The following is a 57,671-nucleotide window of genomic DNA, read 5'->3' as shown; positions in this document are numbered from 1 at the left end:
CGCGGACAAGGGCACCACCAACGAGATCACGCTGCGCGAGAAATATCCGCAGGCGACCATCGTCGCCTACGACGACACGCCGTTCGCGTTCGCCGCGCTGCGGGCGGGCAACGTGCAGGCGATCACGCAGGACGGCCCGAAGCTGATCGGCCTGCTCGCCAACGTGCCGGACAAGCAGCGCTACGAAGTCCCGGCATTCACGATCTCGAACGACTACATGGGCGTTGGCGTGCCGAAGGGCGAGCCCCGTCTCGTCGCGTTCGTCAACGACACGCTCAAGGGCCTGGAAGCCAGCGGCCGCGCGAATCAGATCTACAACGCCTGGTTCGGTCCGACCACCAAGACGCCGCTCACGCGCATCTTCAGGATCGGCGACAAGGCCTGACCCGGCCGCCATCGCCGAGCGGCGCGATGCGCGACGTCGCGCCGCTGCCGCGCGCCCGAATCCGGGCGCGCGGTGTTTCACGCAACTCACGGAACAGCGCCGCCGTCCGGCGGCGGGAATCGACATGGAAAGCGGTCTGGCGCCGAAGTATCTGATGTGGTTGGGGCAGGGCTTCCTGCTCACGCTGGGCCTGTCGGCCGCCGCGGCCGTCGCGGCGACGCTCGCGGGCTTCGGGCTCGCGAGCGCGCGGCATGCGCGCGCGGGCTGGCTGCGCCGCGCGGCGGGCGCGTATATCGTCGCGTTTCGCAATTCGCCGCTGATCGTGCAACTGCTGTTCTGGTATTTCGGCGTCGCCGCGCTGCTGCCCGAGGCCGTGATGGGCTGGCTCAACACGCGTCATGCGATGAGCGTTGCCGGCTTCACCTTGCATTGGCCGTCGTTCGAGTTCGTCGCGGGCTGGGTCGGGCTCAGCGCCTATACGAGCGCGTTCGTCGCCGAGGAATTCCAGGCCGGCCTGCGCGGCGTGCCCGCCGGGCAGCATCACGCGGCGGCCGCGCTCGGTCTCACGCCGTTGCAGGCGTTCCGCCACGTCGTGCTGCCACAGGCGGTGCGCATCGCGCTGCCGCCGCTGTTCGGGCAATACATGAACCTGATCAAGAACTCGTCGCTGACGATGGCGATCGGCGTCGCCGAGCTGTCGTACGCGTCGCGCCAGGTGGAGACGGAGACGTTCCGGACCTTCGCCTCGTTCGGCGTCGCGACCGTGCTCTACATCGTCGCGATCGCGGCCGTCGAGGCCGTCGCGCACTGGAGCGCCCATCGGCGCGATCAACCGTTCGCGGGGCGCTGACGATGGACCTCTCCCTGTTCGTCGACAACCTGCCGCGCCTGCTCGTCGGCGCATTCCCCGACGGCCCGCTCGGCGGCGCCGCCCTGTCGCTCGTGCTGGCGGTCATCTCCGCGCTCGCGTCCGCGCTGCTCGGCGTGCTGGGCGGCGTCGCGCTTGCGCTCGCGCGCGGCCCCTGGCGCGCGCTGCTGCTCATCGTGATCGGCTTCTTCCGCGGCATCCCGGTGCTGATGCTGATTTTCTGGACCTACTTCCTGCTGCCGGTGCTGCTGCACGTCGACGTGCCCGGGCTCGCGGCCGTGGTGTGCGCGCTGTCGCTCGTGAGCGGTGCCTATCTCGCGCATTCGGTGCATGCGGGCATTCTCGCGGCGGGCGCGGGCCAATGGCAGGCGGGCCTGTCGCTCGGGCTCACGCGCTGGCAGACGCTGCGTTGCGTGCTGTTGCCGCAGGCGGCGCGGATCATGACGCCGTCGTTCGTCAACCAATGGGTGTCGCTCGTCAAGGACACCTCGCTGGCCTATATCGTCGGCGTACCGGAGCTGTCGTTCATCGCGACGCAGATCAACAACCGGCTGATGGTCTATCCCGCGCAGATCTTCCTGTTCGTCGGGCTGATCTACCTCGTGATGTGCACGGCGCTCGATCGCATCGCCACCTGGCTGCTGACGCGCGCGGACCGTGCGCAGGCGCGCGACGGCGCGGCGCGGGGCGCGCCGCAACCCGCGTCGAGCGGCGCGCGCGGTTAGCGGCTGGCGCGGCGGACCGCCGCTGCGTTCAAACGGCTTGCAGCAGGCCGTGCAGCGCGGCCGCGCATTGCGCGACGCCCAGCAGCGCGATCACGCCGGCGGCCGCGAGCGATACGCCGCGCACGAGGCCGGCACTGGCCCGCGTGCGCAGCGCGGCGCTCGCGCCGCTCAGGCACAGCCACCAGGCGGCCGAGCCCGCGAACACGCCGCCGACGAGCGGCGTGATCGCGCGCCACGCGGACGCATCGCGCGCGCCCGGCAGCGGGCCGAGCGCCGCGAAGATCGCGACGAACGACACGATCGTCATCGGATTCGACACGGTCAGCGCAAAGGTGGTCGCGAACGCGCGCGCGGCGTGCGGCGCGCGGGTCTCACGCGCATCGGCGGCCGGCGTCGCGCGCGCGATCGCCACGGCGATGCCGACCAGGAACAGGCCGCCCGCGAGCTTCAGCGCGACCGTCAGCATCGGCAGCGCGGTCGCGACGCCCGCGACGCCGAGCGCGCCGAGCAGCCCATAGAGCGCGTCCGCGCAGGCCGCGCCGAGGCCGGTCGCGAAGCCCGTGCGAAAGCCGTGGTTCAGGCTGCGCTGGATGCACAGCATGCCGATCGGGCCGACCGGCGCGGCGATGCAAAAACCGATCACGAGTGCGTTGACGAAGGCCACCTGATACCTCTCCCGTCCGGCGTGAGGCCGGTTTGACGGATTCCATCGTAGGCGGCGGCCCGGCTTGGTGGAAGGCGTTTTTTAAGGCAGGATGCGCGGATCGCCTTAAATCTTCATGCAGAGATGGACGATATCGACTGGCAACTGCTGGGCGTGCTCCAGCAACACGGCCGCGCCACCTACACGGAGCTGGCGCGTCGCGTCGGACTGTCGGTGCCCGCCGTGACGGAACGCGTGCGGCGCCTGGAGGAGGCGGGCGTGATCGAGGGCTACGCGGCGCGCGTGAATCCCGCCGCCGCCGGCTATCCCGTGGCCGCGCTGATCGGCATCACGGTGCCGCAGCCCGCGAAGGCGAAATTCCTGAAGCTGCTCGACGCGATTCCGGAGGTGCTCGCCTGCCACCATGTGACCGGCGCGGATTCCTACCTGATCCAGGTCGTCGCGCTCGGCATCGGGGATCTGGAGCAACTGCTGGCCCGGCTCAATCCCTATGGCGAGACGCGCACCTCGATCGTGATGTCGACGCCGCTGGCCGCCCGCGCGCTGGCGCGGCCGCGCGGCGCGCGGCGCTGAACGCAGCGCTCAGTGCACGTCGCGACGCGCCTCGGCGACGCACGCGAGCACGGTTTCGTCGCCCACCGCGCGAAAGTCGCGGTAGGCCTGGCCGACGCTGAAGAAGAACGGTGGGGTGCGCAGGCAGAGGAAGGCGTCGATCGGATCGGCGTCGAATTCATGCGCGGCGTCCGCCGGCGCGACCGGTACGGCGACCACGAGCGCGGCCGGATGATGCAGGCGCAATGCGCGCACGGCGGCTTTCAGCGAGGCGCCGGTCGCCATTCCGTCATCGACGAGCAGCGCGGTGCGGCCGTCCAGGTCGGGCATCGGTTCGCCGCCGCGATAGCGCGCGTCGCGGCGCGCCAGTTCGTCGCGCTCCGCGGCGAGCACCTCGGCGAAGGCCGCATCCGTCACACGCTCGGCCGCGATGACCGCGGCTTCGCGCACGAGCACGCCGTCCGCCGCGATGGCGCCCATCGCGAGTTCCGGATGGTCGGGCACGCCGAGCTTGCGCACCACGCACAGCTCGAGCGGCAACCCGTGCGCTTTCGCGATTTCCCAGCCGACCGGCACGCCGCCGCGCGGCAGCGCGACGACCACGAGGGGCTGCGCGAGCACGCGCGCGGGCAGCGCCAGCGCGAGCTGGCGACCGGCGTCGACGCGGTTGGCGAATGGAGCGGTCATCGGGAACGTGGCGGGTGGGACGCTTCCAGTGTAGGCGGCGCTGACGGATCGTTCCAGCCGCCACGCACGGCGGGCCCGCCGTTGCCGGAGGGGAATTTCGATGCTTCAATGCGGATTCGACCCGGGTTGGCGGCGCGACGTCCGGCGGGTGGACGCGCGGCGCGCAGCAACGGCCCGGAGCCCGCGCGCCGTTCGCGCGCCGCCGACGCGAGAGCCCCCATGACCGACACCGAACGCGACGTTTCCCCGGAATCTGCCTCCCGCCGCGCCACGCGGCTGCGCGCGGTGCTGCGCCGCTATTTCAGCCTGCGTGAGGGGCAGGCCGAGCCGGCCGTCATCGACGAGGACCTGCGCGGCGGGATCGGCCTGCGCGGGACCAATCTGTGGATCCTGATGGCCGCGATCTTCATCGCGTCGATCGGGCTCGACGTCAATTCGACCGCGGTGATCATCGGCGCGATGCTGGTGTCGCCGCTGATGGGGCCGATCATGGGCATCGGCTATGGCATCGGCATCTACGATTTCGTGTTGATCCGCCGCTCGCTGAAGAGCCTTGGGATCGCGACGCTGATCAGTCTCGCGACCTCGACGCTGTATTTCTCGCTGAGTCCGCTCACGGGCGCGCATTCCGAACTGCTCGCGCGCACCTCGCCGAGCATCTGGGACGTGTTGATCGCGCTGTTCGGCGGACTCGTGGGCATGGTCGGCGCGACGCGCAAGGAAAAGACCAACGTGATTCCGGGGGTGGCGATCGCCACCGCGCTGATGCCGCCGCTGTGCACGGCCGGCTACGGGCTCGCGCACGGCAGCCTGCGCTACTTCGCCGGCGCGTCCTACCTGTTCTCGATCAACTGCGTGTTCATCGCGTTCTCGACGGTGCTCGTCACCTGGGCGATCCGGATGCGGCCCGCGCAGCAGGTCGACGAGCGGATGCAGCGCCGCGTGCGGCGCGCGGTGCTCGCCGCGGTGGTGCTGACGGCGGTGCCGAGCGTGTTTCTCGCGTACCGGCTGGTGGCGGACGAGGTGTTCACGGCGCGCGCGCAGACCTTCATCAAGGACGAGCTGTCGCTGCCGCAAACGGTGGTCGCGAATACGCGGATCCTGCCGGCCGCGCGTTCGATCGAGGTGACGCTGGTCGGCCGGCGCGCCGATCAGCAGCAACTCGACCGGCTGGCGCTTAAGCTGCCCGCCTACGGGCTGCCCGACAGCCGGCTCGCGGTGCGGCAGGCGGGGGACGAGCAGATCGACGCGGGGCGGCTCGAATCGTCGTTGAAGGCGAGCATCGTGCGCGACCTCGTGGCCGCGAACGAGGCGACCCGGCGTCATCTCGACGACAAGGACGAGGCGATCGTGCGCCTGCAGGGCGCGCTCGATCGCGATGCAGCGCGGCGCGCGGAATTCGCGCAGGTCGCGCGCGAGCTGCATGCGCAGTATCCGCAGATTCGCGAGGTGCTGTATGGGGACGCGGCGGAGTGGGCGCCGGGGGCGATGGTGGTGAGTGCGCCGGGAGTAAATGCGCCGGGAGCGGAACCGGTGCCGGTGTTCAGCATCGCGACCGCGCGGCCCTTGCCGCGCGCCGATCGCCAGCGGCTCGAACGCTGGCTGAGGGTGAGGCTCGCCTCGGCGCAGGCGCGGCTCGTCGCGACGACCGGTTAGCGGAGCATTCTTCCGCGTGCCCGTACGGTGGAATGACCGGGGCACGGCCCGGCCCCGTCCGTCAACAAACAGCCGCGCCGCGCGGCTTGGCGCAACAGCGCGGCTTGGCGCAACAGTTTGTCGACCTGGGCGCGCGGGTCGCGGGCGAGCGACACGAACCGGCGCGGGCGCGGCGCGATGATCGGTGAGCGGGTCATTGCCCCGCGTGCCGCGCCCGCCGAAATGGTCGGGGGCACGGCCAGGCACCATCCGTCAACAAACAGCCGCGCCGCGCGCCGTCTGGCGCAACAGCTTGTCGACCTGCGCAAGCGGGTCGCGGGCGAGCGACACGAATCGGCGTGGGCGCGGCGCGATGATTGGTGAGCGGGTCATTGCCCCGCATGCCGTGCCCGTACGGTGGAATGACCGGGGCGCGGCCCGGCCCCGTCCGTCAACAAACAGCCGCGCCGCGCGGCTTGGCGCAACAGCTTGTCAACCTGGGCGCGCGGGTCATGGACGAGCGACACGAATCGGCGCGGGCGCGGCGCGATGATCGGTGAGCGGGTCATTGCCCCGCGTGCCGCGCCCGCCGAAATGACCGGAAAGCGAGCCCGCCGATCACGGCCCGGCATCGTCCGTCAACCAACCGCCACGCACCGCGCGCCGCCTCAGCGCCACCGCTTCCCGACCTGCGCGCGCAGATCATCGACGAGCGGCACGAACGCGAGCACGGCGAGGATCACGGCGAGCGGGATGGTCACCGAATAGCCGACATGCTTGAAGCCGACCGCGCCGAGCAGCCCGCCGCCGAGGAACATCGCGAGCATCGTCGCGAGCACCCGCAGGCGCGGCAGGTTGGCGCGCACGGGCGGCAGCGCCGGGTCGTCCGCGCGGTTCGGATAGCACAGCTTGCCGAGTTCGATGCCGATGTCGGTGACCATGCCGGTCACATGGGTCGTGCGGATCTCCGCATTCGAGAGCTTGGTGATCATCGCGTTCTGCAGGCCCATGATGAAGCACAGCAGCAGCACCGTGAGCGGCGCGAACAGCGTGCGATGCGCGGCAAGCTGGCTGCCGAGCAGGCCGAAGCACAGCAGCAGCGCGGCCTCGACCAGCAGCGGCGACGCATACTGGCTCTGCAGCCCGCGCCGCCGGCCCCAGTTGACGAGCAGCGCCGAGCCCGCGGCGCCCGCGACGAAGGCGAGCAGCGAGGCAATGCCGGCGAGCGCGAGCACGAGGTTGCCGAGCATCGCCTCGTCGGCGATCGACGACACGATGCCGCTCATGTGCGAGGTGTACTGGTGCACCGCGAGAAATCCGCCCGCGTTGGCGGCGCCCGCGACGAACGCGAGCGAGAAGCCGAGGTGGCGGTTGCCGCCGGCGCTGCGGTCCTTGCCGGCGAGGCTGCGGAAGTACTGCGTGGGCGCCATCGGCGAATCCTTCCTCTGAAACGGGCCGCGCCCGGGCGCGGCGGGTGGGCGGCGTGGCCCGGCGGACGGGCCATGATAGCGAAACCGGCGTGCGGCGCACAAGCCGCCGCCGGGCCTCAGGTCGAGGCGTAGTGGGTGTCGAAGATCGCGCGCAGCGTCGAGGTGTCGCGCGCGAAATCGGCCCACAGCGGCGCGTCGATCTGCGCGAAGCCGAGCGGCGCCGGCGCGGCCGCCGCGAGCGTCGCGCGCATGTCGTCGAGATGGTGGCGGAACGCGCTCAGCTGCATGCCCGACAGCGGATCCTGCGCTTGCGCGAGCGTGACGAGCGGATCGACCGGCCGATCGGCGATGCGCACCTCGAAGTGCAGGTGCGGGCCGGTCGCGGCGCCCGTCGCGCCGACCGCGCCGAGCCGCTGGCCCTGCGCGATCGCGGCGCCCGTCTTCAGGCCCGGCGCGAACGCCGACAGGTGCGCGTAGTAGGTGGAATAGCCGCCCGGATGGTCGACGATCACGTATTGGCCGTAGCCGCCCGGATCGGTGCCGACGAACGACACGACGCCGTTCGCCGCCGCGTTCACGCGGGTGCCGCGCGGCGCGGCGAGGTCGACGCCCGTATGCATCAGGCGCAGGTGCGACAGCGGATGGACGCGCTCGCCGAAGTACGAGCTGATGCGCGTGCTGCGCACCGGCATCGTGAAGGCCGCGCCGTCGAGCGGGCGGCCGTCGAACGCGTAATACGCGCCCTCGGGCGCGCCGGGCGGCTTGAACCACAGCGCGCCGAACGCGCGCCCGCCGGCCCGGAGCTCGAGCGCCGTCACGCGCGGCACGCCGGCCGAGGTGTCGAAGGCGATCCGGTAGCGGTCGCCGGCCTGGGCGCGCGCATGCAGGCGCAGCTTGCCGGTGACCAGGTCGCCGATCTGGATCCGGACTTCGGGCGGCAGGTCGAGCCGGTTCAGGGTGTCGGCGAGGCTCGCGGTGATCTCGCCCGCGCGCAGGCCGGAATCCGCTTCGAGCGCGTCGGGCGCGGCGGCGAACATGTCGGCGCCATAGCCGAGCAGGTCGTTGCGGTGGGCGGTGAGCGGGGCGAACAGCCCGGGCGGCGCGCTGCGCTCGGCCACGAGCCGCTCGAGTTCGTGCGAGACGAACCGGTGCGCGCTCGGGAACGGGGTGTCGGCGAGCACCCGCTGCGGCGTGAGCGCCGCCCGTTCGAGCGCGGCCGCCGGCGGCTTCGAGACGGCGGGCAGCGCGGCGGTGAATGCGAAAGCCAGCAGCGCGCCCAGCGCGCCGGTGGTGGGCCAGGCCCGCCGCATCAGGCGGCGCGCGGAAACAGGGTCATGTACGGGGGCCAACAGTGTCCACATCCTTGTTTGAAAAGGTGAATTCGGGCAAGCAGGGAGTGGGCGAAAAAACTGCATCCGCACGGCGCGGCCGGCGGCACAGGACGTTCAACGAATCGGGGTTCGATCGGATCGGACCGTCTTCGCGCCGTTCGGCCCATCAACGCGGACGCATCCGCTCCGAACGGCGATCCATCTTTGGGCAGGCGTAAGCCGCGGGGAGAGAATCGACGCATGTAGAGTGACCGGCGCGATGCGCCAGTTGTTCCTCGTACTCGTCTTATTTGTGATGGCGCGGAATCAGGACCACATCACGGCGAGGACGGTCGGAGCAGGGCGGGCGCGGTGCGCAGCGCATCGAGGCCGGCGTTGAGCAGGGCCTCGGCGTCGGTCCAGCGCGCGCCGCGCAGGCGCGTGGACCACATCAGCGAGCCGAAGATGCCTTCGATCAGCGACAGCAGGTAGACCCCCGCGAGGTGGATGTCGAGGCCGGCGTCGAGTTCGCCCGCTGCGACCATTCGTCGCAGCAGCGCCTTCGCGATGCGCAGCGTCTGCAGTTCGTACAGCGTGCGGCGGCGCATCAGCGGCGCGTTTTCCTCGCAGCGCTCGCATTTCATGTAGAGGATCTCGACCACGCGCTGCAACGAGCCCGGCTCGCTGCACTGCCGCAGGTAGTGCAGGGCGGCGCGCCGCAGCATGCCGAGCGTGGGCTGCTCGTCGCCCAGCTCGAAGTCCTCGGCCGCCCGCGAGAACGCGCGGTCGCACACCGCGAGACAGACCTCGATCTTGTTCTTGTAATGGCCGTACACCGCGCCGCGCGACATCCCGGCCGACTCGGCCAGGTCGGCCATCGCGGTCTGCGCCACGCCTTTCTCGAGCAGCACCAGCTCCGCCGCATCGAGGATGCGGTTCTTGGTGTTCAGCGATTCTTCCCTGGTTTTGCGGGCCATCTCGAACCTCCCGTGTCCGTTTCTTACATAATGCTGTCGCTTTCAAGCGACATTCAAACTTCTCGCCACAGATTGTCCTTTATTTAATCAGTCATGACTGATTAAAATCAAGCGCCCTGAGCGGCCCGCATTGTACGGGCTGCGCTCCCGTTGAGGATGTTCATGAAAAATCTCCGTGCCGCCCCCCGTCATCCGTTGTCGCTGATCCTGGTCGCGGCGCTCGTCGTCGCGGGTTGCGGCAGGCGCGAGGCGAGCGAGCCGGCGGCGGCGGCGCCGGAGGCGACCGTGATCACCGTGAAGACGAGCGCGGTGCCGCTGACGATCGAACTGCCCGGCCGGCTCGACGCGTATCGGCAGGCCGAGGTGCGCGCGCGGGTCGCGGGCGTCGTGACCGCGCGCACCTACGAGGAAGGGCAGGAGGTGAAGGCGGGCGCGGTGCTGTTCCGGATCGATCCGGCGCCGCTCAAGGCCGCGCGCGACGCGGCCGAGGGCGCGCTCGCGAAGACGCAGGCGGCGCTGCTCGCCGCCAGCGACAAGCGGCGGCGCTACGACGATCTGGTGCGCGACCGCGCGGTCAGCGAGCGCGATCAGATGGAGGCGCTCGCGGACGAGCGCCAGGCGCAGGCGGCCGTCACCTCCGCGCGGGCCGAACTGGCGCGCGCGCAGCTGCAGCTCGGCTATGCGACCGTCACCGCGCCGATCAGCGGCCGCGCGCGGCGCGCGCTCGTCACCGAGGGCGCGCTCGTCGGCCAGGACCAGGCCACGCCGCTGACCACGGTCGAGCAGCTCGATCCGATCTACGTGAACTTCTCGCAGCCGGCAGCCGACGTCGAGGCGCTGCGGCGCGCGGTCAGCAGCGGCCGCGCGGCCGGCATCGCGCAGCAGGACATCGAGGTCACGCTGCTGCGCGCCGATGGCACGCCGTATGCCCGCAAGGGCAAGCTGCTGTTCGCCGATCTCGCGGTCGACCCCGCGACCGATACGGTCGCGATGCGCGCGCTGTTCCCGAATCCCGAGCGCGAACTGCTGCCGGGCGGCTACGTGCGGCTCGCGCTCGACCGCGCGGTCGCCCGCGATGCGTTGCGGGTGCCGCGCGATGCGCTGCTGCGCAGCGCCGACCACGCGACGGTCAAGGTCGTGGGGCCGGACGGCAAGATCCGCGACGCGGAGGTCGAGGCCGAGCGCATGAAGGGCGACCAGTGGCTCGTCACGCGCGGGCTCAAGAACGGCGAGCGCGTGGTGGTCGACAACGCCGCCCAGTTCGCGGCCGGCACCACCGTGAAGGCGGTCGAGCGCGCGGCGCCGGCAACTGGCCCGGCCAACGGCGCGGCCGACGGCGTCGCGCCGTCCGCCGCGTCCCAATCCTGATTCCGATTCAGCACACACCATGGCTCGTTTCTTTATCGATCGTCCGGTCTTCGCCTGGGTGATCTCGATCTTCATCATGCTGGGCGGCCTGTTCGCGATCCGTTCGCTGCCCGTCGCGCAGTACCCGGACATCGCGCCGCCCGTGGTCAGCATCTACGCGACCTATCCGGGCGCGTCGGCGCAGGTCGTCGAGGAATCGGTCACCGCGGTGATCGAGCGCGAGATGAACGGCGCGCCCGGCCTGCTGTACACCTCCGCGACGAGCGGCACCGGCACCGCGACACTCACGCTGACCTTCAAGCAGGGCGTGAACCCCGATCTCGCGGCGGTCGAGGTGCAGAACCGCCTGAAGACCGTCGACGCGCGCCTGCCCGAAGCGGTGCGGCGCGACGGCATCACGGTCGAGAAGGCCGCGGACAACATTCAGCTCGTGGTGTCGCTGACTTCCGAGGACGGCCGCCTGAGCGCGGTGCAGCTCGGCGAATACGCGTCCGCGAACGTGGTGCAGGCGCTGCGCCGGGTCGAGGGCGTGGGCAAGGTGCAGTTCTGGGGCGCCGAGTATGCGATGCGCATCTGGCCCGATCCGGTCAAGCTTGCCGGGCTCGGCCTGAGCGCCTCCGACATCGTGTCGGCCGTGCGCGCGCACAACGCGCGCGTGACGATCGGCGACATCGGCCGCTCGGCCGTGCCGGACGACGCGCCGATCGCCGCGACCGTGCTCGCGGACGCGCCGCTCAAGACGCCCGAGGATTTCGGCGCGATCACGCTGCGCAGCCGCGCGGACGGCGCCGCGCTGTTCCTGCGCGACGTCGCGCGGATCGAGTTCGGCGGCAGCGAGTACAGCTACCCGTCCTACGTGAACGGCAAGACCGCGACCGGGATGGGCATCAAGCTCGCGCCGGGTTCGAACGCGGTCGCGACGGAAGCGCGCGTGCGCGAGACGATGGACGACCTCGCCAAGTACTTCCCGCCCGGCGTCAAATACCAGATCCCGTACGAGACGTCGTCGTTCGTGCGCGTGTCGATGCAGAAGGTCGTGACGACGCTGATCGAGGCCGGCGTGCTGGTGTTCCTCGTGATGTACCTGTTCATGCAGAACCTCCGCGCGACGCTGATCCCGACCCTGGTCGTGCCGGTCGCGCTGCTCGGCACGTTCGGCGTGATGTTCGCGGCCGGCTTCTCGATCAACGTGCTGACGATGTTCGGCATGGTGCTCGCGATCGGCATCCTCGTCGACGACGCGATCGTGGTGGTCGAGAACGTCGAGCGGCTGATGGTCGAGGAGGGGCTCGCGCCGTACGAGGCGACCGTGAAGGCGATGGGGCAGATCAGCGGGGCGATCATCGGCATCACGGTGGTGCTGACCTCGGTGTTCGTGCCGATGGCGTTCTTCGGCGGCGCGGTGGGCAACATCTATCGTCAGTTCGCGCTGGCGCTCGCGGTGTCGATCGGTTTCTCGGCGTTCCTCGCGCTGTCGCTCACGCCCGCGCTGTGCGCGACGCTGCTCAAGCCGATCGACGCGGGCCATCACGAGAAGCGCGGCTTCTTCGGCCGCTTCAACCGCTTCGTCACGCGCGCCACCGACCGCTACACGCACGGCGTGGGCCGGCTGCTCGCGAAGCCGCTGCGCTGGCTCGCGGTCTACGGCGCGCTGACGGCGGTGGCCGTGCTGATGATGACGAAGCTGCCGACCGCGTTCCTGCCGGACGAGGACCAGGGCAATTTCATGGTGATGGTGATCCGCCCGCAAGGCACGCCGCTCGCGGAGACGATGAAGAGCGTGCGCGAGGTCGAGGCGTATGTGCGCGGCAAGGAGCCCGCCGCGTATACGTTCGCGCTCGGCGGCTTCAATCTGTACGGCGAAGGCCCGAACGGCGGGATGATCTTCGTCACGCTGAAGAACTGGCAGACGCGCAAGGGCGCGCACGACCAGGTGCAGGCGATCGTCGCGCGCATCAACGAGCGTTTCTCGGCCACGCCGAACACGGTGGTGTTCGCGATGAACTCGCCCGCGCTGCCGGACCTCGGCTCGACGGGCGGCTTCGACTACCGGCTGCAGGATCGCGGCGGGGTCGGCTACGCGGCGCTCGTCGCCGCGCGCGAGAAGCTGCTCGCCGAGGGCCGCGACGATCCCGCGCTGACCGACCTGATGTTCGCGGGCACGCAGGACGCGCCGCAGCTGAAGCTCGACATCGATCGCGTGAAGGCGAGCGCGCTCGGCGTGTCGATGGACGAGATCAACGCGACGCTTTCCGTGATGTTCGGCTCCGACTACATCGGCGACTTCATGCACGGCGCGCAGGTGCGGCGCGTGATCGTGCAGGCCGACGGCGGGCATCGCGTCGACCCGGAGGACGTGAAGAAGCTGCGGGTGCGCAATGCGAAGGGCGAGATGGTGCCGCTGTCGGCGTTCGCGTCGATGCACTGGACCGTCGGGCCGCCGCAGCTGACCCGCTACAACGGCTACCCGTCGTTCACGATCAACGGCTCGGCCGCGCACGGCCGCAGCAGCGGCGAGGCGATGGCGGCGATGGAGCGGATCGCGGCGCGCCTGCCCGCCGGCGTGGGGCATGCGTGGTCCGGGCAGTCGTACGAGGAGCGGCTGTCGGGCGCGCAGGCGCCGATGCTGTTCGCGCTGTCGGTGCTGGTGGTGTTCCTCGCGCTCGCCGCGTTGTACGAGAGCTGGTCGATTCCGTTCGCGGTGATGCTGGTGGTGCCGCTCGGCGTGATCGGCGCGGTGCTCGGCGTCACGCTGCGCGGCATGCCGAACGATATCTATTTCAAGGTGGGGCTGATCGCGACGATCGGGCTGTCCGCGAAGAACGCGATCCTGATCGTCGAGGTCGCCAAGGATCTGTACGCGCAGGGCCTGTCGCTCGCCGATGCGGCGCGCGAGGCCGCGCGGCTGCGCCTGCGGCCGATCGTGATGACGTCGCTCGCGTTCGGCGTCGGCGTGCTGCCGCTCGCGTTCGCGTCGGGCGCGGCGTCCGGCGCGCAGATGGCGATCGGCACGGGCGTGCTCGGCGGCGTGATCACCGCGACGGTGTTCGCCGTGTTCCTGGTCCCGCTGTTTTTCGTGGCGGTCGGCCGTCTGTTCAACGTCGGCCCGCGCCGGCGCGGCAGCGCCCCGGCCCCCGCGCTGGAGAATCATTGATGACTGAGCGGATCAGCGGCGCACGCCGCTTCCCGACCCCGCCGGGCGCGCCGGCCTGGAGCGCCGCGCTCGTCGCGGCGCTGCTCGCGGGCTGCACGCTCGCGCCACGCTACGAACGGCCGGCCGCGCCGGTGCCGGCGGCGTATACCGACGCCGCGTCCGGCGCGGCCGCCGCGACGCCGGCTGCGGACGCGGCTGCGGCGGCGCGCGCCGCGCAGCTCGACGACTGGCGCGCGTACTTCACCGAGCCCGCGTTGCGCGCGCTGATCGACGCGGCGCTCGCCAACAACCGCGACCTGCGCGTCGCGACCTTGCGCATCGAGGAGGCGCGCGGCCTGTACGGCGTCGCGCGCGCGGACCGGCTGCCGTCGGTGGACGGCAATCTCGGCTTCGAACGCGCGAGCCAGTACGACCCGGTGGTGCGCGAGCGCGCGATCAGCGGCCTGTATCGTGCGGGCGTGGGCGTGAGCGCCTTCGAGCTGGACCTGTTCGGCCGCGTGAAAAGCCTGTCGGACGCGGCGCTGGCCGAGTACTTCGCGACCGCCGAGGCGCAGCGCGCGGTGCGCATCAGCCTGGTCGCCGAGGTGGCGACCGCCTATGTGAACGAGCGCGCGCTGGTCGATCAGCTGGCGCTCGCGCAGCGCACGCTCGACGCGCGCGAGCGGAGCCATGCGCTCACGCAGCGCCGCTACGCGGCCGGCACCAGCACCGCGATCGAGCTGCGCACCACGGAACTGCTGGTCGCGTCGGCGCGCGCCGCGCAGGCCGCGCTCGCGCGCGAGCACACGGCGGCCGTCAGCGCGCTGCGGCTGCTCGTCGGCGATTTCACGCAGGACGTGGCGGCCGGCGCGAGCGCGCTCGATGCGCTGACGGTCGCGCCGGTGCCGGCCGGGCTGCCGTCGGAACTGCTCGAACGGCGGCCCGACATCCGCCAGGCGGAGGCGCGCCTGATCGCCGCGAACGCGAACATCGGCGCGGCGCGCGCGGCGTTCTTCCCGCGCATCACGCTGACGACCGAGGTCGGTTCGGTCAGCGACACCTTCGCGAGCCTGTTCGCGGGCGGTACCGGGGTGTGGTCGTTCGCGCCCCGGCTCACGCTGCCGATCTTCGCGGGCGGGCGCAATCGCGCGAATCTCGACGTCGCCGAGGCGCGCCGGCATATCGCGGTCGCCGAGTACGAGAAGGCGATCCAGGTCGCGTTCCGCGAGGTGTCGGACGGCTTCGCCGCGCGCGGCCAGATCGACGCGCAACTGGCCGCGCAACAGGCGGCCTACGACGCCGACCGCGAGCGTCTGCGGCTCGCGGAGCGGCGCTACGGCGGCGGGGTGGCGAGCTATCTCGAACTGCTCGACGCGCAGCGCGGCACCTTCGAGTCCGGACAGGAGCTGATCCGGCTCAAGCAACTGCGGTGCGCGAATGCGATCGCGCTGTATCGCGCGCTCGGCGGCGGGTGGTCGCGGGCCGAGTGCGCGCAAGCCGGCTGCGCGGCGGCCTGAGCGCAGCCGCCCGCGCGGCGAACCGCGATCGTACGCATCGGCTGCAAATTGGGTAAGGTAACGGCCGTTGTCGAATAAGTACGATAGCGTGTCGATTGACCTATTTTTCAGATGGAATGTGTATGTGGGCTGTAATCAGGAACCGGCGGGCGCGGGCGGCGGCGCTCGGCGTCGCGCTGGTCATGGGCGGCGCGGGCGCGGCGCGCGCGCAGGGAATCGAGGCGGCGGACGCGGCGGGCCGTGAAGCGTCGGCGGCGTCCGCCGCTGCGCCGGCCGAGCCGGCGCGCGGCGGGGCGCTGGAGGCGGGGCGCGGGGCGGACGGGCCGCCCGCATCGTCGGACAGCGGCGCGGCCTCGGGCGCGGCGGGCGTCGAGGCGGGCGCTTCCGCGCCGGTGGCCGGCGCGGCGGATCCGCACCAGGTGATTCCTTACGGTTCGGCGACGTCGCGCGCGGAACTGGACGGCATGACGCTGCCCGTGTGGACCTATCGCCCGGCGAACTGCGCGCCGCGCATGCTGATGCTGGTGTTCCACGGCGTGTCGCGCAATCCCGCCGACTATCGCGATCATGCGAAGCCGCTGGCGGACAAGGTCTGCGCGGTGGTCGTCGCGCCGCTGTTCGACAAGGATCGCTTCCCGCGCGACGCGTATCAGTACGGCGGCATGCGGGCGGGCCAGGACGAGGGTTCGACCTCGCTCGCGCTCGTGCCGCCTCTCGCGGACTGGGCCCGCCGCGCGGCGGGGCAGCCGACCCTGCCGCTCGTGCTGCTCGGCCATTCGGCGGGGGCGCAGTTCCTCGATCGGGTCGCTGCGTATTCGCAGTCCGGCGCGGCGCGGATCGTGATCGCCAATCCGTCGACCTGGGTGATGGCGCGCGCGACCGACGACGTGCCGTTCGGCTTCGGCGGGCTCGGCTGGCGGCGCAACCAGGAAGAGGCCATGCGTGCCTACCTGGGCCAGCCGATCACGATCCTGCTCGGCATGGACGATGTGCACGCCCATCTGCTCGCCAAGGAGAAGGAGGCGGTCGCGCAAGGGCCGAACCGCTTCGCGCGCGGGCTCAACGCGTACCACAGCGCGCAGGCGATGGCCCGCAGCAAGGGCTGGGCGTTCGAGTGGCGCCTGCTGGAGGTGCCGGGGGTCGGGCACGACGCCGCGCGGATGTTCGCGTCGCCGCAGGCGGAGCGGGCGCTGAGCGGGGTGCGGTAAGGGCGCGGCGTGCCGCCTGAGCCGTTGTTTCCAGGCGTCGGGAACGGGGGCGCGCCCTCTGCTCTCTGCTCTGTCGATCGTCGCGCCGGCGGTCGACTCGTTGCCGGCGGCGAGCGCGTCGAGATCCGCTCCTGGACGCCGCCGCGCCTCCCGTCGACCGATCTGGTCCTGGTGCGGACCCGGTTTGATCCGCGCGAGGACGGGCAGGCGGATCCCGCCGTCACGGCGCTCGCGCGGGTCGACGCGACGGGCATGCGCGACGGGACGGCCGACGCGGCGTTCGCGCAGCGCGAGGCACGGCGTCCCGGGCATGTCCGCCGGGAACGGACCGGCGTCCGGGCCGTCGATCCGCCGGTCGCGCGCGTGGCGCGACGCGGGATCTACGCGCTCGAGCTGGAAGGGCAGGACGCGCGCCGGGCCGGATGAACGGCGCGGCGTCTCCGGGTGACGGTTCCCGTCATGGAACGCCGGGCCGGCCACGCCCGTCGGCGCGGCCTCATCGCGTGCGCGCGCGGCCGCGCGCCGCCGCCGGCGTCGCCTCGAACACCTGCACGATCCGATCGATCATCGCGCTGATGCGCGCGGTATGCCGCAAGTCCTGGTGCGTGACCAGCCACACCTCGTAGGCCGTCGCGCTCGTGCGCGTCGGCCAGATTCTCACGAGGCCGTCGCGTTCGGCGATCGGCAGCGGCACCTCGCCGATGCCGAGCCCCGCGCGCACCGCGGCGCGCACCATCAGGCTCGAATTCAATCCCGACACGATCCGCCCCGCGTGGATCGGCTCGCCGACCAGGGTGAGCGAACGACGCGCCTGCAGATACGGCAGGTAGAACACGAGGTCGTGCCCCGCGAAGCCCGTGCCGGGCGTCGGCTCGCCCAGCCGGTCGAGATAGTCCGGCGACGCGAACAGCCCCACCGGCCAGGCGGCGAGCCGGCGCGTGAGCAGGTCGGGATTGTCGGGCTTGACCGTGCGCACCGCGATATCGGCTTCGCGCCTGGCGAGGTTCTGCACCTGGGTCGAGGTGTTGAGCAGCACGCGCACGTCCGGATGCGCGGCGTGCAGGTTGCGGATCGCCGTCATCAGGAATTCGACGCCGAGCGAATCGGTCGTCGTCACGCGCACGTCGCCCGCGAGGCGCTGGTCCACGCCCTGGGTCTGCCGCACGAGATCGATCGACGCCTGTTCCATTTTCTCCGCGGCGCGCAGCGCGACCTCGCCGGCCGACGTCGGCGCATAGCCGCCCGAGGTGCGCAGGAACAGCATCGCGCCGAGCGCGCGCTCGAGCGCGGCAAGTCGCCGGCCCACCGTCGCCTGGTCCAGGCCGACGACGCGCGCCGCGCCGCGCAGGCTGCGCTCCCGATAAACGGCAAGAAAGATCCGCGTGTCGTCCCAGTTCAAGAACAGGCTCCCGAAGTGGTGCAAATTTGCATCTGTGCGCGTGAAAATCGCTGCGCGAATTCATCAGCCGCCAAGCATATACTTTTTTCGACGCCGCGCTGCCAGCCGGCGCGAGCGGCGATTTCCCATTCAGAGCGAGGTGCATCGTGTCAGACGTTTCCTGTCCCATTCCGGCCGTGATGACGGCGATCGAAATCAGCCGGCCCGGCGGCCCCGAGGTGCTGACGCCCGTCGAGCGGCCCGTGCCGCGGCCCGGCGCCGGCGACGTGCTGATCCGGGTGCGGGCGGCGGGCGTGAACGGCCCCGACGTCCTGCAACGCAAGGGCGTCTACGATCCGCCGCCGGGCGCGTCCGACATTCCGGGGCTCGAAATCGCGGGCGAGATCGTGGCGGTGGGCGGCGCCGTGCAGCGCTTCGCGCCCGGCGACCTGGTGTGCGCGCTCGTGACGGGCGGCGGCTATGCGGAGTACGCGGTGGCCGACCCGCGCGCGACCATGCGGCTGCCGGCCGGCCTCAGCCTGGTCGAGGCGGCGGCGCTGCCGGAGACCTTCATGACCGTGTGGCTCAATCTCGTGCGGCGCGGCGGGTTCCGGGCCGGCGAATCGGTGCTGATCCACGGTGGCGCGTCGGGTATCGGCACCACGGCGACGATGTTCGCGAAGGCGCTCGGTGCGTCGACCATCATCACCACGGTGTCGTCGCCCGCGCATCGCGACGCGAGCCTGCGGCTCGGCGCCGATCACGCGATCAACTACCTCGAGGAGGACTTCGTGGAGCGCGTCGCGGCGTTCACCGAGGGGCGGGGCGTGGACGTGATCCTCGACATCATCGCGGGCGACTATGTCGCGCGCAACTATCGGGCGGCCGCGATGAACGGCCGGGTCGTGCAGGTGAGCGCGTTGAAAGGGCCGGCGAACGGGGTCGACATGTGGATGATGCTGGCCAAGCAGCTCACGCATATCGGTTCGACCCTGCGCCCGCGCAGCTACGACGACAAGGCGACGATCATCGCCGAGCTGGAGCGGCAGGTGTGGCCGCATGTCGAGGCGGGGCGGGTCAAGCCGCAGGTGTACCGGACCTTCGGGCTCGAGCAGGTGCGCGATGCGCATGCGCTGATCGACTCGGGCGCGCATGTCGGGAAGATCGTGCTGACCGCCGGGGCGTAGCGGGGCGAGGGGCCGCGCGGCGCGGCGCAAGGTCGAGGTCGTTCGACAGGCGGATCGAGGAGGTGGGTCGTCCCTGCCGTCGTGCATGCGGAACGCCGGCTTGCCCGCGCGCATCCCTCGATCCGCGCTACGTCGGGTTCTTCTGCAATGCCTGTTTTGCTTCGCGCGCCTTGGCGACCCATTCGCGCAGCGAGGCACTGTCATCTCCGCTGTAACGGAGAATGATCGCATCATAGACGGCGATAGCCTCATCGGCGAGACCGCGTCCGGCAAGCGAGAGCCCCTTGTTGATCAAGGTCTTGGCCACCTGCGCGCGCATGGCGAGGTTGTCGTCGAGACCATAGCGCTGGTCGACTTCGTCATAGGCCTTGATCTCCTCGTCGCTGCGATGGAGCTTGCCGAGGCGGTATCCCCGATTGAAGAGCGCCTTGGCCATTTGCATGCGCAGGGCGGGCGCGCTGTCATCGCGATACAGCCGATCGATTTCGGTGTAGGTCGCGATTTCCTCGGCATAGCGTCCGACGACCCCCAGTCGGAATCCCTTGTTGAACAGGGCGGAGGCGACTTGCTCGCGCAGGGCGGGGGCAGGGTCCAGGCCGTAGCGGCGGCTGATCTCGTCGTAAACCGCGATCGCGTCTTCGCTGCGGTCGAGCCGGCCCAGCTGGACGCCTTTGTTGAACAGCGCCATCGCAACCTGTTCGCGCAGCGGCGTGCTGCCGTGCTGGCCGTAGCGTCGGTCAACCTCGTCATAGACCGCGATCTCTTCCAGGCTGTGCCCGAGCCGTCCCAGGGCGAAGCCTTTGTTGACGAGCGCCTTGGCCACTTGTTCCCGTATCGCGGGATGCGCATCGTGGCCATAGCGCTGCACGATCTCGTCATAGATGGCGATCTCTGCCTTGTAGTGGGCGAGGATGCCCTGGTCGATGGCTTTGTTGAACAAGGCCTTGGCCACCTGCTCTCGTACGGCGGGACTGGCGTCGCGACCGTAACGGCGATCAATTTCGTCGTATACGCCGGTTTCTTCGGTGCCGCGGCCAAGCGCCTCCAGGCACGCTGCCTTGTTAATGAGCGCCTTCGCGACCTGTGTGCGCAAGGCCGTGTTGTCGTCTTCGCCGTAACGCCGGTCGATCTCGTGATAAACCTCCAGTTCCTGATCCCGCAGATTGAGCACGCCCAGGCGGAATCCCTTATTGAAGAGCGCTTTGACGACCTGGACGCGCATCGCCGGACTGTCATCCTCGCCGTAGCGTTGCACGATCTCGTCATAGATGGCGATGGCCTCGTGGCTTAGGCCGAGTTTGCCCAGCCGGACCGCCTTGCTGAAAAGAGACTTGGCAACCTGAAGACGCAGAATGGGCGCGGCGTCTTGGCCGTAGCGCTGAATAATTTCGTCGTAGAGGGCGGTCTCTTGATCGGCGAGATCGGATCTGCCTAACTGGATGGCTTTATTGAAGAGCGACTTGGCGACCTGCTCGCGCAGGACGGGGTTCTCATCCCGGCCGTAGCGTTTCACGATTGCGTCATAGACAGCCAACTCGTCGTCGTGGCGATCGAGTGCATCCAGCAGGGTGGCCTTGCTGAGGAGCGTATTGGCGACTTGTTCGCGCAGGGCGAGGCTGTCATCCGTTCCGTAACGTCGGTCGATCTCATCGTAAACGGCCAATGCTTCATCGTTGCGTTCGAGCGCTTCGAGCGCCAAGGCCTGATAGCGCATGATCATCGCGCGGGTTTCCGGCGGGCTGTGTTCGGCGTCGGCGCATGCCAATGCCGTCTCGAAGCTGTGCAACGCCGCATCGAAACGACCGGCCTCATAGTCCTCGGCGCCTTGGGTGTAGCGATTGACGGCGGCGGACCGGTTGTCCGGCTTTGCGCCGACGTCCGGGGCGTCGCTCACCGTCTGCGGGCTTGCCTTGTCCAGGGACGGTTGCGACGGCTGAGCGTCGTTCTCCTGGCGCGGACGGACCTGCAAGGCCGCTTGCTCGATGGCTTGCCGGGTTTTTTGGGCATGGGCATCGACTTCCGTCTTGCGCTGCTCGATTTCGCTGGCGGCTTCGCTGGCCTTCCGCTGGAGCGCCGCGAGTTGCCGTTTCAGGGAGTCTGCTTCCGTCTGCAACGAGTGAATCTGCTTGCCGATGGACTTGCGGTGATCGCTGAACCACTCTTTGGCCGCCTCCCTGGCTTCGCTCACGGCGCGATGTTTCGCGCTGAAGTAAGCCGCGAAGCCGGTAATGACCGCGACGAGCGTGATGCCTAGTCCAACCAGTGTCGACAGGTTGGAAATCGCGCCCATGAAATTGGCCTGCTGCGAGGTGGCGAGGCTGAGGTCGCCGATGCGCTTGTCCTGCGCGTCGAGCCGGTCGCCCGTCGATTCCTTCAGGTGGGCGAGGTCCTTGTCGAGCATGCGCGCCTGTTCCTGAAGCTGTCGGATGTCGTCCGGCGACGAGGCGAACGCGGTCTGCATGAGCAACGCCAGGCACAAGGACAGGCAAAACAGGATGGGGCGCATGCTTGTTCTCTTGATGTTGGGCATGAAGCGCGGGCGGAAGGGGAGGTCTCTCGCGCGAGATCATACCCGACGGGCATCAAATAGGGATTGATTAGGCACGGCGGAGGCGGCGAGCCGTCGTCCCGAACCGCCCGGGAACCTGACAGGCGGCCTGCTCATGCTTTCATTTTTATCAAGGGAGCGATCGGCGCAATGCCGTCGCGGCTTCGCATCCGGCTGGCGGCGTCGAGGTGTCAGGTTCTTGTCGGGCATCCAGTACGGCGCGCCCGGTCGCGCTGCGACAGGGCTTGACGCCGATCCGTCCGGCACCTCGGGGCGGCGTGCTCCCGGGTACAACTTTCATCTAACTTTCGTACAAATCACTAACAATGATATGGGTATTTCTAAATCATATTGAGAACGATTCGCGTTTGCGTTAGATTTCGTCTTATCGTACAAATACGGAGCAGATCTATGGCGGAAGTGCTCGTCAGACCGGAACCCGCAGCGGCGTTCGCCCTGCCGATCTTTCATTCCGGCGACGCCTATTCGCCGGGCGCTCCAACGGCCCGCGCGCAGGGCGCGCTGCTCGACGTGCTGATCTCGAACCGGCCGATGCTGGTCAATGTCGCGCGCGCGTTCCTCGGCTGCGCGAGCCGCGCGGAGGACGTCGTGCACGACGTGTTCATCAAGCTCGTCGAGTTCCCGAACCAGGATGCGGTGCGCCAGCCGGTCGCCTACGTGACACGGATGGTGCGCAATGCGTCGATCGACGCGTGCCGCCGCCAGTCGCTCGAGAACATCTACCACGCCGATGAGGACGACGGCCTCGACGTGCCGTCGGCCGAGCCCTCGCCCGAAGCCGCCTTGCTGACCCGCGACACGCTGCGCCGCGTGCAGCAGGCGCTCGCGCAGCTGCCCGCGCGCAGCCGCGTCGCGTTCGAGATGGTGCGCCTGCGCGAGGAGACGCTGCAAAGCGTGGCGCGCGCGCTGAACGTGTCGCAGACCCTCGTGCATTTCATGGTGCGCGACGCCGAACGCTACTGCGTCGATTGCCTCGACGCGAGCGAGCGCGGCGACGACTGCCCGGAATTCTGCAGCGGCCGCGCGCGCCGGCGGTAAAAAAGCGCGCGCGCGAATCGTCTATCCGGTACAGGCGCGCGCCCGCTCCGTCGGGCGACGCGCGATTCCCTCCGAACGCTTTCCGAACGAGCATCCGATCATGACGCAAGCCCAGCCTTCCTCCAGCGACGCGGACGACGTCGTCTACACGGTCGTCATCAACGACGAGGCGCAGTACTCGATCTGGCCGACGTTCCGCGACGTGCCCGCCGGCTGGCGCGAGGTCGGTGTGCGCGGCCCCAAGGCCGACTGCCTCGCGCATATCGACGCGGTCTGGACCGACATGCGGCCCGCGAGCCTGCGCCGTCACCTGGACGGCGTCGCGTCCGACGCGCGCGCATCGTGACCCGGCCGGCCCGGTCCCGGGCCGGGCGGCCCTGGCCGGGTGTTCGTTTTCCGTCACAGGAGTTCGTATGACTTCGCTTTCCCCGTCCGCCATCGCACGACCGACGCTCGACGACCTGCGCATCGAGCCCGGCCTGCCGACGGTGGTGTCGCCGCGCGCCGGCGCGGACCTGTCGCTCGACGAAGCCGCGCCGCTGCTGCGCGAGATCGTCGCCGACTCGCTCGAGCGCGCGGGCGGCGTGCTGTTCACCGGTTTTCGCGTCGATTCGATCGAGGCGTTCCAGCAGTTCGCGCGCGGCTTCGGCGATCCGCTGATCGGCTATGAGTTCGCGTCGACGCCGCGCAGCCAGGTCGAGGGCGCGGTTTACACATCGACCGAGTATCCGCCGCACCGCTCGATCCCGCTGCACAACGAGCAGTCGTATACGCGCGAATGGCCGCTGCGGATCTGGTTCCATTGCGCGCTCGCCGCGCGCGTGGGCGGCGCGACGCCGATCGCGGACAGCCGCGCGGTGCTGCGCGCGCTCGATCCGGCGCTGGTCGCGCGCTTCGCGAAACGCGAGCTGCTGTACGTGCGCAACTTCGGGCAGGGGCTCGACCTGCCGTGGCATCAGGCCTTCGGCACCGACGACCCGCGCGAGGTGGAGCGCATCTGCGCGGCGCGCGGCATCGCCTGCGAATGGCGCGAGAGCGACGACGGCGAGCCGCTCCTGCGCACCCAGGAGCGCTGCCAGGCGGTCGCGCGCCATCCGCGCACGGGCGATCTCGTCTGGTTCAACCAGGCCAACCTGTTCCATCTGTCGGCGCTCGACGAGGACATGCAGGAGGCGCTCGTCGACGCGGTCGGGCTGGAGAACGTGCCGCGCAACGTCTACTATGGCGACGGCGCGCCGCTCGAGGCGGACGCGCTCGCGGAGATCCGCGCGGTGCTCGACCGCCAGCGCGTGGTGTTTCCGTGGGTCACGGGCGATGTCCTGATGCTCGACAACATGCTGACGGCCCATGCGCGCGACCCGTTCGAGGGGCCGCGCAAGGTGGTGGTCGCGATGGCGCAGAGCTACAGCGAGAAGGCAAGCGGTTAGCGGATGACGAAACGATGAAGAAGACGGCGGCAGTCGCGCTCGCGGCGCGCGCGCTGACGGTCGGGTATCGCGAGCACGTGGTGCTCGACGGGCTCGACCTGGAGATCCGCGCGGGGCGGGTGACCGCGCTGTGCGGGCCGAACGGCTGCGGCAAGAGCACCTTGCTGCGCACGCTGGCCGGACTGCAGCCGGCCTTGTCCGGCGAGGTGGACGTCAACGGCGCGCCGCTCGGTTCCTACCGGCGGCGCGCGCTCGCGCGCACGCTCACGATGCTCGCGCAGTTCAACCAGATTCCGGCCGGGCTCACCGTGCGCGAGCTGGTCGCCTACGGCCGCTACGCGCATGGCCGCTGGCTGCGCGGGCTCGATCGCGCGGACCACGCCGCGATCGACGAGGCGCTCGATGCGAGCGGGCTCGCGGCCGACGCGGGGCGCGACGTCGCCGCGCTGTCGGGCGGTGAGCGCCAGCGCGCGTGGATCGCGATGGCGCTCGCGCAGCAGGCGCCGATCGTGTTGCTCGACGAACCGACCACCTATCTCGACATCCATCACCAGCTCGACATCCTGCGCGAACTGCGGCGTCTCAATCGCACGCGCGGGCTCACCATCGTGTGGGTGCTGCACGACCTGAACCAGGCGGCCGCCTACAGCGACGAGATCGTGCTGATGCGCGCGGGCCGCATCGTCGCGCAGGGTACGCCCGACGCGATGCTCGATCCGCGGCATCTCGACGCCGCGTTCGACGTGTCGATGCTGAAGCTCGCCCATCCGCGCACCGGCGCGCCGATGTGCGTGCCGGCCTACGAGGGCGTGCTCGATGCGCCCGACGCCGCCGACGGGACCGCCGCCGCCGCGCGCGCGTCGGACCGGAGCCTCGCGGCATGACGACGCTCGCCGCCCGCAAGCGGCTGCACGGCCCCGCGCTGCGCGACGACTGGCGCGTCGGTCCGCGCAGCCGGGTCGGCATGCTGGCGGGCGCATTGCTCGCCGGCATCGTCGTCATCGCGCTGCTGCGCCTCGCGCCCGACCTGCGCGCGTGGCTGGCCGCCGCGCCCGGCAGCGACGCCGCGCGCCTGGCGCACATCCTGCTGTTCGATCTCAATGCGCCGCGCGTGGCCGCCGCGCTGGTCGCGGGCGGCGCGCTCGCGGTCGCGGGCACGCTGTTCCAGGCGCTCACGCGCAATCCGCTCGCCTCGCCGGACCTGCTCGGCATCACGGGCGGCGCGCAGCTCGGCCTGTTGGCCGCGATGCTCGTGCCGGCGCTGGCCGGCGTCGCGCAAGTGCCGCTGCTGTTCGTCTGCGGGCTCGGCGCGGCCGCCTGCGTCGCCGCCGCCGCGGGCGGCTGGCGCGCCACGCCGCTGCGGCTCGTGTTGGCGGGCAGCGTCTGCATGCTGCTGTTCGGCGCGCTGACCACGCTCGCGCTCGCGTTCTTCGAGCAAAGCATCGTCGGCGCGTCGCTGTGGGCCAACGGCAGTCTCTATCAACCCGGCGCGGCGGGGCTGCTCGGCGCGCTCGCGTGGCTCGCGCCCGGGCTCGTCGCGTTGCCGTTCGTGATCCGGCCGCTCGATCCGCTCGCGCTCGGCGACGACGCGGCGGCCGCGGCCGGCGTGCCCGTCGACGCGACGCGCTTCGCCGCGATGGTGGTCGCGGTGGGCTTCGCGAGCGTGGCGGTCAGCATCGCCGGGCCGCTGTCCTACGTGGGCCTGATCGCGCCGAACCTGCTGCGGCAGGTGCGCGGCGCGCGCGCCGCGCGGCTCGCGGCGCTCGTGCCGCTGTCCGCGCTGGTCGGCGGCGCGCTCGTGCTCGCGACCGACAGCGCCGTGCAGGCGCTCGATCTCGAAGGCACGCTGACGACCGGGGTCGCGATCGCGCTGGCCGGCACGCCGCTGATGCTCGCGATGATCCGGCGCGGCGCGGCCTGGTCGGGCGTGCTGCACGCGGGCGCCGAGGCGCGCGCGGCGGGCGGCGGCGGCACGCGCCTGATGCGCGTCGTCGGCGGGTGGCCGTGGCCGCTCCTGGCCGCGGCGCTGTTCGCGCTGTTCGCGTGCGTGGTGGCGGCCGGCGTGTCGGCGGGGCCGACGCTGCTCGGCGTCGCGCGCTGGCAGGCGCTGCTGGCCGGGCAGGACGCGGTGGCCCGCATGATCGTCGACCTGCGGCTGCCGCGCCTTCTGTGCGCGCTGCTCGCGGGCGCCTTGCTCGCCGCGAGCGGGGTGCTGATGCAAAGCATCGTGCGCAATCCGCTGGCCGGCCCCGAAGTGCTCGGCGTCACCCAGGGCGCGGGGCTCGCCACGCTCGTGCTGCTCGTGGCCTGGCCGCTCGCCGGGCACGGCGCGCTCGCCGCGGCGTCGCTCGCGGGCGGCGGCGCGACGCTCGCGTTCACGCTGCTGCTGAATCGCCGGCATCGCTACGCGCCGCTCGCGGTCGCGTTGACCGGGATCGTGATCGGCACGCTGTGGACCACGCTGTCGCAATGGCTGATCACCCAACAGAGCGTGCAGCCCGCGCGCTTCGTCGTGTGGCTGATCGGCGGCACCTACGGCCGCAGCTGGGGCGAGGTCGCCGCGCTGCTGCCGTGGTGCGCGCTCGCGCTGCCGGTGTTCGCGCTGCTCGCGAAGCCGCTCGACCTGCTCGCGCTCGGCGACGATCAGGCGGCCGCGCTCGGCCTGCCGCTCGGCGTGCTGCGCCCGCTCGTGCTCGCGGTGGCGACGCTCGCGGCCTGCGCGGCGGTCGCGGCGGTCGGGCCGATCGGCTTCATCGGACTGATGGCGCCGCATCTCGCGGCGCTGCTTGGCGCGCGCGCGCATCGCACCCGCCTGTGGCTCGCGGCCGTGTGCGGCGCGCTCGTGCTGGCGGCGGCCGATATCGCGGCGCGCACGCTGCTCGCGCCGCGCGAGATTCCGGCCGGCGTGCTGACCGCGCTGATCGGCGCCCCCTACCTGCTCGCGCTGCTGGTCGCCGAGTCCCGGCGCGAGCGCAAGGGCGCGCGGGGGCGCGGATGAGCCTGAACCCGGCCGCGCCCTGGCCGGACGGCGCGGGCGCGCAGTGTTTCGCGGCCTTCGTGCCCGCGTCGATCGCCCACTACCTCGAACACGTGTGGCTCGGCGCGCCGTCCGGCGCGGCCGAGCCCGCCTTCGCGGCGGAGGCGTCCGCGCACGCGGTCGTGCTGCCGGCGGCGGCGCTCGACGGCGAGCGTCACGCGCTGCTCGACGCGATGGTCGCGCTGTACGGCGGCGATGCGGACCAGCATGCGCGCGCGCTGCTGTCGCAATGGAGCAAGTACTACTTCGGCTTCGCGGCCACGGCGGGTTTCGCCGCCGCGCTGCTGCTCGGCCGGCCGCTCGACCTGACGGGCGCGCGGGTCGCGCTGCGCGCGGGCCTGCCGGTCGCGTTCGGCGTCGACCCGGCCGCGCTCGGCGCGGCCGACCCCGATCCGGCGCGCCGCTACGGGCCGCTCGTCGCGCACCTGCGCGAGGTGATCGGGCAGCTGGCCGCGATGACCCGACTCTCGCCGCGCGTGCTGTGGAGCAATGCCGGCAATCTGCTCGACTACCTGTTCGAGCAGTGCGCGGACCTTCCCGGCGCGGCCGACGATGCCGCCTGGCTGTTCGGCCCGCTCGACGCGGACGGCGAGGCGAACCCGCTGCGCCTGCCGGTGCGGCGCGCGCGGCCGTGCTCGACGCGGCTGCCGAATCCGTTCCGCGCGCGCCGCGTGTGCTGCATGCGCAATGAAATTCCGGGAGAGACCCAACTGTGTGGAAGTTGTCCGCTGCTGCTGACGATGTGCGACGACGCGATCGCGTTGCAGGAGACGATGCGATGAGCGTGCAGGCTCCCCGGCGTCGCATGCTGGGCGCGGTGCTGGCGGCGGCGTGCGGCGCGGCGTTCGCGCCGCTTGCGCGCGCCGCGGCCGAGGTGCTGCCCGGCGCGGCCTGCGGGCCGCTCGCCGGCAATCCCGTGGTGTCGCAGGCGAGCGCCGTGCTGCCGGCGCGGCCGGCCCGGATCGTCGTGCTCGAATTCATGTTCGCCGAGGATCTCGCGGCGCTGGACATCACGCCCGTCGGCATGGCCGACCCCGAGTACTACCCGGGCTGGATCGGCTACGACGACGCGCGGCTCGCGCGGGTGCCGGACATCGGCACGCGCCAGGAGCCGAGCCTCGAGGCGATCGCGGCCGCGCGGCCCGATCTGATTCTCGGCGTGGGGCTGCGCCATGCGGCGATCTTCGCGGCGCTGGAGCGGATCGCGCCGACCGTGCTGTTCGCCTACAGTCCGAACTTCGTGCGCGACGGCCGGCAGGTGACGCAGCTCGACTGGGCGCGCGCGATCCTGCATACGCTCGGCTGTTTGACCGGCCGCGTGGAAGCGGCGCGCGCGGTCGACGCGCGGCTCGCGGCCGTGCTCGCGCGCAACGCGCGGCGGCTCGCCGAGGCCGGGCGGCGCGGCGAGCCGGTCGCGTGGCTGCAGGAACTGGGGTTGCCCGATCGCTACTGGGCCTTCACCGGCAACAGCACGGCGGCGGGCGTCGCGCGCGCGCTCGGGCTCACGCCCTGGCCCGGCGAGTCGACCCGCGAGGGCACTGCCTACGTGACCTCGGAGGACCTGCTGAAGCGGCCGGACCTCGCGGTGATGTTCGTCAGCGCGACCGGGCCCGACGTGCCGCTCGCCGCGAAGCTCGATTCGCCGGTGTGGCGGTTCGTGCCCGCGCAACGCGCGGGACGGGTCGCGCTCGTCGAGCGCAATATCTGGGGGTTCGGGGGGCCGATGTCCGCGCTGCGGCTCGCGGACGTGATGACGGAATCGTTGCTGGCGTTGCCGAAGGCGGGCGGGCGTTGATGCGCTGATGCCGCGACGGCGCTTCGGGGTGGGGCGCAGGGCGCGCGGTGACGGGGCCGACCGAGCTCGCGGCAACGGCATCGACGCCGTCGCGCGGCCGCACGGTCGGGCGCGCCGCAGTCACACGGTGCGCGGTTGGCCTTGCCGAGTCCGCATCGTCGTCTTCGTTTTCTCGATCAGGTCAGCGCGTACCTGCCCGCACGGTCGGGCGGGCCGCAGTCACACGGTGCGCGGCTGGCCCTGCCGCGTCCGCATCGTCGTCTTCGTTTTCTCGATCAGGTCAGCGCGTACCTGCCCGCGCGGCCGCACGGTCAGACGGGCCGAGTCACACGGTGCGCGGCTGGCCTTGCCGAGTCCGCATCGTCGTCTTCGTTTTCTCGATCAGGTCAGCGCGTACCTGCCCGCGCGGCCGCGCGGTCAGGCGCGCCGCAGTCCACGGTGCGCGGCTGGCCCTGCCGCGTCCGCATCGTCGTCTTTGTTTTTGCGATCAGGTCAACGCGTACCTGCCCGCGCGGCCGCACGGTCAGACGCGCCGCAGTCACACGGTACGCGGCTGACCTTGCGCGTCCGCATCGTCGTCTCCGTTTTTGCGATCCGGTCAACGCATACCTGATTCGACGCGTCGCTTGAGCGCGGCATTCATCGCGACGAATTCGAGGCGGGTGTCCTCGACCACCGCGCGCGTCAGCCGGCCCGCGAGCCATCCCGAGAACCGTTCGCGCTGCTCGAAGCGGGTGCCGCCCGCGACAGCCGTCAGGCGCAGGCAATGGGTGCCGTCGAACAGACCGTCGACGCCCACGCTGCCGCGCCAGCAGATCTCCGCGTCGTCGCGGACGCGTTGCACGATCGGCCTGAAGGTCATCGTGTCCGCGCCGCGCCCGAGCACGATGCGCAGCGTCGCGCCCTCGCGGAATGGGCCGTCGATCTCGGTGATGAACGGATTCCACGCCGGATAGGCCGCGCGATCCGTCACCACGCGCCAGACCTCGGCGGGCGGCCGGGCAATGAACTGGTCGGCGCGGATTTCCAGATCCTCGTGCAGCGCGGCGAGCGCCGCGCCCATGCCCGCGGCGCCGAGCGCGAAACCGATCAGCAGGCGCCTGCCGCGCTTCATCATGACGCGCCGCGCGCGTTCGCCCGCGGCGCGACGAGTGCGGCCAGGGCCCGCGGGAGCCGGGTAAAGCCCTCGCGGTCGAGGAAGTGGCCCGCGCCGGCCACGATTTCATCGGCGCCGCGCAGCGAGGCGGACCGGTCGCGCGACGCGGCCGGCGTCACGATCGTATCGTTGTCCGAGTAGATCGACGCGATCCGCGGCGCGCGCCGGATCACCTCGGCGTGATCGAGCGGCGCGTCGGTGAACGCACGCAGCGTCGGCAGCGTCGACAGGGGCCGGTCGAAGCCGGACACGAGCAGCAGGCCGCCGATGCGGGTGCCGGCCGGCAGCGTCAGCAGGTGCCGGAGCACGCTGATGCAGCCGAGGCTGTGGCCGACCAGCAGGGTATTCGCGTCGGCCGCCGGCACGAGCGCGCGCAGCGTCTCGGCCCATGCGCGCGGCGTCGGTTCATCGGGAGCGGGCATGGCCGGCACGTCGACGCGCGCGCCTTCCGCGCGCAAGGTCTCGGCGAGCCAGGGAAACCAGTTGGCGGCGGGCGATGCGGTGTAGCCGTGCACGATCAAGACGTGCTTGCCGGCGAAACGCGGAGCGGAAGTCATGAGGTCCCGGGTGTCGAGGCGCGGCGCGCGGGGCGAAGGAAAGCCGTGGCGCGTCATTCTAGGCCTTGCGCGCCGGGACTGCACGAGCGCCGCGCGCCTCCCGGCCTCAATGCGCGCCGGCGGCCGGGCGCGGCGTCGCACCCGGGTCGCTGGTCTGCAGCCCGCGCTTTCTGAGCACGATCGAGACGACGAACCACATCTGGTTGTTCACCTGCTGCGACAGGTCGGCGATGTAGCCGGCCGTCTTGCCGTCCCAGGTCGCGCGGTAGTAGCGCTGCATCACGGGGTCCTCCAGCATCGCGATCAGGTGCCGCAGCTCGTCGTCCGACAGCTTCGCGTTCCGGATCATGCGGCGCGTGAGCAGCGCCTGTTCGCCGTACCCGGAGCGGATCTTGTTGGCGATGATCTCGTTGACGTCGGCCTGGACGCCTTTCCAGGCATCGGGCGACACGTTCGGGTTGAACTTGCGCGTCGCGTTCAGCAGGTAGCCGGCCGTCGCCTTTTCGAGCGAGGCGGGGTCGCCGTGTTCGTTCAGGACGATGATCCGCTGGATCAGCGCTTCGTTGTTCGGGGCTGCGTTCGTGTCCGGGGACGGCGCGGCCGGGGTCCGGGCGCAGGCGAGCAGCAGGAGGGAGGCGGCCAGCGCACGCCGTGCGCGTGAAAAGCGAGGGTTTATGTTCATTCTGTTTTGAAATAGGTCTGCTTTGATTATATCGAGTCGACTCCCGGGGCCTGCCGGGCGGGGTCGATCGAGGCCGGCGCGGCCCATGGGCGCGAGGCGGCCGGCGTGCAGACCAACGGAGAAAACATCATGAATACGTTGGCCGACGAACCGTTGTCGAACCGTTCCATCGAGGCCTGGCAATTCAGGCTGCACTGCGCCGTGATTCCGTTCGTGATTCTGGTGATGGTCGCGGGGCCGCTCTATCTGGGCTATCTCGTGACGTGGAGCAGCCATGCGGACTCCAAGTTCATCGGGTTCGTCCTGGACAACTACCTGGTGTTCTTCGTGTTGCCGTATGTCGGGCTGTTCGCCTACTTCATCGTCACGACCCTGCGGATGAGCAACGGGCCGGTTGGTGTTCGAACTCGGGACGTTCATCCGGATCAAGGGCGCGGCGGGCCCGATCCTGTTCTGGATCATCACGTTCGTCGCGATCAGCGCGACGATCAAGGCGTGCTGGAAGGGCTGGCGTTGAGCGCGCGGCGCGCATGAATGAAAACGGCCACCGGAGTGGCCGTGGCAAGCCCGCCGGACCGGCGGGAGCGGGGGCGGAGGCGGGAAGGGGGACGGGAGCGGGGGCGGCGCGGCCGCGCCGCTACGTGCGCCGTCCCGCCGGCACGCCGCGTTCGGCCAGCGCGCCGAACACGAGGCCGATCGTCGTCCACATGATCACCTGCATGCCGATCGCGGCGACCCGGAACTGCCACAGCACGGTCGCAGGGAACGCGTCGGGCACTTCGTTGATCGCGGGCAGCGCGTGCTGCACGGCCGCGATGATCGCGACGAACACGAGCCCCGCCGCGAGCGACGCGTTCCACGCGCCGAGCCGCGCGGACAACCGGCCGCGCACCTTGAGCGAGAACACCAGCGTCACGATCGAGATCGCGATCATCAGGAAGAACAGCCCGGTTCGATAGCCGATCGTCTCCGGATCGCCCACCGAGGGGGGATTGGCGGGGTACTTGAGATTGGGGACGATCACCAGGGCGATGAACGCCGCGAGCGCGAGCCACGCGGACAGCGGCCGCGCGGCGAGCCGCCCGACCCGGCCGTACGCATAGGCGAAGGTCAGCGCGAACAGGCCGCCGAATGCCGCGCCGTAGGTCACGACGCCCGTGAGCAGGCCGAGCCCGGCCTGGGTCCCGCGGCTGACGAGCTCCGGCTCCGGGGCCTCGCCCTTGGCCGCATCGAGCTTTTCCTCGAAGGCGATCGCCTGCGCGACCTGGGGTTCGCCGACGACCCGCGCGAACGCGAACGTGAGAAGACCGGCGGCGATGCCTGCGAGCATCCCGCGGACCAGCAGTTTTCCGACCATCCGTGCCTCCGCGTCAGTGGCAGGGGAAGCCGAGCAGGTGCCGGCCGTCGTGCACGAACTCATGCACGTACATGCCGGGAACGAGCGAGGTCGCGCCTTGTTCCGCGCCGACGAAGTAGAGCGCGAGCAGCAGGAGCAGGCCAGCGAACAGGGCCCAGGGCAACAGTTCGCCAAGGGGAATCGGCGCCGGGGCGGCAACCGGGTTGAGGGCAGCTTCGTGCATGGTGGGATCTCCGGGGGAATCGCGCCCCGTCAAGGGTGGTGAGGAAAGGCAAGGAACGCAGGTCTGGCTTCCGGGATCAGGGATCGCCGGTTACAGTGGCGCGACCGCGCCGGATTCGCACCGGCTTCCGCGTTCGTATTCGGAGGGCATTGTACGCGTGATTTTTTTGCCGGAGCAATCGGAGGGCGGGCCGCATCGGGCGGCCGACGCCGACCTCGTCGTGTATCTCGTCGCGCATGCGGCGACCCGCGCGATGCGGAGCGGCGCGTTCCCCGACGACGATCCGCTCGATGCGCGCGGTCTCGCCGAGGCGGCCGCGCTGCGCGCGCGCTGGACGCCGCCCGCCGGCGCGCGCGCGTGCAGCAGCCCGGCGCGCTGCGCGCGGCAGACCGCCGAGGCGCTCGGCCTGCCTGCCGCGCCCGAGGCGGGGCTGGCGGATCTCGACTACGGCCGCTGGCGCGGCGTGCCGCTCGCGCGCCTCGCGCAGACGGCCCCGGATGCGCTGCGGGCCTGGTTGGCGGATCCGCGCGCGCATCCGCACGGCGGCGAAGCGTTCGCGGATGCGCGGCGGCGGGTGGGCGGCTGGCTCGACGGCTTGCCGGCGGGCGGTCGGATCGTCGCCGTCACCCATCCGGCGCTGGTGCGCGCCGCGCTCGCGCATGCGCTGGGTACGTCGCCCGATGCGCCGTTCGGTCCGGAGGTCGCGCCGCTGGCCGTGACGGTGCTGGTGCGCGCCGGGCCGGGCTGGATGCGTCGTGAAGCAGCCGAAGGGTGAGCCGCGCCGCGCAGCCCGCGATGCGTGATGCGTGATGCGCGCCGTATCGCCCCGGCCGGTCCCAACGCTTGATTCGCGCGCGCGGTCTTGATACGATCGCCGCACTTTGTCGTCACGCGCAACGCCCTCCCGGTCCGCCAGGAGGGCGTTTCTTTTTGGCTTTCCTCCACCGAAAAGGAATTGCGCGACATGAATCCCGTCTCTTCTCTCTCCCGCGCCGCCCATCCGGACGAAGGCCTCGGCCACCGCCGGCACGGCGACGGCCCCGTGCGCGTGCTGATGCTGCACGACTGGCTCGGCGACCACACGAACTACGACGCCATCCTCCCGTATCTCGACGGCGACGCGTTCACCTATGTGTTCGCCGACCTGCGCGGATACGGCCGCTCGTTCCACCTGACGGGCGCGTATACGCTCGACGAGGTGAGCGCCGACTGCCTCGCGCTCGCCGACCGGCTCGGCTGGACGGGCTTCCACGTGATCGGCCATTCAATGACCGGGATGGTGACGCAGCGGCTCGCGGCCGTCGCGCCCGGGCGGATCCTGGGCGCGGTGGCGGTGTGCCCGGTGTCCGCCGCGGGGCAGGGGCTCGACGCCGAGGCGCGGGCGTTCTTCGAGCAGGTCGCGACGGACGACGCCGCCTTGCGCCGGCTGCTCCGTCATGTCGCGGGCGGCTTGTCGCCGGGCTGGATCGAGGCCAAGCTGCGGCAGCGCCGCGCGGCGGTCTCGCCGGCCTGCCGGCCCGGCTATCTCGCGATGCTGAACGGGCCCGGGTTCGTCGACCAGGTGCGCGGGCTCGCCACGCGCTTTCTCGTGATGGTCGGCGACCACGATCCCGGGCTCGACGCGGCGGCGATGCGGCGCAGCTTCCTCGCGTGGCACCCGAATGCGCGCCTCGCGGTCGTGCCGAACTGCGGGCACTACCCGATGCAGGAGTGCCCGCCGTACTTCGTCACGCTGATCGAGGCGTTCCTGCGCGGGGATCCCGCCTGAGCCCGCGCCGCGCATGAAAAAACGCGGCGCGTCCCCATCGGGCACGCGCCGCGTTCTGCTTGCCGGACGACCGGTCCCGCCCGGCTCAGCCGGCCGTGCCGTTCGCCGCGACGGGCGTCGCGAGCGCCGCATGCGCGGTGCCGAAGGTCTCGCTGACGATGCTGCCGTTGTCGAGCTTCAGCACGCGGTCCGCGATCGGGAAATAGCGGTCGTCGTGGCTGATCACGATCACGGTCTTGCCGCGCGCGCGCAGCTCGGGCAGCAGCTGCTCGTAGAACACCGCCTTGAATTGCGGATCCTGGTCCGCCGCCCATTCGTCGAACAGGTACAGCGGGCGATCCTCCAGGTACGCGACCACGAGCGCGAGGCGCTTGCGCTGGCCGGTCGACAGCGCGCGCGTCGAGAACGCGCCGTCCACCACCTGCACCTTGTGATCGAGCGCGAGCTTCGCGACGAGCGCGTTCGCGCGCGCGTCGGCCTGGGCGCGCGACGCGTCGTTCGGATCGACGATCCCGAGCAGCGCGTCGAACAGGTGGAAATCGTTGAACACGGCGGTGAAGCGCTCGCGGTACGCGCCGCGCTCGGCGAACCCGATCGGCTGGCCGTCGATCTCGATCGCGCCGCCTTCGGGCTCGTACAGCCCGGTCAGCACCTTCGCGAGCGTGGTCTTGCCGCTGCCGTTGCCGCCGACGATGAACACCAGTTCGCCCGGCTGCAGCGTCAGGTTGATCGGCCCGACGCGGAACATCCGCTCGTCGCGCTCATGGAAATACGAATGCGTGACGTCGCGCAGCGCGAGCGTGCGGAACGGCGCATGCGACGCCGCTTCGGGCGGCGGCGGCACCACGCGCAGCGCGCCGAACTGGGCCATCAGCTTCTCGATGCGGTCGAGCGAGACGCGCGCCGCGTTGAGGGTGGGCACGTTGTTGAGCAGGCCGTCGAGCGGCAGCAGCATGAACAGGAACACGACCACGTAGCCGGACGCCGCCGGGCCGTCGCCGCGCACGCCCAGCGCCGGCCAGAACGCGGCGACGCCGAGGAACACGTAGAACAGGAACACGATCCAGCCGACCCCGACCGCATACGCGCTGAACGCGCGGCGGCGATGGTCGCGCACCTCGCCGATCGCCGCGCCGAGCTGGCCGTCGATGAACTGCCGCGCGCGGGCCTGGTGCAGCTTCAGCTCCTTGGCGCCCGTGAAGAGCGCGCCGAGATAGCCGAACAGCTTGTCCTGCGAGCGCCCGGCGGCTTCGAGCAGCGCGATCGCGCGCTTGTCGCCGGCGTGATAGCCGAGCGAGCCGACCAGGATCGCCGCGACCGCGAGCAGGCACACCGGCCACGACAGCCAGGCGAGGTAGCCGAGGCAGCCGAACACGATCGAGCCGTGCATCACCAGATTCGGCAGCGCGAAGAACAGCATCGACACATTGGTGGCGTCGTCGGTCAGCACCGACTGCACGGGCGCGGCGCCGATCCGTTCGACGTCCTGCAGCTCGGCCGCGGCCACCCGGCGCGCGACGTGCTCGCGCAGCTGCGCCATGGTGTCCTGCGACAGCCGGGCGAACAGCACGCCGGTGATGATCCGGGTGACGAGCGCGATCACCGCGCACAGGCCGAAGCGCAGCGCGAGCGTCGCGCCGGCCGCGTCGGGCTGGGACAGCGCCTTGCTCAGCGTGGCGACCAGCAGCACGCTCGCGATGCCGTTCAGCACGCAGGCGACGAGCGCGATCGTGAACGCGCCGCGCGAGCGCTTCAGGAGGCCGAGGATGAGCCGGATCGCCGGTCGGGCGGCGCGCCGGTCGGCGGAGGGAGGGTCGAACTGCTCGGTGGCTGATGTCATCGGCAACAGGGGCGAATAGGGCGGATGGGCATGGCGGCCCCATGACACGCAGATGACAGCGGTTTCCGGGGCGCCTCTCGACACTATGACGAACGGGCGCGGCAAATCTTTACCACAGGCCGGGCGCGCAAATGATTGCGCGGTCACGGTAAAGATTTGCGCGCGTGGTTCGTCTCACTTGTGAAGCGGCCCCCAATGCGGGCGGCGACCTGAACGACAGGGCCGGAAACGGCCGGATCCACCGGACTTCACGCCATGACGAGCTTTCCGACTGCGCTGCACCACCGAATTCACGCGCTTGCGCGCCTTGCCCCCGACGCCCCGGCGCTCGCCTCGTTCACCCCCGGCACGGTGCGGCTCACGCGCGGCGAGCTGGACGACCGCGCCGCGCGCCTCGCCGCGCAGCTGACGGCCGCCGGCGTGACGACCGAGGTGCGGGTCGGGGTGTGCGTCGCGCGCTCGTGCGACCTGTTCGTCGCGCTGCTCGCGGTGCTCAAGGCGGGCGGCGTGTTCGTCGCGCTCGATCCGCGCCATCCGGGCGCGCGGCTCGACTGGGTGGCCCGCGACGCGGGCCTCGCGCACGGCATCGTCGACGCCTCGGCGGACGCCGCGATGCGCGCGCGCTTCGCGCGCTGCTTCGAGGTCGCGAGCGTGGCCGAGCCCGATCCGGCCGCGCCGCGCACGCCCGGCGACGCGCCCGTGCACCCGCGCGCGGCCGCCTACATGATCTATACCTCCGGCTCGACCGGCACGCCGAAGGCGGTGGTGGTCGAGCACGGCCCGCTCGCCGCGCACGGCGACGCGCTCGCGGCCTCGCTGCCGATCGGGGCGGACGACCGCGTGCTGCATTTCGCGTCGGTCAATTTCGACGTCGCGATCGAGGCCTGGCTCGTGCCGCTCGCGGTCGGCGGCAGCGTCGTGATCAGCGATCCGCCGCCGTTCGCGCCGCAGACCGCGCACGCGTTCATGGTGCGCGAGGGCGTGACCAACACCACCTTGCCGCCCGCCTATCTGCGCGAATTCGCGGCGGTGTGCGCGCGCGACGGCGTGCCGCCGTCGCTGCGCGTGCTGCTGTTCGGCGGCGAGGCGATGTCGCAGGACAGCTTCGACGAGATCCGCCGGGTGTTTCCCGCGCAGCGGCTCGTCAACGGCTACGGGCCGACCGAGGCGGTGATCTCGCCAATGCTGTGGCCGGTCGATCCGGGCGCGACGCCCACGCTCGATCCGAACCAGGGCTATGCGTCGCTGCCGATCGGCTGGCCGATCGGACGCCGCGTCGCGCGCATCGACGGCGGCGCGCCGCAGGGCGCCGACGGCGAATTGCTGCTCGGCGGCGTGTGTCTCGCGCGCGGCTATCACGGCCGGCCCGGGCTGACCGCCGAGCGTTTCCTGCCGGATCCGGGCGGCGAGCCGGGCGAGCGCATCTATCGCACCGGCGATCTCGCGCGCGAACGCGCGGACGGGTCGTTCGACTACCTCGGGCGGATCGACGATCAGGTGCAGGTGCGCGGCGTGCGCGTGGAACCCGGCGAGATCGCCGCATGCCTGCTCGCGCATCCGGCCGTCAGCGACGCCGGCGTGCTCGCCGAGACGGCGGGCGGCCGCACTCAGCTGACCGCCTGCGTGGTGCTGACCGAGCCGCTCGCCGATGCGGCGCTCAAGGCGCACCTGGGCGCGCATCTGCCGGCGGCGTGGCTGCCGCACCGCTTCGCGCGCTTCACGCGGCTGCCGTATACCTTGAACGGCAAGCTCGACCGCGCCGCGCTGCGCGATTCGGTCGCGGCGCTGCCGGCCGTGGCCGACGACGATCATGTCGCGCCCGTCGGCGCGACCGAGACGCGCCTCGCGGCGCTGTGGCAGCGCCTGCTCGACGAGGCCGCGCCGCTCGGCCGCACCGATCGGTTCTTCGCGCGCGGCGGCGATTCGCTCGGCGCGATGCAGTTGCAGGCCGCGATCCGCGCCGAATGGGGCGTCGCGCTGCGGCTCGAGGCGCTGTTCGACGATGCGACGCTGGCCGAACTGGCGGCCGCGATCGAGCAGGGCGAGCCCGATGCCGCCGCGCCCGCGCGCGCGCTGAAGATCGAGGCGGCGAGCGCCGACCTGTCCACGCCGTACCGCGACCGTCCCGCCTCGTTCGCGCAGCAGCGCTTCTGGGTGCTCGCGCGCACCCAGGACGCGGGCGACGCCTATCACGTCGCCGTGCAATGGGACATCGACGGCCTGCTCGATCCCGCCGTGCTGCAACGCGCGCTCGACCATCTGCTCGCGCGCCACGAAGCATGGCGCACGACGCTCGTCGAGGACGACGACGGCGTGGTGTGGCAGCGCATCCACCGCCGCCTGCCGGTGACGCTCGCGATGGTCGACCTGCGCGGTCTCGACGACGCGGTGCGCGCGGCGCGTCTCGCCGACCTGACCCGCCAGCACGCGGGCGCGGCGTTCGACCTGTCGGGCGGGCCGCTCGTGCGCGCCACGCTCGTCACGCTGACGGGCGGCGCGCAGCATTTCCTGCTCACCACCCACCATGCGGTCAGCGACGGCTGGAGCTCGCGCTGCGCATTCGATGAACTGACCCGCGCCTATGCCGCGTTCGCGGAAGGCCGGGAGCCGGCGTCGCCGGCGCTGCCGATCCAGTACGCGGACTATGCCCAGGCGCAGCGCGCGATGCTCGCCGGGGGCGAGGGCGCGCGCCAGCTCGACTATTGGCGCGAGGCGCTCGCGCAGGCGCCCGCGCCGCTCGCGCTGCCGCTCGACCGGGCGCGCGGCGCGGCCGCGGATCATCGCGGCGGCCGCGTGGCGCTGCGCTTGTCCGCCGCGCTGTCGGAGGCGCTGCGCGACACCGCGCGCCAGCTGCGCGCCTCGCCGTTCACGCTGCTGCTGGCCGCGTTCGACGCGTGGCTGTTCCGCCTGACGGGCGAGCGCGACCTGGTGGTCGCCGCGCCGGTCGCGGACCGCGCGCAGGCCGAGACCCGGCCGCTCGTGGGCCTGTTCCTGAACACGCTCGCGCTGCGCGCGCGGGTGAGCCCGGCGCAGCGCTTCGCGGCGCTGGTCGACGCGGTGCGGCGCGACGCGGTCGCGGCCTTCGCGCACCAGGACGTGCCGTTCGATCAGGTGCTGGACGCGGTGCAGCCGCCCGCGCGGCGCGGCGAGGCCTGGCTCAAGGTCAAGTTCGCGCAGCAGTTCGATCTGGCGCTGTCGGCGTCGCTGCCGGGCGCGACGGCGCGCATGGCGGCCGGGCTCGATCTCGGCGCGCGCTTCGACTACGCGCTCGATTTCACCGACGATCCGCAGGGCATCGAGCTGGTGGCCGCGTTCGCGCTCGACGGCATCGACGCCGACACCGCGCGCGCCTGGCTCGACAGCTATGCGGCGCTGCTCGCGGACGCGGTGCGCGATCCGCGCCAGCCGATCGCGGCGCTCGCCTGCGCGAGCGCGGCGACGCGCGCGCCGCAGCGCGGCCGCGCGCTTGCAACCACCGAACACGTGCTGGCGCGGTTCGCCCGCGCGGCGGCCGAGGCGCCGCAGCGCGCGGCCGTGGTCGATGCGGACGCGAGCCTGAGCTTCGCGGCGCTGGATGCCTGGTCCGACCGGCTGGCGCACGCACTGCGCCGGCGCGGCGCGGGCCCCGAGCAGGCGGTCGCGCTGCGCTTCGAACGCACGACGCGCTTCGTCGCCGCGTGGCTCGGCGTGCTGAAGTCCGGCGCCTATGCGGTGCCGCTCGATCCCGCCGCGCCGCCCGAGCGGCTTGCCGCCGCGCTCGACGCGTGCGGCGCGCGCTGGCTGCTGGTCGAGGGCGCGGGGCTGGACGCCGCCGCCGCGGCGGCGCTCGGCGACGCAGCGACGCCGCTCGACGTCGACGCGCTGGGCGGCGAGCCCGCGCCGGCCGAGGCGCGGCTGCCCGCGCCGCTGCCGGGGCAGGCGGCCTATCTGATTTTCACGTCCGGCTCGACCGGCACGCCGAAGGGCGTGGTGATCGACCATCGCGCGCTGGCCGACTATGTCGACGGCCTGCTCGACGAGCTGGCGTTCGCGCCGGACGCGTCGATGGCGATGGTGTCGACGGTCGCGGCGGACCTCGGGCACACGACGCTGTTCGGCGCGCTGTGCTCGGGGCGCACGCTGCATCTGCTGCCCGCGTCCTGCGCGTTCGACCCGGACCGTTTCGCGCACGAGATGCGCAGCCGCGACGTGGGCGTGCTGAAGATCGTGCCGAGCCACCTGCATGCGCTGCTCGACGCGCAGGCGGCCGCCGACGTGCTGCCCGCACACGCGCTCGTCACGGGCGGCGAGGCGCTGCCGTGGTCGCTCGTCGCGCGCCTCGCGGCGCTCAAGCCCGCGTGCCGCGTGATCAACCACTACGGACCGACCGAAGCGACGGTCGGCGCGCTCGTGTGCGACCTTTCCGCGCCGGCCCAGGCCGTGCTGCGCGAGGCCGCGCTGGCTGCGCCGGGCGCGCTGAGCGTGCCGCTCGGCCGGCCGCTGCCGAACGCCGACGCGTGCGTGCTCGACGCGAGCGGCGCGCCGGTGCCGCCGGGCGGGATCGGCGAGTTGTACCTGGGCGGGCCGGGGCTCGCGCGCGGCTATCTGCGCCGCGCGGGCGCGACCGCCGAGCGCTTCGTGCCGGACCCGTTCACGCCGGGCGCGCGCCTGTACCGCACCGGCGACCGCGTGCGGTTGCGCGCGGACGGCCGCATCGCGTTCCTCGGCCGTCTCGACGACCAGGTCAAGATTCGCGGCTACCGGGTCGAACCGGGCGAGGTGAGCGCCGCGCTGCGCGCGCTCGACGGCGTCGCGCAGGCGGAAACGCTCGCGGTCGAGCACGAGGGCCGGCTGCGGCTCGCGTCGTTCGTGACGCCGGCGGCCGGCGCGCGGCTCGACGACGCCGCGCTGCGCGGCGCGCTGGCCGCGCGGCTGCCCGACTACATGGTGCCGGCCGTGCTGCAGGTGTGCGCGAGCCTGCCCGTCACCGCCAACGGCAAGATCGATCGCGCCGCGCTGCGCGTGCTGGCCGCCGCGCCCGCGCCGGTCGCCGACCGCCCGGCCGATGCGCCGCAAGGGCCGGTCGAGACCGTGCTGGCCGCGGTCTGGCAGGAGGTGCTGAAAACCGGGCGGATCGGCCGCGAGGACGATTTCTTCGCGCTGGGCGGCGATTCGATCCTGGTGTTGCAGGTGATCGCACGCGCCCGCAAGCGCGGCGTGAAATTCACACCCAAGCAGTTGTTCGACGGCCCGACCGTCGCGAAGCTCGCGCGCGTCGCGGTCGCGACGGACGCGGCCGCGCCGGCCGCCGCGACCCGGGCGGCGCCCGCGGCGGCGCAGGCCGACGCGCCCATGCTGTTGCCCGCGCAACGACGCTTCTTCGCGCTCGACATCCCGCGTCGCGGCCACTGGAACCAGTCGATCGAGCTGACGCCCGCCGCGCCGTTCGATTTCGACGCGTTCACGCGCGCGTTCGACACCGTGCTCACGCATCACGCGGTATTCCGCCAGCGCTTCACGCCGACCGGCCCGCAAGGCGAGTGGCAACCGAGCGAAGCGCCGCGCGCGTTCGACACGCTGCCGCTCGCGGCGGGCGTGGCGCGCGACGAAACCGACGCGCTCGCGCAGTTCGACGCGCTGCAGGCCGGGCTGGACCTCGAACGCGGTCCGCTCGCCTGCGCGTTCGCCGCCGCGCTGCCGGACGGCGCGACGCGCCTCTATCTCGCGATTCACCACCTGATCGTCGACGGCGTGACCTGGCGCGTGCTGCTCGACGATCTCGACGCCGCCTATCGCGCGGCCGCCGAGCGCCGCGCGGTGCGGCTCGCGTCCACCGGGGCAAGCGCGTCGCAGTGGGCGGCGCGCCTCGCGCGCGCGGCGCGCGATCCGCACGGGCCGTTCGCGGCCGAGCTGCCGGGCTGGGCCGCGCTCGCCGCGCCGCACGAGGATCTGCCGCTCGATCATCCGGACGCGCGCGCGACCAACGCCGACGCGGCGGTCGTGATCCAGGCGCTCGACGCGGACCTGACGCGCCGCGCGCTGACCGAGGCGAACGGCGCATACCGCACGCAGATGGTCGAATTGCTGATCGCGGCGCTCGCGCAGGCGCTCGGTCGCCAGACCGGGCAGGCCGCCTGCCGGATCGAGCTGGAGGGCCACGGCCGCGAGGCGCTGTTCGACGAGCTGGACGCGAGCCGCACGCCGGGCTGGCTCACGAGCCACTATCCGGTTGCGTTCGCGGTGGCGGATACGCCGCTCGCGACGCTCGCGGGCGTGAAGGACAGCTTGCGCGACGTGCCGAACAAGGGGCTGGGCTTCGGCGTGCTGCGCCACTACGGCGACGATGCCGCGCGCACGGCGCTCGCGGCGGTGCCGCGGCCGCGCGTGACCTTCAACTACCTGGGGCAGTTCGACGCGCCGCGCGACGCGGCGCTCGTGCCGCGCTTCGGCGGCGCGGGCCTCGAACGCGATCCGGGCGGCCCGATCGGCAACGCGCTCGCGATTCACGCGTATATCGACGCGCACGACGGCCGCACGCTGCGCGTGCACTGGGTGTACGGCGCGACGCAGTTCGAGCGCGCGACCATCGACGCGCTGGCCGCGCGCTTCTCGGCCGCGCTGACCGAATTGACCGACGCCTGCGCCGAGCGTCTCGCGTCTCGCGGCGCGGGCGCGACCCCGGGCGACTACCCGCTCGCGCGCGCGGCGGGCCTCACGCAGGCGGCGCTCGAACGCCTGCCGTTCGACCTGCGCACGATCGACGACATCTATCCGCTCGCGCCGATGCAGCAGGGCATCCTGTTCCACGCGCTGTTCGCGCCCGAGCAGTCGACCTACGTGAACCAGCTGGTCGCGACGCTCGACGCGCCGGACATCGCGCGCCTGCGCGCCGCGTTCGAGGCCGCGCCGCCGCGCCACGACATCCTGCGCACCGGCTTCACGGCCGACGAGGCCGCGCCGATGCAGGTCGTGCACCGGCAGGCGACGCTGCCCGTCGAGGAACTCGACTGGCGCAACCTCGCCGAGCGCGACGCGGCGCTCGACGCGTGGCTCGCGGCCGACCGGGCGCGCGGCTTCGATCTCGCCGCGCCGCCGCTGATGCGGGTCGCGCTGATCCGTTTCGGCGACGCGGAATGGCGTCTCGTGTGGACGCGCCATCACCTGCTGCTCGACGGCTGGAGCACGGCGCGCTGCTTCGCGGACGTGCTGCGCGACTACCTCGAACCGCCGCGTCCGAACCCGTTCGCCGCGCCGGCGCGGGTGCGCTATCGCGACTTCATCGCGTGGCTCGCGAGCCGCGACGCGGCGTCCGAGCGCGCGTTCTGGCTCGACCGGCTCGCGCGTCTCGACGAACCGACGCTGATCGCCGAGCGCGAGCCGCAGCCGGGCGAGACGGGCGCGAACCGCACCTGGCGCGCCACGCTCGACGCGGCGACGACCGCGCGCGTGGGCGACGCCGCGCGACAGCTGAAGATCACCGTCAACACGCTCGTGCAGGGCGCCTGGGCGCTGGCCTTGCAGCGCGTGACGAATCGCGCGGCGGTGGCGTTCGGCGCGACGGTCGCGGGCCGGCCGGATGCGCTGGCCGAGATCGACACGGTGCTGGGCCTCTTCATCAACACGCTGCCCGTGATCGCCGCGCCGCTGCCGCAGCGCAGCGCGCGCGGGTGGCTCGCGGACCTGCAGCGCGACAACGCGGCCGCGCTCGACCACGCGCACACGCCGCTCTACGAGATCCAGCAGTGGGCGGGCCAGGGCGGCCGCGCGCTGTTCGACACGCTGGTCGTGTTCGAGAACTATCCGGTCGACGAGGCCTGGCAGGGCCGCGAGCCGCGCGCACTGCAAAAGCGCGACCTGCGCAACATCGAGGCGACCGATTTCGCCCTGACGCTCGTGATCGAGGCGGGGCAGACGCTCACGATCGATTACGGCTACGACACGGCGCGGCTCGGCGAGGCGCGCGTCGCGGCGCTGCACGACGCGTTCGTCGCCTGCCTGGGCGGGCTCGTCGCCGCGCCGGACGCGCCGCTGGGCGCGCTGGCCTGCGCGAGCGACGCGACGCTCGCACGGGCCGCGCAGGCGAACGCGACCGCGCGCGACTGGCCGGCGGCCCAGCAGGCGCCGCTGCACCGGCAATTCGAGGCGGCCGCGCAGGCGACGCCCGACGCCATCGCGCTGGAAATGACGGAGCCGTCCGGCGCGGCGCGACGGCTCAGCTATCGCGAACTCGACCAGCAGGCCGAGCGCGCGGCCGCCGCGCTGCGCGTGGCCGGCGTGCTGCCGGACACGGCGGTCGCGTTGTGCGTCGAGCGTTCGTTCGACATGGTGATCGCGCTGCTCGGCGTGCTGAAGGCCGGCGCGGCCTACCTGCCGGTCGACCCCGACTATCCGGCCGACCGCATCGACTACCTGCTGCGCGACGCGCGGCCCGCCGTGGTGCTCACGCAGGCGCATCTGCGCGAGCGGGTCGCGACGGCCGTCGCGGGCGCGACCCCGGTGGTCACCGTCGACGCGCTGCTGCAGGGCGCGCCGGAGCCCGGCGCGCGCACCGAGGTCGCGGCCGATCAGCTGGCCTACCTGATCTACACCTCCGGCTCGACCGGCAAGCCGAAGGGCGCGGGCAACACGCACGCGGCGCTCGCGAACCGGATCGCGTGGATGCAGGACGCGTACCGGCTCACGCGCGACGACGTCGTGCTGCACAAGACCCCGTTCGGCTTCGACGTGTCGGTCTGGGAGTTCGTCTGGCCGCTCGCGATCGGCGCGACGCTCGCGATCGCGGCGCCGGGCGATCACCGCGATCCGGCGCGGCTGGTCGAGACGATCGCCGCGCACCGGGTCACGACCTTGCATTTCGTGCCGTCGATGCTGGCCGCGTTCGTCGCGCATCTCGACGATTTCGGCGTCGCGGCGCGCTGCGCGAGCATCACGCGGATCGTCGCGAGCGGCGAGGCGCTCGCGCCCGCGCTGGTCGCGCGCGTGCAGGCGCTGCTGCCGCACGCGCGGCTGTTCAACCTGTACGGCCCGACCGAGGCGGCGATCGACGTGTCGCACTGGACCTGCACGGCCGACGACGGCCGCGCGGCGGCGGTGCCGATCGGCCATCCGATCGCGAACCTGCAGCTGCACGTGCTCGACGTGGCCGGCCATCCGGCGCCGGAGGGCGGGATCGGCGAACTGCACCTGGGCGGCGCGGGCCTCGCGCGCGGCTACCTGGGCCGCGCGGCGCTGACGGCCGAGCGCTTCGTGCCGGACCCGTCCGGCGGCGGCGCGCGCCTGTACCGCACGGGCGACCTGGTGCGGCGCCGCGCCGACGGCGCGCTCGACTACCTGGGCCGCCTCGACGCGCAGGTCAAGCTGCGCGGCCAGCGGCTCGAACCGGGCGAGATCGAGGCGCTGCTGCGCGCCGCGCTGGGCGTGCGCGACGCGGTCGTGATCGTGCACGACGACCAGCTGGTCGGCTATGTCGCGCACGGCGCGAACCCCGCGCCGGACGCCGCCGCGCTGCTCGATGCGTTGCGCGCGCAACTGCCCGCCTACATGGTGCCGTCGCAGCTGATCGCGCTGGAGGCGCTGCCCGTCACGCCGAACGGCAAGTGCGACCGGCGCGCGCTGCCGACGCCCGAGCGCGCGGCGCGCGCGGTGACGCCGCCGCGCACCGAGACGGAACGCACGCTCGCCGGGATCTGGCAGCGCGCGCTGAAGCTCGACGCGGTCGGCTGCGACGACGATTTCTTCACGCTCGGCGGCCATTCGCTGCTCGCGACCCAGGTCAACGCGCAGGCGAACCTGCACTGGGCGCTGACGCTGCCGCTGCGCCAGCTGTTCGAGGAACGCACGCTCGCGCGCTGCGCGGCGGTGATCGACCACGCGCTCGCCGCGCGCGGCGGCTTGTCCGGGCAGGACGCCGCGGACGCGATCGATGCATTGCTCGGCGAGCTGGAAATTCAATAACAAGGACCGAGGATGACCACTGCCAAACCGGATCTGCTGTCGCTCGCCGCGCGTTTCGCGCAACTGCCGCCGGCCCAGCGCCAGGTGTTCCTGCAGAAGCTCGACGCGGCGGGCATCGATTTCCGCCTGCTGCCGATCCCGCCGCGCGCGGAACGCGCGGCGAGCGTGCCGGCGTCGTTCGCGCAGACCCGGCTGTGGCTGCATGCGCGCATGATCGACGAGCCGGCGGCGTACCACATCACCGAGCGGCTGCGGCTCGACGGCGCGCTCGACGCGAATGCGCTGCGGCTGTCGTGCGACGCGCTGATCGCGCGTCACGAGGCGCTGCGCACCACCTTCGAGGAAGGCGCGGACGGCGTGCAGCAGACCGTGCACGCGCCCGCGCGCTGCCCATGGCGCAGCAGCGAACTCGACGCGCTGCCGGCCGCCGGGCGCGAGGCGCGCGCGGCCGATCTGGCGCAGGCGGACGAGGCGCGGCCGTTCGATCTCGCGCACGGGCCGCTGCTGCGCGCCCACCTGATCCGGCTCGATGCGCGCACGCACTGGCTCGCGCTCACCGTGCACCACATCGTGTCGGACGGCTGGTCGGCCGACGTGATGCTGGCGGAGCTGGCCTCGTTCTACCGTTCCTATGCGAAGAACGAGGTGGTCTCGCTCGCGCCGCTGCCGATCCAGTACGCGGACTACGCGCTGTGGCAGCGCCGCTGGCTCGACGCGGGCGAGCGCGAGCGCCAGCTCGACTACTGGCGCGGCGCGCTCGACGCGGGCCGCGACGTGCTGATGCTGCCGGGCGCCGCGCCGCGTCCCGCGCAGCGCAGCGCGCGCGGCGCGCGCCATCCGTTCGTGCTGGCCGCGCCGCTCGCCGAGCGGGTCCGCGCGTTCGCGCTGGCGCGCCGCGCGACGCCGTTCTCGGTGCTGCTCGCGGCGTTCGGCGCCTTGCTCGCGCGTGCGTCGGGCGATGCGCAGCTGCAGCTCGGCGTGCCGTCGGCGAACCGCGAGCGCGGCGAGACGGCGGGGCTGATCGGCTTCTTCGTGAACACGCTGACGATCGCGTTGCAAACGCCCCTGGCGCAGCGCTTCGACACGCTCGTCGACGCCACCCAGCGCGCGCTGATCGATGCGCAGGCGCACCAGGACGTGCCGTTCGAGCAGGTCGTGGAGGCGCTCGGCGTCGCGCGCAGCGCGAGCCATCATCCGCTGTTCCAGGTGATGGCCGCGTACGGCGCGCGCCGCGCGATGCCCGCGCTGGCCGACGTGACGATGACCGAATTGCCGTCGGGTGCGCCGTTCGCGAAGTTCGACCTGACCTTGAGCATCGACGAACAGGACGACGGCACGCTCGGCGCGCGCTTCGTCTATGCCACGGACCTGTTCGACGCCGCGGCGATCGAACGGCTCGCGCGCCGCTATGTGGTGCTGCTCGAGGACGCGCTGGCCGGCCCCGCGCGCGCGCTCGGCGACCTGCAGTGGCTGCCCGACGACGAGCGCCGCCAGCTGCGCGACTGGAACGTCGCCGCGCATGCGCTCGAACCGTTCAGCGCGGTGCACGAGCGGATCGCGGCGCATGCGCGCGCGCGGCCCGACGCGCTCGGCGTGGCCGACAGCGCGCGCACGCTGACGCGCGGCGAAGTCGATGCGCGCGCCGCGCGACTGGCGCGCCGGCTGGTCGCGGCGGGCGTATGCCCCGAGATGCGGGTGGGCGTGGCGCTGACGCGTTCGGTGGAACTGCCGGTCGCGCTGATCGCGGTGCTCAAGTCGGGCGGCGCGTTCGTGCCGCTCGATCCCGCGCATCCGCGCGAACGGCTCGCGCAGATGCTCGACGATGCGCGCATCACGCACGTGATCACCGAGCGCGCGAGCGTCGCCGCGCTGCCCGTGAACGACGCGATGCAGCTGTGGCTCGTCGACGCGGAACGGATCGATGCGCCCGAGGCGGCGCTGCCCGAGGTCTCGCCGCATCAGGCGGCCTATGTGATCTACACCTCGGGCTCGACCGGCAAGCCGAAGGGCGTGGTGGTCGACCACGGCGCGTTCGCCGCGCACTGCGCGGCGATTGCCGAGCGCTACGGCGTGACCGAGCGCGACGTGTTCATGCTGTTCCAGTCGGTCAACTTCGACGGCGCGCACGAGGGCTGGTTCTCGCAGTACATGAGCGGCGCGGCCGTCGCGGTGACGGCGGACACGCTGTGGCCGCCCGCGCAGACCTTCCGCCTGATCCGCCAGTACGGCGTGACGATGACCTACGTGCCGCCCGGCTGCGCGACCCAGCTCGCCGAGTGGGCGCTCGACCACGGCGCGCCGCCGACGCTGCGTTCGCTGACGGTGGGCGGCGAGGCGACCTCGCGCGAGGCGTTCGCGCTGCTGCGCCGCGCGCTGCCCGAGGTGCGGGTCGTCAACGGCTATGGGCCGACCGAGACCGTGATCACGCCGATGCTGTGGATGTTCGCGCCCGGCGACGACCCCGCGAAGCTCGCGGACGCGGCCTATCTGCCGATCGGCACGCTGGTCGGCGCACGCAGCGCACACGTGCTCGATGCACGGCTCAATCCGCTGCCCGTCGGCGTGATCGGCGAGCTGTATCTCGGCGGCGAGGGGATCGGCGTCGCGCGCGGCTACCTGGACCGCCCCGGGCTCACGGCCGAGCGCTTCGTGCCCGACCCGTACGGCGCGCCGGGCGCGCGGCTGTATCGCACGGGCGACCTGGTCAAGCGGCGCGCGGACGGCGTGTTCGATTTCATCGGCCGCGTCGATCACCAGGTGAAGCTGCGCGGCCTGCGCATCGAGCTGGGCGAGATCGAGGCGCAGCTCGCCGCGCACGACGACGTGCGCGAGGCGGTCGCGGTGGTGCGCGGCAAGGGCGCGCAGGCGGCGCTCGTCGCCTATGTCGAGTTGAGCGAGCAGGCGCGCGTCAGCGCGCAGCGCGCCGACGCCGCGACGCTCGATGCCCACCTGCGCCGCACGCTGCCCGATTACATGGTGCCTGCGCACATCGTCGTGCTGGACGCGCTGCCGCGTAACGCGAACAGCAAGGTCGACCGCGCCGCGCTGCCGGAACCGCAGCGCGTCGAGCGCGCCTATGAAGCGCCGGCGGCCGGGCTCGAAAGCGCGCTCGCGCAGATCTGGCGCGAGGTGCTCGAGGTCGCGCGGGTCGGCCGCGGCGATCATTTCTTCGAGATCGGCGGGCATTCGCTCGCGGCCGTGCGCGTCGCCACCCGCGTCGCGGACCGGCTCGGGCGCGACGTGCCGGTGCGCGCGCTGTTCGAGACGCCGCTGCTCGCGCAGTACGCGCAGCGCGTGGCGAGCGCCGCGACCGTCGAGACGAGCGGGGCGCCGGGCGCCGCGGCGCTCGCGGCGGACGCCGACGGCGTATGGCCGCTGTCCGCCGCGCAGCTGGGCCTGTGGTACCTGTGGCGCGCGCAGCCCGACAGCGCGGCCTATCTGATTCCGGTCGCGCTGCGGCTGCGCGGGGCGCTCGACGTCGCGGCGCTGCGCGCGGCCTTCGCGCGGACCGTCGCGCGGCATCCGGCGCTGCGCGCGCGGCTCGTGGAGCGGCCCGGCCGCCTGCCGGGCCAGCGCATCGAGGCGCACGTCGAGGCGTCGCTGCCGGTCGTCGATCTCGCGCCCGCGCCCGATCCGCGGCAGGCGGCGCTCGCGCTGACCGACGACGACGCGCTGACGCCGTTCGACCTGCGCGCCGACGCCGCTGGATCTTGCGCCACTGATGCGTCGGGCGCCGCTGCGCCGGGCGCCGCTGCGCCGGACATCGCCGCGCCGCTGTGGCGCGCGCGGCTGCTGCGCCTCGGCGACGACGACCACGTGCTGTCGCTGGCGATCCATCACATCGTGTCGGACGGCCAGTCGATCGACGTGTGGCTCGACGAACTGCGTGCGACCTATGTCGCGCTGCGCGCGGGCGCCGTCCTGCCGGACGAGATCCCGTCCGACCTGCCGGTGCTGCCGGTCGCGGGCGGTGCGGCGCGCCTCGCGTTCTGGCGCGAAGCGCTCGCGGAAACGCCGGCGCGCGTGCTGCCGGCCCCGGCGACGGGGCGCGCCGCCGTGCCGCGCTGGGAAGCCGGGCGGCTCGCGTTCGCGCTGGACGACGCGCTCGCGCAGCGGGCCCGGTCGCGCGCGCTCGATGCGCACGCCACCTTGCCGATGCTGCTGCATGCGGCATTCAACGCGGCGTTCTACCGCGTGACGGGCGAGACCGACCAGCCGGTCGGCGTGCTGGCCTCGACCCGCGAGCTGTCGGGCGACGCCGCGCAGCGCGCGCTGGGCCTGTTCATCAATGCCGTGGTCGTGCGCACCCGGCTCGCGCCGGCCGACACGCCCGCGAGCCTGCTCACGACGGTCCGCGACGCGGCGCTCGCCGCCTATGCGCACGCCGACGCGCCGTTCGCCGAGGTGGTTGCCGCGCTCGGCGCGCCGCGCGACGCGCACGGCAATCCGCTGTTCCAGGTGATGTTCAACTACCTGCGCCCGAGCGGCGCGGCGCACGGCGACTGGGCCGGGCTCGCGCTGGAGGATTTCAACGACGTGCGGCACCGCGTCGTGTTCGAGCTGGAACTCGACGTGGTCGAGCATCCGGACGGCCGCGTGACGGGGGCGTTCTCGTATGCGCGCGAGCGCGTCGACGGCGGGTTCGTGCAGACCCTGCTCGACGCCTACCTGATCGAGGTCGGGCGCATGGTCGACGCGCCGCGCACGCCGCTCGGCGAGGCCGAGCCCGGCTTCGCGCTCGCGTCGCGCGCGGGCGCGGCGGCGAACGCCGCGCCGACGCACGCGGCGCAGGCCGCGCAGCTCGCGGGCGCGTTCGAGCAGGTGTGGCGCACGGTCTTCGACGGCCACGCGCCCGCGCCGCACGACGATTTGTTCGAGGCGGGGGCCAGCTCGTTCGACGTGGTGCGCTTCGTCGACGCCGCGCGCGCGGCGGGGCTCGTGCTGAGCCTGGCCGACGTGTTCGCCGCGCCCGCGTTCGCGGCGCTCGGCGCGCGCGTCGCGGCGCAGGCCGCCGTGACGGAGGCGCGCGATGCTGACTAAGACCCGCGCGCCGCTGGCCGACGCCTTCACCCTGACCTTCCCGGGCGACCTGACGGCGACCCGCCAGGGCGACCAGATCACGGTCGGGCGCGGCGACGGCCTGGCCGCGCAGCTGTTGCGTGTGCAACTGACCGACGAGGCGCTGCTGCGGCTCGTCGCGTGCAATGCGCGCGCGGACGCGCCGGACCAGCGGCGCGCGTTGCTGGCGGCGCTCGCCGCGGGCTTCGCGGGCAACCCGAGGCTGACCGCGCTGCGCATCGATCCGGCCGCATGGCCGCGCGAGACGACCGACGCGCTGCGCGCCGACGGCGTGCTGGACGGCGACCGCTGCCTGCGCGAGCGCTGGGCGCAGCAGGCCGAGCTGTGGCGCGTGCCGCGCGCGGCGCTGCCCGCGCAGGCGGGCCGGGCGCGCACGCGCCGCCGCGCCGCGCCGTCGGACGGCATCCTTTATGCGCGCGACGTGCCCGCGCTGGGCCGCCGGCTCACGCTGCGCGGCGCGAGCCTCGTCGCGGACGGCGCGCGCGTCGCGCGCTGGCTCGACACGCCGCGCATCGCCGCCCAATGGGACGGCCGGCTCGCGCGCGAATCGGCGCGCGCTTACCTGGCGCGCCAGCTTGCGGATCCGCGCGTCGCGCCGCTGATCGCGGCGTTCGACGACGAGCCGTTCGGCTATGTCGAGACCTACCGCGCCGGGGCGCCGGGCGGCGAACCGTCGAGCGTGGCGCCGTTGGGCCGCACCCCGTTGGGTGGTATTCCGCTGGGCGGCACCCCGCCGGCCGTCGATGCGTCGGCCGGCACCCCGCCGGGCGGCGTCTCGTTCGCCGACGCGCGCGACCACGACCGCGGCTGGCGCGCGCTGGTCGGCGAATCGCGCTGGCGCGGCGCGGCCCATGTCGCGGCGTGGCTGCCGTCGCTCGTGCACTACCTGTTTCTCGACGATACCCGCACCGGAGCCGTGTACTGCGCGCCCCGGGCCGATCACAGCCGGATGATCGATTACCTCGCACGCTACCAATTCACCTCGTCGCAGGCGTCGTCCGGCCGGTATGTGCCGATGCGCGCGGAACGCGACACGTTTTTTTCAGGCCGCCACGTCTGACGTGCGGCCATACCGTCATAGGACCTGAGACATGCAGAGAGATACCGTATTCGACCTGATCGGCGTCGGCTTCGGGCCGTCGAACCTGGCGCTCGCCGTACGGCTCGCGGAGCAGGCGCGCGGCGCGCGGCCCACGCACTGCTTCATCGAGCGGCAAGCGGCGTTCGGCTGGCACCGCGGGATGCTGCTCGACGATTGCCGGATGCAGATCTCGTTCCTGAAGGATCTGGCGACGCTGCGCGATCCGAAGAGCCGCTTCACCTTCATCAACTACCTGTTCGAACGCGGCCGGCTCGCCGACTTCGTGAACCTGAAGAACTTCTATCCGACCCGCGTCGAATTCCACGACTACTTGAGCTGGGTCGCCGACGCGTTCGACGAGCAGGTCCACTATGGCGAGACCGTGACGGCGATCGAGCCGGTCGCGGCCGCCGGCCGCGCGGGCGAGATCGACGCGCTGCGCGTCAGCTCGCATGACGCCGAGGGCCGCGAATGGCAGCGCGTGACGCGCGCGCTGTCGGTGGGCATCGGCGGCGCCGCGCAGGTGCCGGAAGCGTTCGCCGCGCTCGGCCCGCACAACGTCGTGCATTCGTCGCAGTACCTGAACCAGATCGAGCACGCGGTGGGCGCGCCGGGCGCGGTCGCGCGCAAGCGGGTCGCGGTGATCGGCGCGGGCCAGAGCGCGGCCGAGGTGTTCGTCGACCTCACGCGCCGTTTCCCGCAGGTCGACGCGAGCCTCGTGATCCGCTCGGGCGCGCTCAAGCCGGCCGACGACAGCCCGTTCGTCAACGAGATCTTCAGTCCGGCCTACACCGACGTGGTTTATTCGCAGCCGAAGGAGAGCCGCCGCGCGCTGCTCGAACGCTACCGCGACACCAACTACGCGGTGGTCGACCGGCCGCTGATCGAGCAGATCTACGAAATGCTGTATCTGCAGAACGTGGCCGACACGCCGCGCCACCGGCTGCTCGCGAACACCGCGATCGAGGCCGCGGCGCGCACCGCGACGGGCCAGATCGAGCTGACGCTGCGCGATCGCCTCACGGGCCAGGGCCGCGCCGAGCGCTTCGACGCGCTGGTGCTCGCCACGGGCTATCGCCGCGACACCCATCTCGCGCTGCTCGACGGGCTCGCGCCGCACCTCGGCGACGCGCTCGCGAACGGCGACGTGACGCGCGACTACCAGCTCGCGACGCCCGGGCACTTCAAGCCGCGCATCTATCTGCAAGGCTGCTGCGAGGACAGCCACGGGCTGTCGGACACGCTGCTGTCGGTGCTCGCCATGCGCGCCGACGAGATCGTCACCTCGCTCGAACAGGGCGAGGCGGGCGCACAGAACGACAACGGACCAGACACGACGGACCGCAACCGGTCCGCGACACAAGAAAACGGGGCGAGCGACGGCCGGGTGGCCATCGCTCTTTGACAAAGGCGCGGCCTCCCGGCCGCCAAAGCAAATGGAGCAATGATGGAGTGGGCAACAGGCACGCGTCGGCGTGCGATCGCAGCCGCGGTGAGCGTGGCATTTTACGCAGCGGCAGCCAGCCAAGCGCACGCGCAAGCGGCGCAGCCAGCGAGCGATGCACAACAGCGGTCAAGCAAGACTTCAACCACGGACGCCAAGCCAGGCAGCACGCTGCCCGCTATCTCCGTCACCGCGTCGGGCGAGCAGGCGGCCACGGTCGGCCTCGTCGCGCGACGCAGCACGAGCGGCACCAAGACCGACACGCCGATCACCGAGATCCCGCAGACGATCAACGTCGTCACGGCGCAGCAGATCGAGGCGACCGGCGCGACCGACATCAACCAGGCCCTGCGCTACGTGCCGGGCTTCTCGACCTACGGCTCGGAGAACCGCTCGGACTGGTATTCGGTGCTGCGCGGCTTCACGCCGACCGTGTACGCCGACGGCCTGCAAGTGCCCAACACGCTGAATCTCGCGAGCTGGCGCATCGACCCCTACATGATCGACAGCATCACCGTGCTGCGCGGCCCGACCTCGGTGCTGTACGGGCAGGGTGATCCGGGCGCGATCATCGACGTGCAGACCAAGCTCGCGAACGGCGAGCGGATCCGCGAGGTCGGCATGCAGCTTGGCAACTACGCGCGCAAGCAGCTGTCGCTCGACGTGGGCGACAAGATCGACAAGGACGGCACGCTGTCGTACCGCTTCGTCGCGGTCGGCCGCGACGGCAACGCGCTGACCGGCCCGCACGGCGACAAGCGCTTCTCGGTCGCGCCGTCGGTGCGCTGGCAGCCGAACGCCGACACCTCGCTGACAGTGTCCGCGACCTACCTGCAGGACTGGAGCGACGCGTCGAACAACTTCCTGCCCGCGCAGGGCACGGTGCTGCCGAACCCGAACGGCCCGATCTCGGAGAACCTGTACGTCGGCGATCCGAACTATTCGTACTACCGCAAGAAGCAGTGGTCGGTCGGCTATCAGTTCGAGCACCGCCTGAACCCGGTGTGGACCTTCCGCCAGAACACCCGGCTCATGCACCTGTCGCTCGACAACGCGTCGGTGTACGGCGGCGGCCTCGACGCCTCGGATCCGACCCAGCAGACGATGACGCGCTATGCGGGCCTGTTCCAGATGAACTACAGCCGCTTCGACATCGACAACCAGGCGCAGGCGAAATTCCGCACCGGCCTGCTCGCGCACACGCTGCTGTTCGGCTTCGAGTACAACCGCCAGGCGACCACCGACAGCGAATGGCTCGCGCTCGCGCCGAGCCTGAACATGTACAACCCGGTGTACCTGCCGGTCACCACCGCGATCTTCGCCGGCCCGAACGCGTATCCGCGCACCGACATCAAGACGACGATGAATGCGTTCGGCGTGTACGCGCAGGACCAGATCAAGTGGCAGCGCTGGACCCTGACGCTCGGCGGCCGCCAGGACTGGGTCAACACCACCCAGAACGACATCGCGAACAGCCTGCAGCAGTCGCAGAGCGCGCACGCGTTCACCGGGCGGGTCGGCGTGACCTACGAGGGCGACTACGGGCTCTCGCCGTACCTCAGCTACTCGAGCTCGTTCAATCCGTCGGCGGTCGGCACCAAGATCACGGGCGGCGGCATCGCGGCGCCGACCAAGGGCCGCCAGATCGAGGCCGGCCTGCGCTGGCAGCCGCCGGGCAAGAACCTGATGCTGAACGCGGCGATCTACCAGATCAACCAGACCAACGTCGTGGTGCCGGACCCGAACGATCCGACCAACACCTACTCGGTGCAGGCGGGCGAAGTGCGGTCGCGCGGCATCGAGTTGAGCGCGGTCGGCAACATCACGCGCGAGCTGTCGGTGATCGCGGCCTATGTGTACCAGGACGTGAAGAACATCAAGGCCACCGACGTCACGCTCAACAACTGGCCGGTCGACATTCCGCGGCCGCGCCAGATGGCGTCGCTGTGGGGCGACTACACGTGGCGCACCGGCCCGCTCGCCGGGTTCGGGTTCGGCGCGGGCGTGCGCTATCAGAGCGCGGTCGCGGGCGCGGCGGACAACTCGCTGACGGTCGGCAGCTACACGCTGTTCGACGCCGCCGTGCACTACGAGCTGCGCAATTGGCGCTTCGCGGTCAACGCGACCAACCTCGCCAACCGGAAGTTCGTGAGCGGGTGCCAGTCCGCGAACGTGTGCTTCTACGGCAACGAGCGCACCGTGATCGCCTCGGCGCGCTACAACTGGTAAGCGGCGGCCGGCCCGGCGTCACGCGCGCCGGGCCGGCCGCGCGGTTCGCCGCGCACGCGGCCCGGCCGATCCGCCGGGCCGCGCGCGGCGCCGGCCCCGGAGCGACGCTCCGGATCCGCAACGACGGCGCGCCGATCGCGCGCCGCATCACTGGAAACTGATGACGGCCATGACGAAGAAGAAACTCGTATACATCTGGTCCCTGCGCAACGCGGCCGCCGACCGGGCGGGGCAGCAGGTCGAGTACAAGGGTGGCACGCGCTACATGAAGTCCGTGCTCGAATCGCTGGTCGAGGCGCTCAACGAGACCGAGCTGGGCGACCTGTACTCGCTCGAACGCGTGATCTACGACGACGACGCGGGCTCGCCGCTCGATCGCGAGAAGCTGCGCGAATACGGCTTCGCCTACGAGAGCGGCAAGCGCTGGTTCTATCCGCCGGCGCTGCGCGTGCAGGGCACGCCGGTCAATGACCTGCTGCAGGCGATTCCGTCGGAGTACCGGCGCGAGCCGCTCGATTCGCCGCTGCGGCCGGCCGGCAAGCAGGTGTTCGAGCGCCGCTTGCGCGATGCGCTCGACGGCCTGCACGCGGACCTCGTCGTGCTCGACGGGCTGCTCGTGATCCTCGACGAACTGGTGCGGCCGGGCGCGCCGTATTGCCGCAAGGTCGTCAACATCCATCCGGGCGTGACGCGCGCGGAATCGCCGTACGAGCGGCGCGGCGCGTATGCGACGCTCGATGCGCTGTACGGCGCGCGCGGCCAGAAGGTGGTCGACTGGAAGACGATGGCGACCGTGCCGGTCGAGCCGCTGTACCTGACGGGCGCGTCGTTCCATTACGTCGACAACGGCATCGATTCGGGCGAGGTGATCCACGACGTGCTGAACACCGAGATCGATCGCAACGACACGATCCTCGAACTGCGCTGGAACAATTTCAACCGCAGCCTGTTCCCGGCGCTGCACGAAGGGCTCGCGATGCTCGCGGGGCAGCCGGTCGGGCAGGAGGCTTGAGGCGCTGACGCCGCTGCGCGCGGCGTTCGGCGTCGGCCTGGAGCGCCTCGTCGTGAAACAGCGGGGCTGCGCAGCACGGATTCAACGAATGGTACGCATGGATGCGGCAGGGTTCGCGATGTTCATGGGCCGACGGGCGGGCAGGAGGCCCGAGGCGCTGACGCTGCTGCGTTCGGCGTTCGGCGTTGTTCTGGAGCGCCTCGTCGTGAAACAGCGGGGCTGCGCAGCACGGATTCAACGAGTGGTACGCATGGATGCGGCAGGGTTCGCGATGTTCATGGGCCGACGGGCGGGCAGGAGGCCCGAGGCGCTGACGCCGCTGCGTTTGGCGTTCGGCGTCGGCCTGGAGCGCCTCGTCGTGAAACAGCGGGGCTGCGCAGCACGGATTCAACGAGTGGTACGCATGGATGCGGCAGGGTT

At 71.9% G+C, this 57,671-nt stretch carries 42 protein-coding genes and 1 riboswitch (1 of these 43 running past the window's edge); of the genes, 29 read left to right on the top strand and 13 right to left on the bottom strand.

Annotated elements, in window-relative coordinates; genetic code table 11:
- The 3 genes from AC1RQF_RS10690 to AC1RQF_RS10680 all read left to right on the top strand — a co-directional run.
- On the top strand, positions 1-385 hold the 3' end of the coding sequence (locus AC1RQF_RS10690; protein WP_274003340.1) for an ABC transporter substrate-binding protein. Its footprint begins 431 nt before the window's first position; 385 of the gene's 816 nt are visible here — the last part of the coding sequence; the start codon falls outside the window, past its left edge; the stop codon is at positions 383-385.
- 124 nt (positions 386-509) lie between these two features.
- On the top strand, positions 510-1,235 hold the full coding sequence (locus AC1RQF_RS10685; RefSeq protein WP_274003339.1) for an amino acid ABC transporter permease: 726 nt from the start codon (positions 510-512) through the stop codon (positions 1,233-1,235).
- 2 nt (positions 1,236-1,237) lie between these two features.
- Positions 1,238-1,978: an amino acid ABC transporter permease gene (locus AC1RQF_RS10680; RefSeq protein ID WP_274003337.1), complete on the top strand. Its 741-nt coding sequence runs from the start codon at positions 1,238-1,240 to the stop codon at positions 1,976-1,978.
- A gap of 28 nt (positions 1,979-2,006) precedes the next feature.
- Here the strand turns inward: AC1RQF_RS10680 and AC1RQF_RS10675 are convergent, their stop codons facing one another.
- Positions 2,007-2,642, bottom strand: coding sequence for a LysE family translocator (locus AC1RQF_RS10675; protein WP_274003336.1), 636 nt, complete (start codon positions 2,640-2,642; stop codon positions 2,007-2,009).
- Positions 2,643-2,765: 123 nt separating this feature from the next.
- Here AC1RQF_RS10675 and AC1RQF_RS10670 point away from each other — a divergent pair, with 123 nt between their 5' ends.
- Positions 2,766-3,215, top strand: coding sequence for an Lrp/AsnC family transcriptional regulator (locus tag AC1RQF_RS10670; RefSeq protein WP_274003335.1), 450 nt, complete (start codon positions 2,766-2,768; stop codon positions 3,213-3,215).
- 9 nt (positions 3,216-3,224) lie between these two features.
- On the opposite strand, the gene AC1RQF_RS10665 is transcribed toward AC1RQF_RS10670, so the two are convergent.
- Entirely contained in the window at positions 3,225-3,881 is a 657-nt protein-coding gene (locus AC1RQF_RS10665) for a phosphoribosyltransferase (RefSeq protein WP_274003333.1), read from the bottom strand.
- A 219-nt stretch (positions 3,882-4,100) separates the two neighbouring features.
- Between AC1RQF_RS10665 and AC1RQF_RS10660 the strand changes: the two genes are divergently transcribed.
- Together AC1RQF_RS10660 and AC1RQF_RS10655 are read left to right on the top strand one after the other, a co-directional pair.
- On the top strand, positions 4,101-5,537 hold the full coding sequence (locus tag AC1RQF_RS10660; protein ID WP_492872014.1) for a DUF389 domain-containing protein: 1,437 nt from the start codon (positions 4,101-4,103) through the stop codon (positions 5,535-5,537).
- A 117-nt stretch (positions 5,538-5,654) separates the two neighbouring features.
- Positions 5,655-5,900, top strand: coding sequence for a hypothetical protein (locus AC1RQF_RS10655; protein WP_492872013.1), 246 nt, complete (start codon positions 5,655-5,657; stop codon positions 5,898-5,900).
- Between the two features lie 284 nt (positions 5,901-6,184).
- Here AC1RQF_RS10655 and AC1RQF_RS10650 read toward each other — a convergent pair whose 3' ends face one another.
- The 3 genes from AC1RQF_RS10650 to AC1RQF_RS10640 all read right to left on the bottom strand — a co-directional run bounded on the left by AC1RQF_RS10650 (position 6,185) and on the right by AC1RQF_RS10640 (position 9,233).
- Entirely contained in the window at positions 6,185-6,946 is a 762-nt protein-coding gene (locus AC1RQF_RS10650) for a YoaK family protein (protein WP_274003330.1), read from the bottom strand.
- Between the two features lie 116 nt (positions 6,947-7,062).
- Positions 7,063-8,307, bottom strand: coding sequence for a M23 family metallopeptidase (locus AC1RQF_RS10645; RefSeq protein ID WP_443111577.1), 1,245 nt, complete (start codon positions 8,305-8,307; stop codon positions 7,063-7,065).
- A gap of 287 nt (positions 8,308-8,594) precedes the next feature.
- Positions 8,595-9,233, bottom strand: a complete 639-nt coding sequence (locus AC1RQF_RS10640; protein WP_274003329.1) for a TetR family transcriptional regulator — start codon at positions 9,231-9,233, stop codon at positions 8,595-8,597.
- A gap of 162 nt (positions 9,234-9,395) precedes the next feature.
- Here AC1RQF_RS10640 and AC1RQF_RS10635 point away from each other — a divergent pair, with 162 nt between their 5' ends.
- The 5 genes from AC1RQF_RS10635 to AC1RQF_RS10615 all read left to right on the top strand — a co-directional run bounded on the left by AC1RQF_RS10635 (position 9,396) and on the right by AC1RQF_RS10615 (position 16,885).
- Positions 9,396-10,601, top strand: a complete 1,206-nt coding sequence (locus AC1RQF_RS10635; RefSeq protein WP_274003328.1) for a MexX/AxyX family multidrug efflux RND transporter periplasmic adaptor subunit — start codon at positions 9,396-9,398, stop codon at positions 10,599-10,601.
- 19 nt (positions 10,602-10,620) lie between these two features.
- The gene (locus AC1RQF_RS10630) at positions 10,621-13,755 is read left to right on the top strand and encodes a multidrug efflux RND transporter permease subunit (protein WP_492872012.1); all 3,135 of its coding nucleotides are present in this window, start codon (positions 10,621-10,623) and stop codon (positions 13,753-13,755) included.
- Positions 13,755-15,251 carry an efflux transporter outer membrane subunit gene (locus AC1RQF_RS10625; protein ID WP_274003324.1) on the top strand — a complete coding sequence of 499 codons (1,497 nt, stop codon included), beginning with the start codon at positions 13,755-13,757 and terminating at the stop codon, positions 15,249-15,251. Before AC1RQF_RS10630 ends, AC1RQF_RS10625 begins: the two co-directional genes overlap by 1 nt.
- 122 nt (positions 15,252-15,373) lie before the next feature.
- Positions 15,374-16,459 carry an alpha/beta fold hydrolase gene (locus AC1RQF_RS10620; RefSeq protein WP_492872011.1) on the top strand — a complete coding sequence of 362 codons (1,086 nt, stop codon included), beginning with the start codon at positions 15,374-15,376 and terminating at the stop codon, positions 16,457-16,459.
- A gap of 171 nt (positions 16,460-16,630) precedes the next feature.
- A complete protein-coding gene (locus tag AC1RQF_RS10615) occupies positions 16,631-16,885 on the top strand; it encodes a hypothetical protein (RefSeq protein ID WP_492872010.1) in 255 nt (84 codons plus the stop codon).
- A 70-nt stretch (positions 16,886-16,955) separates the two neighbouring features.
- On the opposite strand, the gene AC1RQF_RS10610 is transcribed toward AC1RQF_RS10615, so the two are convergent.
- Positions 16,956-17,858 (bottom strand): LysR family transcriptional regulator, encoded by a 903-nt coding sequence (locus tag AC1RQF_RS10610; RefSeq protein ID WP_492872008.1) that lies wholly within the window; start codon positions 17,856-17,858, stop codon positions 16,956-16,958.
- 146 nt (positions 17,859-18,004) lie between these two features.
- Here AC1RQF_RS10610 and AC1RQF_RS10605 point away from each other — a divergent pair, with 146 nt between their 5' ends.
- Complete coding sequence (locus AC1RQF_RS10605; RefSeq protein WP_492872007.1) at positions 18,005-19,024, top strand: NAD(P)H-quinone oxidoreductase; 1,020 nt, start codon at positions 18,005-18,007, stop codon at positions 19,022-19,024.
- Positions 19,025-19,151: 127 nt separating this feature from the next.
- Here the strand turns inward: AC1RQF_RS10605 and AC1RQF_RS10600 are convergent, their stop codons facing one another.
- Positions 19,152-21,530: a tetratricopeptide repeat protein gene (locus tag AC1RQF_RS10600; protein WP_492872005.1), complete on the bottom strand. Its 2,379-nt coding sequence runs from the start codon at positions 21,528-21,530 to the stop codon at positions 19,152-19,154.
- A gap of 453 nt (positions 21,531-21,983) precedes the next feature.
- Between AC1RQF_RS10600 and AC1RQF_RS10595 the strand changes: the two genes are divergently transcribed.
- The 7 genes from AC1RQF_RS10595 to AC1RQF_RS10565 all read left to right on the top strand — a co-directional run bounded on the left by AC1RQF_RS10595 (position 21,984) and on the right by AC1RQF_RS10565 (position 28,890).
- Positions 21,984-22,631: an RNA polymerase factor sigma-70 gene (locus AC1RQF_RS10595; RefSeq protein ID WP_274003313.1), complete on the top strand. Its 648-nt coding sequence runs from the start codon at positions 21,984-21,986 to the stop codon at positions 22,629-22,631.
- A 100-nt stretch (positions 22,632-22,731) separates the two neighbouring features.
- Positions 22,732-22,977 (top strand): MbtH family protein, encoded by a 246-nt coding sequence (locus tag AC1RQF_RS10590; RefSeq protein ID WP_274003312.1) that lies wholly within the window; start codon positions 22,732-22,734, stop codon positions 22,975-22,977.
- 67 nt (positions 22,978-23,044) lie between these two features.
- Positions 23,045-24,058 (top strand): TauD/TfdA family dioxygenase, encoded by a 1,014-nt coding sequence (locus AC1RQF_RS10585; protein ID WP_274003311.1) that lies wholly within the window; start codon positions 23,045-23,047, stop codon positions 24,056-24,058.
- Positions 24,059-24,072: 14 nt separating this feature from the next.
- Positions 24,073-24,942, top strand: coding sequence for an ABC transporter ATP-binding protein (locus AC1RQF_RS10580; RefSeq protein WP_274003309.1), 870 nt, complete (start codon positions 24,073-24,075; stop codon positions 24,940-24,942).
- Entirely contained in the window at positions 24,939-27,056 is a 2,118-nt protein-coding gene (gene fhuB, locus AC1RQF_RS10575; RefSeq protein ID WP_492872002.1) for a Fe(3+)-hydroxamate ABC transporter permease FhuB, read from the top strand. Before AC1RQF_RS10580 ends, fhuB begins: the two co-directional genes overlap by 4 nt.
- Positions 27,053-27,877, top strand: coding sequence for a siderophore-iron reductase FhuF (gene fhuF / locus AC1RQF_RS10570; protein WP_492872000.1), 825 nt, complete (start codon positions 27,053-27,055; stop codon positions 27,875-27,877). Before fhuB ends, fhuF begins: the two co-directional genes overlap by 4 nt.
- Entirely contained in the window at positions 27,874-28,890 is a 1,017-nt protein-coding gene (locus AC1RQF_RS10565; protein WP_492871998.1) for an ABC transporter substrate-binding protein, read from the top strand. The genes fhuF and AC1RQF_RS10565 overlap by 4 nt, the downstream gene beginning before the upstream one ends.
- A 598-nt stretch (positions 28,891-29,488) precedes the next feature.
- Here the strand turns inward: AC1RQF_RS10565 and AC1RQF_RS10560 are convergent.
- The 3 genes from AC1RQF_RS10560 to AC1RQF_RS10550 form a co-directional block, all read right to left on the bottom strand.
- On the bottom strand, positions 29,489-30,004 hold the full coding sequence (locus AC1RQF_RS10560; protein WP_492871997.1) for an SRPBCC family protein: 516 nt from the start codon (positions 30,002-30,004) through the stop codon (positions 29,489-29,491).
- Entirely contained in the window at positions 30,004-30,603 is a 600-nt protein-coding gene (locus AC1RQF_RS10555; protein ID WP_492871996.1) for an RBBP9/YdeN family alpha/beta hydrolase, read from the bottom strand. Before AC1RQF_RS10555 ends, AC1RQF_RS10560 begins: the two co-directional genes overlap by 1 nt.
- 106 nt (positions 30,604-30,709) lie before the next feature.
- Complete coding sequence (locus AC1RQF_RS10550) at positions 30,710-31,285, bottom strand: hypothetical protein (RefSeq protein WP_274003297.1); 576 nt, start codon at positions 31,283-31,285, stop codon at positions 30,710-30,712.
- Positions 31,286-31,390: 105 nt separating this feature from the next.
- On the opposite strand from AC1RQF_RS10550, the gene AC1RQF_RS10545 reads away from it, so the two are divergent.
- A complete protein-coding gene (locus AC1RQF_RS10545) occupies positions 31,391-31,819 on the top strand; it encodes a hypothetical protein (protein WP_492871994.1) in 429 nt (142 codons plus the stop codon).
- A gap of 103 nt (positions 31,820-31,922) precedes the next feature.
- On the opposite strand, the gene AC1RQF_RS10540 is transcribed toward AC1RQF_RS10545, so the two are convergent.
- Both AC1RQF_RS10540 and AC1RQF_RS10535 read right to left on the bottom strand, forming a co-directional pair.
- A complete protein-coding gene (locus tag AC1RQF_RS10540; protein ID WP_274003290.1) occupies positions 31,923-32,642 on the bottom strand; it encodes a CbtA family protein in 720 nt (239 codons plus the stop codon).
- 13 nt (positions 32,643-32,655) lie between these two features.
- The gene (locus AC1RQF_RS10535; RefSeq protein ID WP_274003289.1) at positions 32,656-32,865 is read right to left on the bottom strand and encodes a CbtB domain-containing protein; all 210 of its coding nucleotides are present in this window, start codon (positions 32,863-32,865) and stop codon (positions 32,656-32,658) included.
- Positions 32,866-32,904: 39 nt separating this feature from the next.
- Positions 32,905-33,032, bottom strand: a riboswitch (cobalamin riboswitch).
- Here AC1RQF_RS10535 and AC1RQF_RS10530 point away from each other — a divergent pair.
- Together AC1RQF_RS10530 and AC1RQF_RS10525 are read left to right on the top strand one after the other, a co-directional pair.
- A complete protein-coding gene (locus AC1RQF_RS10530; RefSeq protein ID WP_492871991.1) occupies positions 33,023-33,640 on the top strand; it encodes a histidine phosphatase family protein in 618 nt (205 codons plus the stop codon). (Overlaps the previous riboswitch by 10 nt.)
- Positions 33,641-33,829: 189 nt before the next feature.
- Positions 33,830-34,633, top strand: coding sequence for an alpha/beta fold hydrolase (locus tag AC1RQF_RS10525; protein ID WP_274003286.1), 804 nt, complete (start codon positions 33,830-33,832; stop codon positions 34,631-34,633).
- 85 nt (positions 34,634-34,718) lie between these two features.
- Here AC1RQF_RS10525 and AC1RQF_RS10520 read toward each other — a convergent pair whose 3' ends face one another.
- Positions 34,719-36,473 (bottom strand): cyclic peptide export ABC transporter, encoded by a 1,755-nt coding sequence (locus tag AC1RQF_RS10520; protein ID WP_274003285.1) that lies wholly within the window; start codon positions 36,471-36,473, stop codon positions 34,719-34,721.
- A gap of 255 nt (positions 36,474-36,728) precedes the next feature.
- On the opposite strand from AC1RQF_RS10520, the gene AC1RQF_RS10515 reads away from it, so the two are divergent.
- From AC1RQF_RS10515 to AC1RQF_RS10485, 7 genes are all read left to right on the top strand, one after another.
- Positions 36,729-46,406, top strand: coding sequence for an amino acid adenylation domain-containing protein (locus AC1RQF_RS10515; RefSeq protein ID WP_492871989.1), 9,678 nt, complete (start codon positions 36,729-36,731; stop codon positions 46,404-46,406).
- 12 nt (positions 46,407-46,418) lie between these two features.
- Positions 46,419-51,446, top strand: coding sequence for an amino acid adenylation domain-containing protein (locus AC1RQF_RS10510; RefSeq protein ID WP_492871988.1), 5,028 nt, complete (start codon positions 46,419-46,421; stop codon positions 51,444-51,446).
- Positions 51,436-52,545, top strand: a complete 1,110-nt coding sequence (locus tag AC1RQF_RS10505; RefSeq protein WP_492871986.1) for a GNAT family N-acetyltransferase — start codon at positions 51,436-51,438, stop codon at positions 52,543-52,545. Before AC1RQF_RS10510 ends, AC1RQF_RS10505 begins: the two co-directional genes overlap by 11 nt.
- Positions 52,546-52,576: 31 nt before the next feature.
- A complete protein-coding gene (locus AC1RQF_RS10500) occupies positions 52,577-53,971 on the top strand; it encodes a lysine N(6)-hydroxylase/L-ornithine N(5)-oxygenase family protein (protein ID WP_492871985.1) in 1,395 nt (464 codons plus the stop codon).
- Positions 53,972-54,013: 42 nt separating this feature from the next.
- Positions 54,014-56,239, top strand: a complete 2,226-nt coding sequence (locus tag AC1RQF_RS10495; protein WP_492871983.1) for a TonB-dependent siderophore receptor — start codon at positions 54,014-54,016, stop codon at positions 56,237-56,239.
- A gap of 169 nt (positions 56,240-56,408) precedes the next feature.
- Positions 56,409-57,251, top strand: a complete 843-nt coding sequence (locus tag AC1RQF_RS10490) for a formyl transferase (protein WP_274003273.1) — start codon at positions 56,409-56,411, stop codon at positions 57,249-57,251.
- A gap of 88 nt (positions 57,252-57,339) precedes the next feature.
- Positions 57,340-57,671 (top strand): hypothetical protein (locus tag AC1RQF_RS10485; protein ID WP_492871982.1); only part of this gene is annotated, 332 nt, incomplete at its 3' end.

Source organism: Burkholderia sp. GW821-FHT14F03, from assembly GCF_058803765.1.
The sequence above is the reverse complement of the archived record's forward strand: the minus strand, read 5'-3'. Positions and strand labels throughout refer to the sequence as shown.

Bases quoted from the DNA above. Each gene is read 5' to 3' on its own strand.
- AC1RQF_RS10585 (WP_274003311.1), top strand. From the start codon at position 23,045: ATGACTTCGCTTTCCCCGTCCGCCATCGCACGACCGACGCTCGACGAC.
- AC1RQF_RS10535 (WP_274003289.1), bottom strand. From the start codon at position 32,865: ATGCACGAAGCTGCCCTCAACCCGGTTGCCGCCCCGGCGCCGATTCCC.
- AC1RQF_RS10525 (WP_274003286.1), top strand. From the start codon at position 33,830: ATGAATCCCGTCTCTTCTCTCTCCCGCGCCGCCCATCCGGACGAAGGC.
- AC1RQF_RS10580 (WP_274003309.1), top strand. From the start codon at position 24,073: ATGAAGAAGACGGCGGCAGTCGCGCTCGCGGCGCGCGCGCTGACGGTC.
- AC1RQF_RS10520 (WP_274003285.1), bottom strand. From the start codon at position 36,473: ATGACATCAGCCACCGAGCAGTTCGACCCTCCCTCCGCCGACCGGCGC.
- AC1RQF_RS10685 (WP_274003339.1), top strand. From the start codon at position 510: ATGGAAAGCGGTCTGGCGCCGAAGTATCTGATGTGGTTGGGGCAGGGC.
- AC1RQF_RS10670 (WP_274003335.1), top strand. From the start codon at position 2,766: ATGGACGATATCGACTGGCAACTGCTGGGCGTGCTCCAGCAACACGGC.
- AC1RQF_RS10505 (WP_492871986.1), top strand. From the start codon at position 51,436: ATGCTGACTAAGACCCGCGCGCCGCTGGCCGACGCCTTCACCCTGACC.
- AC1RQF_RS10555 (WP_492871996.1), bottom strand. From the start codon at position 30,603: ATGACTTCCGCTCCGCGTTTCGCCGGCAAGCACGTCTTGATCGTGCAC.
- AC1RQF_RS10490 (WP_274003273.1), top strand. From the start codon at position 56,409: ATGACGAAGAAGAAACTCGTATACATCTGGTCCCTGCGCAACGCGGCC.
- AC1RQF_RS10500 (WP_492871985.1), top strand. From the start codon at position 52,577: ATGCAGAGAGATACCGTATTCGACCTGATCGGCGTCGGCTTCGGGCCG.
- AC1RQF_RS10665 (WP_274003333.1), bottom strand. From the start codon at position 3,881: ATGACCGCTCCATTCGCCAACCGCGTCGACGCCGGTCGCCAGCTCGCG.
- fhuF (WP_492872000.1), top strand. From the start codon at position 27,053: ATGAGCCTGAACCCGGCCGCGCCCTGGCCGGACGGCGCGGGCGCGCAG.
- AC1RQF_RS10680 (WP_274003337.1), top strand. From the start codon at position 1,238: ATGGACCTCTCCCTGTTCGTCGACAACCTGCCGCGCCTGCTCGTCGGC.
- AC1RQF_RS10540 (WP_274003290.1), bottom strand. From the start codon at position 32,642: ATGGTCGGAAAACTGCTGGTCCGCGGGATGCTCGCAGGCATCGCCGCC.
- AC1RQF_RS10515 (WP_492871989.1), top strand. From the start codon at position 36,729: ATGACGAGCTTTCCGACTGCGCTGCACCACCGAATTCACGCGCTTGCG.
- AC1RQF_RS10565 (WP_492871998.1), top strand. From the start codon at position 27,874: ATGAGCGTGCAGGCTCCCCGGCGTCGCATGCTGGGCGCGGTGCTGGCG.
- AC1RQF_RS10660 (WP_492872014.1), top strand. From the start codon at position 4,101: ATGACCGACACCGAACGCGACGTTTCCCCGGAATCTGCCTCCCGCCGC.
- AC1RQF_RS10625 (WP_274003324.1), top strand. From the start codon at position 13,755: ATGACTGAGCGGATCAGCGGCGCACGCCGCTTCCCGACCCCGCCGGGC.
- fhuB (WP_492872002.1), top strand. From the start codon at position 24,939: ATGACGACGCTCGCCGCCCGCAAGCGGCTGCACGGCCCCGCGCTGCGC.
- AC1RQF_RS10635 (WP_274003328.1), top strand. From the start codon at position 9,396: ATGAAAAATCTCCGTGCCGCCCCCCGTCATCCGTTGTCGCTGATCCTG.
- AC1RQF_RS10620 (WP_492872011.1), top strand. From the start codon at position 15,374: ATGTGGGCTGTAATCAGGAACCGGCGGGCGCGGGCGGCGGCGCTCGGC.
- AC1RQF_RS10650 (WP_274003330.1), bottom strand. From the start codon at position 6,946: ATGGCGCCCACGCAGTACTTCCGCAGCCTCGCCGGCAAGGACCGCAGC.
- AC1RQF_RS10590 (WP_274003312.1), top strand. From the start codon at position 22,732: ATGACGCAAGCCCAGCCTTCCTCCAGCGACGCGGACGACGTCGTCTAC.
- AC1RQF_RS10595 (WP_274003313.1), top strand. From the start codon at position 21,984: ATGGCGGAAGTGCTCGTCAGACCGGAACCCGCAGCGGCGTTCGCCCTG.
- AC1RQF_RS10495 (WP_492871983.1), top strand. From the start codon at position 54,014: ATGGAGTGGGCAACAGGCACGCGTCGGCGTGCGATCGCAGCCGCGGTG.
- AC1RQF_RS10600 (WP_492872005.1), bottom strand. From the start codon at position 21,530: ATGCGCCCCATCCTGTTTTGCCTGTCCTTGTGCCTGGCGTTGCTCATG.
- AC1RQF_RS10640 (WP_274003329.1), bottom strand. From the start codon at position 9,233: ATGGCCCGCAAAACCAGGGAAGAATCGCTGAACACCAAGAACCGCATC.
- AC1RQF_RS10560 (WP_492871997.1), bottom strand. From the start codon at position 30,004: ATGAAGCGCGGCAGGCGCCTGCTGATCGGTTTCGCGCTCGGCGCCGCG.
- AC1RQF_RS10630 (WP_492872012.1), top strand. From the start codon at position 10,621: ATGGCTCGTTTCTTTATCGATCGTCCGGTCTTCGCCTGGGTGATCTCG.
- AC1RQF_RS10645 (WP_443111577.1), bottom strand. From the start codon at position 8,307: ATGTGGACACTGTTGGCCCCCGTACATGACCCTGTTTCCGCGCGCCGC.
- AC1RQF_RS10510 (WP_492871988.1), top strand. From the start codon at position 46,419: ATGACCACTGCCAAACCGGATCTGCTGTCGCTCGCCGCGCGTTTCGCG.
- AC1RQF_RS10550 (WP_274003297.1), bottom strand. From the start codon at position 31,285: ATGAACATAAACCCTCGCTTTTCACGCGCACGGCGTGCGCTGGCCGCC.